The organism is Flavobacterium panici, from assembly GCF_903819335.1.
GTDB lineage: Bacteria > Bacteroidota > Bacteroidia > Flavobacteriales > Flavobacteriaceae > Flavobacterium > Flavobacterium panici.
The window spans coordinates 1-42,221 of the sequence record NZ_CAIJDE010000052.1; the positions used below are offsets into that span (position 1 = coordinate 1).

The following is a 42,221-nucleotide window of genomic DNA, read 5'->3' on the forward strand; positions in this document are numbered from 1 at the left end:
TTCCCATCCCGAACAGAGTAGTTAAGCCCGCCTGCGCAGATGGTACTGCAGTATTGTGGGAGAGTATGTCGTCGCCTTTCTTTTGAAAAACCCTATCCAATCCGGATAGGGTTTTTTGTTTTGTAGATGTTTCCTAAATGTGGCTTAGATTACAAAACTAAACTGTTAAATTATAGTCAATTGTTTGTTTTTCATCATTCATACTTTAGAAGTTTTAAATAGGATTGAGTATTTTTGTGTATAAATTATTTATTAAACATGAAGAAAAGTATTTTACTGTTGACACTGTTTGTTATTACAAATTTAAGTGCGCAACAACGTCCCAAATTAGTTGTAGGTATTGTAGTTGATCAAATGAAAATGGAATATTTATATCGATTTTCAGATGATTTTTCCCCAAATGGTTTTAAGAGATTAATGAATGATGGATTTGTTTTCCAGAATATGCATTATAATTATATGCCAACTTACACTGCGCCAGGACACGCTTCTATATATACTGGCACAACACCTGCTACACACGGAATTGTTGGTAACGAATGGTTTAGCAGAACTCTTGGTAAAGATATGTACTGTACAGACGATGCTGGTGTAAAAACTGTTGGAGACGGAACTGCGGAAGAAGGTGCAATGTCTCCTAAAAATCTTCAAAGTACTACAATTACTGACGAAGTTCGTATGGCTACCAATTTTAATGGGAAAGTTATCGGAATGAGTCTTAAAGACCGTGGTGCAATTCTTCCTGCTGGACATTTTGCAAATTGGGCATTTTGGTACAGTAAAACCGGATCGTTTATTTCTAGTACTTTTTACGGAGAAAAATTACCAGAATGGGTGTTAGAATTCAATAACGAAAAAAATTACCTAAAATACATTAATAAAGGTTGGGATTTATACAAACCAGCTTCTGTATACAATGAAAGTCTTCCTGACAATAATCCTTATGAAGGTAAATTATATGGAAGTGCAGCTCCAGTTTTTCCGTATGATTTAAAATCAATGTATGAGAAAAATGACGCAGGAGTAATTCGTGCAACTCCATATGGAAACGATTTACTTGCTGATTTTGCTAAAAGAGCGATCGAAAAAGAAAATCTTGGAAAAGATAATATTACAGACTTCTTAACAGTTAGCTTTTCTTCTACAGATTATGTTGGTCATTTGCTTGGGCCAAGATCTATGGAACTTCAGGATACTTATTTAAGATTAGATCAAACGATTGCTGATTTTTTAGCTTATTTGGATAAAACAGTTGGAAAAGGAAACTATTTACTTTTCTTAACTGCAGACCATGCAGGTGCTGAGAATGTAATTTACTTAAAAGACCTAAAGTATAATGTAGACAATTATCCTTCAAAAGATGTTAAGAAAAGTATGCAGGACTTCTCAACACAAACTTTCGGAGTTGATTTAATTTTAAACTACTCAAATTTCAATGTTTTCTTCAATAGACAAATTATAAAAGAAAAAGGATTAGAATTAGCAAAAGTTAAACAAGCTTTTAAAGAGTTTTTAATTTCTCAGCCACAAGTTAAAAAAGTATATACTGAAGAAGAAATTTTAGCCAATGCCGGAAACGAATATTCTCTGAATTTTGTAGCAAAAGGTTACGACGTAACTCAAAATGGAGATCTTGTTATTGTTGACAAGCCTGGAGATATCGAATATGCAACTACCGGAACTTCACATGGTACAATATACAGTTATGATACTCATGTACCAGCCATTTTTTATGGATGGCATATTAAAAAAGGAGAATCTTACGATAAAAAAGCAATTACGGAGATAGCGCCAACAATTGCACAAAAAATTAAAGTTACTTTCCCTAATGGAACTGAAGCAAAAGTATTGCAGGAAGTTTTAGATGAAAAGAAATAAAGTATAAAAAATAAAAACCTGTCTGGAAAGACAGGTTTTTTTATGGCATAAAAAAGGCTTTTCATTACGAAAAGCCTTTTACTTTATTGCTTAGTAAGCACTTATTTAATATTGGCACTATGCGTTTGCCAATACTAATTCTTCATTAAAAGGAAGGTTCCATGCTTCAGCAACTCCTTTGTAAAGGATTTTTCCGTTAGCAATATTTAAACCTTTTTTCAATTCTTCGTTTTCTGCACAAGCTTTTTCCCATCCTTTGTTTGCTAATTGTACTGCATAAGGCAAAGTAGCATTTGTCAAAGCTAAAGTAGATGTATAAGGAACAGCTCCTGGCATATTAGCTACACAATAGTGTACGATATCGTCAATAATAAAAGTTGGATTTTCGTGAGTTGTAGGAGTACAAGTTTCAATACATCCACCTTGGTCAACAGCAACGTCAACTACAACAGTTCCCGGACGCATTAATTTAAGCATATCACGTGTAATTAAGTGAGGTGCTTTTGCTCCTGGAATTAAAACTGCACCAACAATTAAGTCAGCATCTTTAATTGCTCTGGTAATATTATAATGGTTAGACATTTCTGTATTAACGTTTGCTGGCATAATGTCATCTAATTGACGTAAACGTGGCAAACTTAAATCCATAATAGTAACCTGTGCTCCTAAACCAGCAGCCATTTTTGCTGCTTGAGTTCCAACAATTCCTCCACCTAAAACTAATACTTTTGCTGGTGGAACACCTGGGACACCACCTAAAAGAATTCCTCTTCCTTTTAATGGTTTTTCAAGGTATTTTGCTCCTTGTTGAATAGCCATACGACCTGCAACTTCAGACATTGGAACTAATAATGGTAAGCTGCGGTCTGTTTTTTCAACGGTTTCATAAGCTAAACAAACTGCACCTTTTTCAAGCATTGCATGAGTTAATGGCTCTGATGAAGCAAAGTGGAAATAGGTAAATAATAATTGATCTTTTTTGATTAATGGGTATTCAGATGCAATTGGTTCTTTAACTTTGATGATCATTTCTGCAATTGCATAAACTTCTTCAATAGTTGGTAAAACTACAGCACCAGCCTGCGCATATTCTTCATCCGCAAAACCACTACCTAAACCAGCAGTAGCTTGTACATAAACTGTATGTCCATGCTTTTTCATTTCAGAAACACCAGCAGGAGTTAAAGCAACTCTGTTCTCGTTGTTTTTTATTTCTTTTGGAACACCTATTATCATTTGATATATTTTTTTGTTTTTTATTGAATTTGTTTTACAAAGCTACAGAGAGAGAATAAATTATGGTTTACCGATTAATAAATAAGAAAATATTATTTTATTTTTTACTTTTACAGAAAATTATTCTGTTTTGACCCGTAATTTATTCTTCAAAAAGAAAAAAAAACTAAAAAATACTACTCTAATAAAACGTTTTCGTTATGGCTTTAGATGAAATTGACAAAAAAATCTTACGTCTTTTACAGGAAGATGCGCACTATACTTTAAAAGACATCGCAAACAAAATAAATTTGTCTTTAACTCCGGTTCACGATCGGGTGAAACGTCTTGAAAAAGATGGGATTATAGAAAAATACGTTACTATTTTAGACAAGAAAAAACTCGGAAATAATTTAACCGTTTACTGCCAGGTTACGCTTACTAAACAGACTTATGATACCTCTGAAGGATTTAATCAGTCCATTTTAAATTTGCCTGAGGTTGTAGAGTGTAATTACGTTTCGGGAAACTTTGATTATATGCTTAAAATTATAATTCCGGATATGGAAAGCTATCATCACTTTCATCAAAAAAAATTATCTGTGCTGCCAGAAGTTTCACTTATAAATACCGTCTTTGTTATATCAGAAGTAAAAAGTACAACTGTCTTACCTATTTAATAAAAAACAAAAACCACCAAGTAAACTTGATGGTTTAAGTAAGTAGTTAGATTGAATTAATAATAAGTATAACGTCTTACCTTGGCAATATATTTTGCAAGACGAATAACTTGATGACTATAACCGTATTCATTATCGTACCAAATATAGAGTACAATGTTCTTCCCGTCCTTTGAAACAATAGTTGCATTACTGTCATAAATTGAAGGAGCAGAAGTTCCCACAATATCAGATGAAACCAATTCATTATTCAGTGAATATTTAATTTGCTCTACGAGTTCTCCTTCAAGAGCATATTTTTTCATGATTTTATTGATGGCCGTAATCGACGTTGCTTTTTTAACCTCTAAATTTAAAACTACCAAAGAACCGTTAGGAACAGGAACCCGAATAGCATTTGAAGTTAATTTCCCTTCTAAAGAGGGCAAAGCTTTTGAAACAGCATTTCCTGCACCAGTTTCAGTAATAACCATATTTAAAGCAGCAGCTCTTCCGCGACGGTATTTTCTATGCATATTATCAACCAAATTCTGATCGTTGGTATAAGAATGAATAGTTTCTAAATGTCCTTTTACAACACCTAAAGTATCTTCAATAACTTTTAAAACCGGCGTAATAGCATTTGTTGTGCAGGATGCCGCAGAGAAAATATTATTTTCATCTGGATTATAATCATTATGATTTACTCCGTGCACAATATTTGGAACACCTTTTCCCGGAGCAGTCAATAAAACTTTATGAACCCCATTTGATGTTAAATGTCTTTTTAAGGCTTCTTCGGTTGTAAAGGCTCCCGTATTATCAATTACCAAAGCATCATTAATTTCATATTCGGTATAATCAATTTCTTCTGGAGAATTTGCTGAAATAATATGAACAGTAGTTCCATTAATTATTAGTGCATTATTTTTAGCATCAGCAATTACAGAACCTTGAAAATCTCCGTGAATAGAATCATAACGCAATAAAGATGCACGTTTCTCTAAAGTTACAGCATCATTTTTATCTCGTGTCACAATCGCTCTCAAACGCAATTGATTTCCTTTTCCGGTTTTAGACATTAATTCTCTGGCTAATAAACGTCCAATTCTTCCAAAACCATAAAGAACAACATCTTTGGGCTGAATTTCTTGTGAAGATTTTGATTTTTTTAATTTTTCAATCACAAAATATCTTGCGTCCGGATATTTCTCATCTTCTAAATGATATTCGTAAGTTAATTTTCCAAGATCTATTTTCGCAGGCGGAAGATCTAAAGACAAAACAACTTTTGCGATTTCGACTGAATCGAAAATGGTGATAGGTTTCCCCACAAATTCACCGGCATATTGATGAAGATTGATAATATCGCTGACATTTTTATCCAATAATTGGTTTTTAAATAAAACCATTTCTATGGATTTGTCATACCACAAATCACTTATCACTTTAATTAATTCGACACCAGCTCTTCTTCGGTCGACTTGTAATGATACCTCTTTTTGGTACAAAGAATTTTTGCTCATAATTGATTAAATTGAAATAATAAAACACTCACTTATTTTATAATTTTGCGCAAAAGTATCTATTTCAATCGATTTCGTAAACTATTTTAGGATTTATTTTTCAAAATAAAAAAGCCACCTTAATTTCTTAAGATGGCTTTTTTTAAAGTTTTCAGTCGCAGTCTCAGTTTACAGTTTTAAAGAACTGAATACTGTGACTGTAAACCGACACTAAATAATAATTCTAAATATTTCTCCGTTTTTATTGATCATTTCGATACGTATACTTTGTCCTTCGTCTTTTTTATTTAAAAGTTTAGAAACAGTTTCAACATTTGTTGCTTTTACGTTATCGATGCTCAAAATAATATTTCCCTGTAATTCATTTTGATACTGCATTAAATTCTCATTGGTGATGTTTTTGATTTTTACACCATAATCAATTTTGAATTTCTTTTTATCAGCAGCATCAATATTTTCTAATTCTATTCCTTTAAATTCAGTACTGAAAAATTCGTTTTTGCTTAAAGTAACTGGAACAGTTTTAGTTTTTCCATCTTTAATATAAGTTACTTTTACAACGTCATTTGGGCGTTTTGTATTGATGTAACCTGAAAGATCAGCAAAAGTCGAAATGTTTTGCTCGTCCAGTTTTACAATAATATCACCTTTAGTAAGACCTGCTTTTTCGGCACCAGAATTTTTAGAAACTTTATTAATATAGAAACCTTGCGTTTCAGTAATTCCTAATTCTTTTGAAGCTGTACTGTTTAATTCACCGCCTTCAACACCCAGGATTCCTCTTTGAACATTTCCATATTCCATAATATCCTCAATAATTTTTCGAGCGATATTTGACGGAACGGCAAAAGAATATCCAACATACGATCCTGTCATAGATGAAATCATAGTATTAATTCCAATTAATTCACCTCTTGTATTAACTAATGCACCACCAGAATTCCCCGGATTTACAGCCGCATCAGTTTGAATGAAAGATTGAATACCGCTTTGGTCTAAATTTCTGGCTTTCGCCGAAACAATTCCGGCAGTAACAGTCGAAGTTAAATTGTATGGATTACCAACTGCCAAAACCCATTCTCCAATTTTTACAGAATCAGAGTTTGCAAAAGCAGTATAAGGTAATTTTTCATCAGCACTTATTTTTAATAATGCGATGTCCATTTTAGAATCTGTACCAACTAATTTTGCTTTGTACGATTTTTTATTGTTCAAAGTAATTTCAATTTCAGATGCATCTTTAATAACGTGATTGTTTGTCACGATATATCCATCTTCAGAAATAATAACACCAGATCCGGTTCCTACTTGTTCTTGCTGCTGTTGTCCGCCATAACCGTAGAAAAATTCCATCATAGGGTTACTGACTGTTCTTCTCGAAACATTTTTTACGTGAACAACCGTGTGAATTGTTTTATCTGCAGCTTCAGTAAAATCAACTGCTTCTCCGGGTAATCCAACGGTTCTTCCGTATGAATTAGGAGCCAGGGTAACAACAGAGTTTCCTTTTCCAAAAAAAGAATCACTGCCGTCAAATAATAACTTATAAGCACCAAGCGTAGTAGCTCCGCTTAGTAGTGAAACTAAAAATAAGGTTGAAAATCTTTTCATATTGCATTTATGTTTTTGAGTTATTTAGGGATTTGTTTTTAACATTTATAACGTAAAATTATGCCAAAAAATTATTTGAAAAAATGGTTTAACTCTCTTTAACATTGATTAACATTTCATTAATTAATCTTCATAGATTCTTCGTACTTTTGTATTTCTTAATGAATAAAAAATGCAAGTAGAATTTTATAAATATCAAGGTACAGGCAACGATTTTGTAATGATCGACAACAGATCTAATTTCTTCCCAAAAGAAGATGTAAAGTTGATTGAACGCTTGTGCGACAGACGTTTCGGAATTGGAGCTGACGGCCTAATTTTGTTAGAAAATGACTCTGAAACTGACTTTAGAATGGTTTACTATAATTCAGACGGAAACCAAAGTTCAATGTGTGGCAATGGCGGACGCTGTCTGGTAGCTTTTGCAAATCAGTTAGGAGTTATCGACAATAAAACTACTTTTATTGCTACAGATGGTTTACACCATGCATCAGTAGGAAATGATGCAATTGTTTCGCTTCAAATGATTGATGTTGATAAAGTGCAAAAAAATGACTCTTATACTTTTTTAGATACCGGATCTCCGCATCACGTGCAGATTGTTGACGATTTAGAACATTATAATGTAAAAGAAAACGGAGCAGCCATTCGTTACGGAGATTTATACGGAGAAAAAGGAAGCAATGTTAATTTCGTAAAAAAAGTTGATAATGATACTTTCTCTCTTCGAACTTATGAAAGAGGAGTGGAAGACGAAACTTTAGCCTGCGGAACCGGAGCAACAGCAGTTGCAATCGCTATGAATGCAATAGGACAAACAGATAAAACTTCAATCAACTTAAATGTTGAAGGAGGGAAATTAGTTGTTTCCTTCGATAAATTAGGAGATCATTTCACCAATGTTTTTCTAACCGGCCCAGCGAAATTTGTTTTCAAAGGAACTATAGAAATTTAAAATTCCAAATTTTAAAAAAACAAATTCCAAATCCGAAATTGACAATCAGCAATCTAAAATCAAAAATCTAAAATCTGCAATCTAAAATGATCACACTCAAAGGCGAAACCATTTATCTGCGTGCACTTGAACCTGAAGATTTAGGGTTTGTGCATTCGATGGAAAATGATCAAAGCATTTGGGAAGTCAGCAATACCAATACGCCATATAGTCGGTTTTTGATTCGTCAATATCTTGAAAATGCACAACAGGATATTTATGAAGCCAAACAATTACGCTTGGCAATTTGTCAGGACGAAGATTTTCCGGCGATTGGATTGATCGATTTATTTGAATTTGATCCAAGAAATAACAGGGCAGGAGTTGGTATTGTCATTCAAAAAAATAAAAACAGAAGACAAAATATTGGTTCTGAGGCATTAGAACTTCTAATTAAATATTCTTTTTTTAATTTAAATCTGCATCAGCTTTACGCAAATATTAGTACAAATAATGAAGCAAGTATAGCTCTTTTTACTAAATTTGGTTTTGAGAAAATAGGAATTAAAAAAGACTGGATTTTGCTAAATAACCACTATCAAGACGAAGCAATCTTTCAGTTAATCAATAAAAACATTTAAACTAATAGCTTTGAAATTAAAAAAAATAATCACTCTAGCTGCCGTAGCCGTAATTTCTGTCCTACTGATTTACGGTTTTATTTTAATCAGCCAAATTTTTAGTGCCAATACAAAATTTGAAGAAAAAGAAGTTTACGTTCACGTTCCAACCGGGGCAAATTATACTGATGTAAAAAAAATATTAGAACCATATATCAAAAACTTTGACAATTTTGAACTGGTTGCCAGTAAAAGAAGTTATCCTGAAAATGTAAAATCAGGACGTTTTCTTTTGAAAAAAGATATGAATAACATTGATTTAGTTCGTGCAATGCGTTCAAATGTTCCGGTTAAATTAGCTTTTAACAATCAGGAGCGTCTGGAGAACTTTGCAGGAAGAGTTGGTTCTGAAATTGAAGCAGACAGTTTATCTTTATTGAAAGCTTTTAGAGATCCTAAATTTTTATCAGACAACGGATTTAATGAAGAAAATGTTTTCGCTATGTTTATTCCAAATACATACGAAGTATATTGGAACACATCTGCAGAAAAATTCCGTGATAAAATGATCAAGGAATATCATAATTTTTGGACAGATAAAAGAATTGAAGAAGCAAAAAAACAAGGTCTAACTCCGGTTCAGGTTTCTATTTTGGCTTCTATTGTTCACAAAGAATCAGTTAAAAAAGACGAAAGACCTCGTATTGCAGGTGTTTACTTAAACCGCTTGCGTTTAGAAATGCCATTACAAGCAGATCCAACCGTTATTTATGCTTTAAAATTAAGAGACAATAATTTTGATCAGGTTATAAAACGAGTTTTTTATAATGATTTGGTTATGAAATCGCCATATAATACTTACGTTAATATTGGTCTTCCTCCCGGACCAATTGCTATGGCAGATATTACGGCACTTGAAGCGGTTTTAAATCCGGAGAAAAACGATTACATTTATTTTTGTGCAAGCGTTGATCGTTTTGGCTACCATGAATTTGCTTCAAATTATGCAGAGCACACAAAAAATGCAAAAAAATATTCAGACTGGATTGCTAGTCAAGGCGTAACAAGATAGTTTTGAATTTAAAAGAATACCTTTTATTATCGGTTTTATTTATATTAAGCTTTCAATCTTTTTCTCAAAGTAAGATTGAAAGCTTTTTAACTCCTTCTGATACCTTAAATAAAAAAAGACAAAACACAGTAATAGTAACTGAAACCGCTTTGGCTTCGGCTACTTTATTGGGTTTAAATCAAATTTGGTATGCCGATTATCCAAGATCAAAGTTTCATTTTATAAATGATAACAATGAATGGCTTCAAATGGATAAAGTGGGACATATGTATTCTGCTTATCATTTAGGAAGATTTGGTGCTGAAATGCTGAACTGGAGTGGTGCAGATCAAAAAAAGCAATTGATATACGGTGCAGGTTTGGGTTTTGCCTTTTTAACTGCGGTTGAAGTTTTAGACGGATATTCATCAGAATGGGGAGCTTCTCCGGGCGATATTATTGCGAATGCTACCGGAACAGGTTTGTATGTTTCCCAAGAATTATTGTGGAAAGAACAGCGTATCATTCCAAAATTTTCATTTCATACAACGCAATATGCGAGTATGCGGCCTAATCTTTTAGGGAAATCATTAAATGAGCAGATTTTAAAAGATTATAACGGACAAACTTATTGGCTTTCTGTCAATGTTCATTCTTTTGCAAAAGAGAGTAAAATTCCAAAGTGGCTGAATGTTGCTTTTGGATATGGAGCCGAAGGGATGATTTCCGGAAATGTTCACGACGATATTCCAATTTCGGTCGAAAACCCAGAAAGATACCGTCAGTTTTTTCTTTCATTTGATGTGAATTTAGCTAAAATTGACACAAAATCGCATTTTTTGAAAACTATTTTTTCTGTTTTTAATACGATAAAAATTCCGGCGCCAACTCTCGAATACTCCGCCAATAAAGGCTTTAAAGCACATGCGCTCTATTTTTAATTTCTGTTAAACTACTGAATATCAGATTTTTTTGTTTTTCATTACCTTTGCACCGTAGAAATTTCAAAAAGGTGACAGCGTTTTGAAGAAAAACAATTTATGATAAAGAAGTGGTATTTTTATGCGAGTTTAATCGTTATTATTACATTTTTGAGTTTGGGTTTTAAACCCTTTAGTGTCGAAACCAAACCGTGGTTTCTAACAGAAAAAACAGATGGATCAGAATACATTTTTCCATCTTTAGAAAAGGATGATTATCCTAAAGTAAATCTAAACGTCCCATACACTGGAAATCATCTTATCGGTTTTAAAGAAGCAGTAGCTTTCAAAGAATCTCAGGGAAAATACCGAATGGTAAATTCACTGGGTTACATGGGAAAATACCAATTTGGTTCAAAAGCATTACGCGCCATCGGAGTCAGAAATGAAAAAGACTTCTTAACAGATCCGGCATTACAAGAAAAAGCTTTTGTTGCGTTATTATCCAAAAACAAATGGATTTTACGTAATGAAATCGAAAAGTACGAAGGAAAAGTTATTAATGGTGTTGAAATTACAGAATCTGGTATTTTAGCAGCTGCACATCTAGGAGGTGCAGGATCAGTAAAAAACTTTTTTAAACATGGGGGAAACAGGCATTTTAGAGATGCTTTCGGAACTTCTTTAAAAAGTTATATGCGAGATTTTGCCGGCTATGACCTTTCTTTTATTGAAGCAGACAGTAATGCGACAATAAATGATTAAAAACTAAAAAAAATCCCGAATGATAATTCGGGATTTTTTTTTGAATATTTTTAGTCAATTAAGATTTCTAAAATTTTAATAGCCGCTTCACTTATTTTAGTTCCGGGTCCAAATACGGCTGCAGCGCCTGCATCAAATAAAAATTGATAGTCCTGTGCAGGAATTACGCCGCCAACTATTACCATAATATCTTCGCGATCATGTTTTTTAAGTTCTTCAATAACTTGCGGAACCAATGTTTTATGTCCCGCAGCAAGCGATGAAACGCCTAAAATATGAACATCATTTTCTACAGCTTGTTTTGCTGCTTCTGCCGGAGTTTGAAATAACGGGCCTATATCCACATCAAAACCTACATCGGCATAACCGGTTGCTACTACTTTTGCCCCGCGATCATGACCGTCTTGTCCCATTTTGGCAATCATAATTCTTGGGCGTCGTCCTTCTTGTTTTGCAAAAGCATCTGCTAACTGTTTTGCTTTTTCAAAATTCTCGTCATTTTTTATTGCTGCACTATACACACCGCTAAATGATTTAATTTGCGCTTTAAACCTACCGAAAATAGTTTCAAGAGCATCACTTATTTCGCCTAATGTTGCTCTGTTTCTGGCAGCTTCAACGGCAATTTCTAATAAGTTTCCTTCTCCGGTTTTAGCACAATGAATTAATTTTTCCAGTGATTGATTTACTTTTTCAGTATCTCTTTTTGCTTTAATATCTTCAAGCTGTTCAATTTGCTGTTTACGAACCATTTGGTTGTCAACATCTAAAATATGCAGCGGATCTTCTTTTTCTAATCTAAATTTATTTACACCAACAATAATATCCTGTCCGCTGTCAATTCTGGCTTGTTTTCTAGCAGCTGCTTCTTCAATTCGAAGTTTCGGAATTCCGGCTTCAATCGCTTTTGTCATGCCGCCCAGTTCTTCAACCTCTTCAATTAATTTCCAGGTACTTTCTAAAATCTCATTCGTCAAAGATTCCACATAATAACTACCGCCCCAAGGGTCAACGGTTTTGGTAATTTTCGTTTCTTCCTGTAAATAAATCTGTGTATTTCGTGCAATTCTCGCCGAAAAATCAGTTGGCAAAGCAATTGCTTCATCGAGTGCGTTGGTATGCAAAGACTGTGTTCCGCCAAATGCTGCAGCAGTAGCTTCAATACAAGTTCTGGCTACATTGTTAAACGGATCCTGTTCTGTTAAACTCCAGCCGCTGGTTTGGCAATGTGTTCTTAATGCTAATGATTTATCGCTTTTCGGATTAAACTGCTGTAATAGTTTTGCCCAAATCATTCGGCCGGCTCTCATTTTTGCAATTTCCATAAAATGATTCATTCCAATTGCCCAAAAGAAAGAAAGGCGTGGAGCAAATTCATCAATCGTCATTCCGGTCGATAATCCAGTTCGAATATATTCTAAACCATCTGCTAAAGTATAAGCTAATTCAATATCAGCTGTTGCTCCGGCTTCCTGCATATGATATCCTGAAATTGAGATAGAATTAAACTTCGGCATTTTTTTGCTCGTAAATTCAAATATATCGGCAATAATTTTCATCGAAGGCGTTGGCGGATAAATATAGGTATTACGTACCATGAATTCCTTCAAAATATCATTCTGAATTGTTCCTGAAAGTTTATTCAATTCAACACCTTGCTCTTCGGCAGCCACAATATAAAATGCCATAATGGGTAAAACAGCTCCATTCATAGTCATGGAAACGGACATTTCGTCAAGCGGAATCTGATCGAATAATACTTTCATATCTTCAACAGAATCAATGGCAACTCCGGCTTTTCCAACATCGCCAACAACTCTTTCATGATCTGAGTCGTAACCGCGGTGCGTTGGTAAATCAAAAGCGATGGAAAGTCCTTTTTGACCTGCGGCAAGATTTCGTCTGTAAAAAGCATTACTTTCTTCTGCAGTCGAAAATCCGGCGTATTGGCGAATTGTCCACGGACGACGAACATACATTGTAGCGTAAGGTCCGCGTAAATTGGGCGTAAAGCCAGCTCCGAAATCCAGAAACTCTAAATCCTCTATATCTTTTTCAGAATAGCTTTTTTTAAGTTCAATGCCTTCAGCTGTGGTGAAGTTTTGAGTTATGAGTTTTGAGTTTTGAGTTTGTTCACTTAACTCATGACTTTTAACTTCTAACTTTATATGTTTAAGGTCTTTTCTCAATTGTAAAAATTGTTATTTAAATAGGTTTAAATCACTTTCAATTTCTTTTAAAAAATCATCAATATCATTCGCATTATTTGGATTCTTTAAATAGTTTTCTGTTCTTTTTCTTACCTCATTAATTTGCCACTTTGGAATTTCAGATTCGCCATTTTCAGCTGATATTATTTTTATAAGTTTTTCCATAATATTTAGGCTTATATTCAATTAATTGAAGTTAATTTTACTCAAGCTCAAGTCTTTCCTGTTCCAGCTTTTCAGCTAATCTTTTTTCTATAATAGGTGTAATTAACGTTTTTCTGGGTTTGATTTTTACAAAAGGAAACAATTCTAAATCATGTTTCATTCTGTCTTCTTTGTTTGGATATTTATTAGTGCCTAATAAAACTTCTTTTTTAGAATCGAATAATTCCTGTTCTTTAGCGGCACTTTCCTGAATTTTCTTTTTTATCGTTCCGTCGTTTAAAAGTTTAAGGAAACCTCCGTCAGCTTCAATATCTTTAAATAAGTTTAAACTTTTTTCTGCCAATTGCATCGTTAAACTTTCAATGTAATAACTTCCATCGGCAGGATTATCGACTTTGTCAAAATAACTTTCGTGTTTTAAAACTAAAAGCTGATTTCGTGCAATTCTATCTCCAAATTCGTTGTCCTTGTGATATAAAGCATCGTAAGGTAAATTCGCAACAGCATCGGCTCCGCCTAAAATTGCAGACATACATTCGGTTGTGGTACGAAGCATATTGACATTATAATCGTAAATAGTTTTATTTCGTTTGGTTGGCGTAACTAAAAAATGACAATCTAAATCAGGATTGTATTCTGCAGCAATTAATTTGAAAAGCATTCGTAAAGCACGAAGTTTTGCAATTTCAAAAAAGTAATTAGTTCCAACAGCTATTTCAAAAACGATTGGTTTTGTTGAAGTTGAGAAACGGTTTAAATATTCATTAGCATGTGCTAAACTGTAGGCAATTTGCTGGGTGATATTAGCTCCTGAATTTTGATACAAACCTAAATCTACACTAAGAAATGGAAGTTTGGTTTGGTTTGAAATTTTTTCAAGCGTTTCAAAATTATTTTTATCCGATGTTGTAAACCAGTTTCCGTCGCGTGCTAATTGTCCAATTGGATCAAGATTGCAATAAAAAGTTGCGCTTTTTTGCGTAGAAATAGCGTCCAGTTTTTTTACGAAATCGATTGAGAGAAAACTCAAATGAAAATAAACAGTTCTATTTTCTAAAGGAAGATTTTCTAATAATTTTTGAATGTCGGTATTTTCGTTCTGGATCGTAAAACGTAAACTTTCGGCACCTCTTTCAATCGTATTTATTGCTCTGCTGATAGATTTTTCAACATCATGAACAAATATGTTTTGACAGATTTTAAATTCTGAAGCCTGAGTGTGAACAGCAGCACTTTTGGTAAATTCGTCGCTGTGATAAAAAGGTTTTACCTGAATATCTTCTGGAGAATTCCAAATTACGGTTTGGTTATAATCGGCTCCATCTAATTCAAACTGAATTTTTTGTTTCCATTGTTTGGATGAAATCGGATTAAAATCGTCGAATAGGTTAGTGGCCATTTAGTGTTTTTTGTGTTTATTCTTTATCTTGAATGGTATCTCCTTCAAACTGGATAATGTAAATATCTTCGCTGTCTTTTTTCATAAAGTACTTTTCGCGAGCATATTTTTCTATTTGTTCAGGATTTTTAAGTTGTTTGATCTGTTCCTGATCTTTCCTTATTTCTTCCTGATAATATTTTTTATTGTCTTGTAATTCATTAATCTGCCCGTCTAAAAAGCGATGATCAAAATAGGAGTAATTATCTAAAAACAACATCCAGATCACAAAAAACAGCAAAACCCAGACGTATTTATTGCCTAGATATTTGAACCATTTTTTGTCTTTATATGGATTTTTTATTTTCATTTTTTATAAACCTGTTATTTCTTTTGAATTTGATTGGTCTTTTTAGCCCCGATTACTTCACCTGGTTAATATTTTTTATTTGTGTTCAGTGAACTTCGTTTGAGCCGGTATCCTTTTTATGGTTTCGTTTCTTTAACGATACCATAAAAAGATAAAGGCGAAAGCGGGAAACAGCTCCTAACTTTTATGGTTTAAATTTACGATAAAAATTATGAAATTCTCTGATTAATTACAGCGCGAACTACATCAATTGCTACCGTATTGTATTTATCATTTGGGATAATAATATCTGCAAATGCTTTTGAAGGCTCGATAAATTGCTCATGCATAGGTTTTAACGTGTTTTGATAACGGTTTAAAACCTCGTCGATATCACGTCCGCGTTCTGAAATATCTCTTTTTAAACGACGAATTAATCTTTCATCAGAATCTGCATGAACGAAAATTTTGATATCAAAAAGTTCACGCAATTCCGGATTTGTCAAAATTAAAATACCTTCAACAATCATTACTTTTCTTGGATGTGTTGAAACCGTATCATCAGTTCTGTTATGCTGAATAAAAGAATAAACTGGCTGATCGATAGTTTCTCCCGCTTTTAAAGCTTTAAGATGTCTTACCAATAATTCAAAATCGATTGCACGCGGATGATCAAAATTAATTAATGCTCTTTCGTCAAATGATAAATTATCGGTTTGTTTATAGTACGAATCCTGAGAAATTACACCCACTTCAGTGTCTGGTAATTCATTCATGATTTGGTGTACTACCGTTGTTTTTCCACTTCCTGTTCCTCCTGCAATTCCAATAATGAGCATAAAATTTTTGTTTGATATTTGTTTGGCAAAAATAATAATTTAACTGAATTGCTAAACATATAATGTAATTTAACCATATAAGTGATATAAGTAAATTTAAGCAGCAAAATATTTAAGTAAAACAATACTTAACTGAACTTATATCACTTATATGGTTAAAAAACTTTACTTATATGGTGAAAAAATAAAAAATCCCGAAAGTAAAAACCTTCGGGATTTGGTGCAATCAGTATAGTTTAAAAAAATATTCTGAATTTAGTAAGCACTTGTAATTATTTGTTCTTCTTTGCTTTAATCATCATTTCAAGCTGATCCCAAAGTTCTTCGGGAATTGCCTCTAATAAATTGAATTGTCCGGCACCTTTTAACCATTCGCCGCCGTCTATCGTAATGACATCACCATTTACATAAGCAGAGAAATCAGACACTAAATAAGCCGCTAAATTGGCTAATTCCTGATGATCTCCAACACGTTTCAAAGGCACTTTTTTTGCCATGTCGAACTTTTCAGAAAGATCTCCTGGTAATAATCTGTCCCAAGCCCCTTTAGTAGGGAATGGTCCCGGAGCAATCGCATTAGAACGAATTCCGTATTTTGCCCATTCTACAGCAAGACTTCTTGTCATGGCTAAAACTCCTGCTTTTGCAGTCGCACTTGGCACCACATAAGCAGAACCCGTCCAGGCATAAGTTGTTACAATATTTAAAATCGTTGCCGATGTTTGTTTCGTATCAATCCAGTGTTTTCCAAAAGCAAGCGTACAGTTTTTAGAACCTTTAAGTACGATATCTATAACAGTATCAAATGCATTTGCAGATAAACGTTCAGTTGGAGAAATAAAATTTCCGGCTGCGTTGTTTAAAAGAACATCTACTTTTCCAAAAACTTTTAAAGTTTCCTGAAGCATATTTTCTACTTCTTCATAATGACGAACGTCACATTGAAGCGGTAAACATTTTCCGCCAGTTTCTCTTTCAAGTTCTGCTGCAGTAGTTTTCAGCTTTTCTAAATCTCTTGAAGTTATCGCAACTTGTGCGCCTAATTCAAGAAAATATTTAGTCATTGCTTTTCCTAAACCGCTTCCGCCGCCTGTAACTACAATGACTTTTCCTTTTAAAGCGTCGTCACGTAACATTTTATCTGTATAGCTCATACTTTTCTTTTTTTACAATATTAATTAAAAAAATAGGATGCACGCATAATATTGTTATAAAATTTTGATAAACTTTATATATCACATAGTTTTTTTGCGGCAGATTCTAAAGTAAAATCGTCTTTGGCAAAGCAAAAACGTATTAATTTTTGATCTTTATGATCGGAGTAAAAAGTTGAAATAGGAATAGCAGCAACACCGTGATTGATGATTAGATTTTTGCAGAATGTTACATCATCTTCATCTGAAATATTGGCATAAGAAGCAACCTGAAAATAAGTTCCTTCGCATGGTTTTAATTCAAATTTGCTGTTTTTAAGGAGTTTTTGAAAGTAATCTCTTTTTTCCTGATAGAATTTCCCAAGTAAATTGGCATCAACAACATCTAAATATTCGCTGATCGCAAATTGTGAAATACTGTTCACGCTGAAAACTAAAAACTGATGTACTTTTTTGATTTCCTTCATTAAATATTCGGGAGCAATCGTGTAACCAATTTTCCAGCCTGTAATATGAAATGATTTCCCGAAAGAAGAAACCATAATACAACGATCTAAAAGAAAGCTTTTGGTATGTGCCGAGATATGTTTTTCTTCAAAAGTGATGTATTCATAGACTTCATCAGATAAAACTATGATATCTGGATATTTTGAAAGTATTTTTTCAAGCTGAAGAAAATCGGCTTCATTCAATATTTTTCCTGTTGGATTATGCGGATTATTGATGATAATCATTCGGCTTTTTGCAGAACAGGCTTTTTCGATTGTTTCCCAGTTTGGTGTATAATCGTCGTTCAGCGGCACACGAACTGGTTTTGCTTTGCACAGTAAAACCGGAGATTCGTAAGAATCATAACTTGGATCGAGAATAATTACTTCGTCGTTTTCTTTTACCAAAGCTAAAATTGAAGTAAAAATTCCCTGCGTTGCACCAGCAGTAACCAAAAGCTCTAAATCTGGTTTGATTGTTCTCTTATAAGAACTTTGAGTTAATGCTGCAATTTTATTCATCAATAGCGGATAACCTGCCATTGGCGTGTATTGGTGTACGTCTTCCTTTGATAATCGGGCAACAATATCCGTTAATCTTTCATCAACAGGAAAATTTGGAAATCCCTGCGAAAGATTTATCGCATTGTATTCGGCTGCCATTTTTGACATTACCGTGAAGATGCTTGTGGTTACATTTGAGAGTTTACTCATAGTAAAGTTTGATTAGGGGAAAACTTGTGAGTAATTATTTTGGAGAGCTATTTACATACATAGGTGCAGAAAAAAGAACTCTAACAGTTTTATTGTTTTGTTTTCCAGGACTCCATTTTGGAGACATTTTTAAAACACGTATTGCTTCCCTTCCTGTTTCGAAACCAATATCTCTCAATATTCTAATATCGCTTAATGAACCATCTTTTTCTATGACAAAAGTGACATAAACCTTTCCTTTTAATTCTGGATTACTTGCAGGAATTTTAAAATTCTTCTCAACAAATTTATTGAATTCAATCATTCCTCCCGGGAAATCAGGTTTGATATCTATTCCAGCAGTATTGTAAACGCTATAATCATCATTAGGGACATCGCCTTCTGGGTAAGCTTTATCAGTAGGTTCGTCAACTGTGAGGATATCGTCAGTTTTTGTTTTTGGAGTTTGAGCAAATATATTTTGTGCAAAACAAATCAAAATTAGCAGAAGAAATTTTTTCATTATGATGGTTTTAAAGTTAGTTTACATTTTATGAATAATAAAAATCGTTGGTCGATTATGTAAATCTACTTTTAATTTCTTCCAATCCGAAATTTTCATTGTTTTTATAAATTCTGTTGGTAACGTAATATCAGTTGCAATGCATAAATGTGTCGAAGGATTTACGATTTGTAAAATGTCTTCAACTAATTTATTGTTTCTATAAGGTGTTTCAATAAAAATCTGCGATTGGTTTTTATCGTGAGATAATTTCTCAAAATGTCTCAATGCTGATTTTTTCTCGTCTTTATCAATTGGTAAATAACCGTTGAAAGTAAAGCTCTGACCGTTCATTCCAGAAGCCATCATCGCCAATAGAATAGAAGAAGGACCAACTAAAGGCACGACCTGAATTCCTTTTTCGTGTGCCAATTTTACAATCACAGCGCCGGGATCAGCAACGCCAGGACATCCGGCTTCGCTCATTAATCCCATGTTTTTTCCTTCTAACAAAGGTTTTATAAAATCTAAATGTTCGCTTGGTTCTGTTCTTTTATTTAGGGTAAAAAGTACCAATTCCGATTGTTTTTTTTCTGGATAAACTGCTTTTATAGATTTTCTGGCTGTTTTATCATTTTCAACGATATAATGGTCAATAAGTTCTATTGCTCTTCTTACGGTTTGTGGTAAAACATCCATCGGATCGCTTTCGCCCATTGTGGTTGGAATTAAGTATAGTTTTCCGAGAAGTTTCATTTTGAGATATTTTATAAATTAAAACAAAAAATGTATTTCAATTCTATAAATAGCAATTGAAATACAAATTTAATTATGAATGTTTTTCGATAAGTTTTTGGGCAATTATTTCAGAAACTTCGTCCAGCATTTGATAAACATTATCAAATCCGTTAGCGACTCCGTAATAAGGATCTGGAACATCTACATTTTCGTCTGGAAATAATTCGTTCAAAATAAGACGAACTTTGTTTTTATGTTCAGGAGTTTTAGCAAGATGAAGAACGTCACGCAAATTAGAACTGTCCATAACGTAGATATAATCGAATTCGTCAAAATCAGAAACTTTAAATTGTCTTCCTTTTTGACCGTCAATACATAAACCGTTTTTTTGGGCGACAGCAATCGAACGTTTGTCTGGAGCGTGGCCAATATGCCATGATCCTGTTCCTGCAGAATCAACAATAAATTTGTCTTTAGGTAATTTTGATGCTAAAATTCCTTCTGCTAAAGGAGATCTGCAAATATTTCCTAAACAAACCATTAAAACTTTTACTGGCATGATTCGCGTTTATAGCGTTAGTTTTTTGTTGATGTCTTCGACAAATTTTTTAAATTGTTTGTCTGTTGAAACTAAATTATCAACGGTTTTACAAGCATGTAAAACGGTAGCGTGATCGCGGTCTCCAATTTGTGAACCAATGTTTGCCAAAGAAGCTTTTGTAAATTTCTTTGCAAAAAACATGGCCAATTGTCTTGCCTGAACAACGTGTCTTTTTCTGGTTTTAGATTGAAGTGTTTCAATGTCCAGCTGAAAATAATCAGACACAATTTTTTGGATATAATCAATAGAGATTTCTCTCTTTACGTTTTTAACAAATTTCTCAACTACACTTTTCGCTAATTCAATCGTAACTTCTTTTTTATTGAAAGAAGACTGAGCAATTAACGAGATAATTGCACCTTCTAATTCTCTTACGTTAGACTTGATATTCCGTGCAACATACTCTAAAATGTCTTCCGGCATATCAACACCATCGCGATATAAAATGTTTTTTAATATCGAGATACGGGTTTCATAATCAGGCTGGTGCAATTCTGCAGACAATCCCCATTTGAAACGAGATAATAAACGCTGTTCAATATCCTGCATATCTACAGGAGCTTTGTCAGAGGTTAAAATTACCTGCTTTCCGTTTTGGTGCAAATAGTTGAAAATGTGGAAAAATACGTCCTGAGTTCCTGATTTTCCAGATAAAAACTGAACATCATCAATAATCAAAACGTCGATTAACTGGTAAAAGTGAATGAAATCGTTACGATTATTCTTTTTAACCGAATCAATATATTGTTGTGTGAAAATCTCGGCAGAAATATATAAAACCGTTTTTTCAGGATATTTGTCTTTTACTTCAACACCAATAGCATGCGCTAAGTGTGTTTTTCCTAAACCAACTCCTCCAAAAATCAATAACGGATTAAATGAAGTTCCTCCAGGTTTGTTGGCAACAGCCATACCTGCAGAACGCGCTAAACGGTTTGAATCTCCTTCAAGGAAATTATCAAAACTGTAATTAGGATTTAACTGAGATTCAATTTTTAAATTTCTGATACCAGGAATTACAAACGGATTCTTAAGTTCAGGATTCAAGTTTTTAAACGGAGCGTCAACTTCTTGCGGTTTCATAGGAACTCTGTTAGAACTTGGCAGCTGCTCGGTAAACGGCTGTTTATTTCCATAAGTGTTCTCCATTTTAATTTTATAGAGTAACTTTGCGTTTTTTCCCAGTTCTTTGGTAAGTGCAACTTTCAATAATTTTACGTAATGCTCTTCGAGCCATTCGTAGAAAAATTTACTTGGTACTTGAATATATAACGCGTTGTCGGTTAGCTCAACTGATTTGATTGGTTCAAACCAAGTTTTGTATGCCTGATCTTGAATATTGTCCTTTATAAAAGACAAACAGTTTTCCCATACCGATTGAGCAGTTTTAGTCATAGATTCAAATAAATTTTTTTATTATTGATAAAGATTCTCCTATAAAATAGGAGCAAAATTTTTCCGTTTTTCAGGATAACAAATATGTGAACAAATTTCTGTAAAAAAAAATATTTTGGTATCTAATTTTATAAAAAAATGTTGTAAGAGAACTTCAGTAATTTTAAATTTTTTAATGTATAAATAATGAAAAATCATCAAACGCAAGTGCGTGTTCGTTACTCCGAAACTGACCAAATGGGGGTCGTTTATCACGGAAATTATGTGCCTTATTTTGAAATTGGACGCGTGGAATGGCTTAGAAATAAAGGGATTTCGTATGCAAGTATGGAAGAAAGCGGAATTGGGCTTCCAATTGTTTCGATGCAGATCAACTATAAAAAATCAGCCCGTTATGATGAGCTTTTAACAATTCATACAACATTCAAAAGTCAGTCATCTGTTAAGATCGAATTCGACTGCGAAATCTATAATGAAGCAAATGAGTTATTAACAACCGCAGTGTTTATTTTAGTATTTATTTCGTTAAAAACAGGTCGTCCAACTGCCCCTCCGGATTATATTTTGGAATTGTTTAAAACGCTAACGTAATTGTTAAAACGAAGGATGTTTTTATACTAAATTACACAATTTTAATATCGATTTCAAACATTAAATCAAAAATGTCGAATATAAATTCGGCATTTTTTTTTCGAGTTTTAGTCATTATCTTACCAATTGGCAGTCCGGAATCTTCATCGATTTCCATTTCCTGAGAAATTATGTCAAGCTTTTTTTCTTTTATAACACGCATTACCTTGTTCATGTTTTTATAATCAAAAGAAATTAAAAACTGAACATCAATTGTTTTTTCAATAATTTCACAAACTTCTAATGTCATTTGTGCCGTTGTTCGATAAGCAGCGATCAGGCCGCCAACGCCTAATTTTGTACCGCCAAAAATGCGAACCACAACTATAAGTATATTGGTTACACCAAAAGATTGTATTTGTCCATATATAGGTGCACCGGCAGTATTACTTGGCTCGCCATCATCGTTTGCACGATACGAAATTTTTGGAGCCGTTCCTAATTGATAAGCGTAACAATAATGTACAGCATGTGGATGTAGTTTTCTTAAATCCTCAATAATAGGTTTTACTTCATCCTCATTTTCTATAGGAAATGCATAACCAAAGAATTTACTCCCTTTTTCCTTAAAAAGAATTTCTTCAGATGCACTGGCAATGGTTTGATACGTATCGTTATATTCCAAATTTAATATTCTAAATTATTTTGTTTTTTTCCACGAATTCCACGAATTCCAGGGATTTTTCACGCAGATTCTGCAGATTTTAGCAGATTTAGTTTGTATTATAATCTGCGTAGATTAGCTTAAATCTTTTTAAATCTGCGTGAAAAAAAATCATTCTAATCTTTTTAATCTGTGGCTAAATATATTATAGTATGTTTTTATCAAACAAATCAACAACATCTTCCTTGCCAACTTGTAAATTCCAAACATGTAAACCTAATGCAGCAGCGGCATCAGTATTGTCTTTTTTATCATCAACAAATAACGTTTGCTCAGGAATTAAATTATGTTCATCAATTAAATGTTGAAATGATTCAGCGTTCGGTTTTCGTTTTCTAATTTCAAAAGAGAAATGAACTTTCTCAAAACAATTATAAAAATCAGTATAAAAAGGAATACCAACCGTTTTTTCAAAAGTAGCAATATGAATAGCATCTGTATTACTTAATAAAAACAAACGGTATTTTTTTGAAAGCTTTTTTAAGAAATCCAATCGATAAGAAGGAAAATCAGCCAAAACCGCATTCCAGGCTTTCAGGATTTCTTCAATAGAAGCATTAGGAAGCTGTTTTTGAAATCCGCCTATAAAATCATCATAGGAAACATCTCCCGTTTCATACAATAAATTCAAGCGGTCAAGTTCAGCGTTCCATTCTGTCAAACCTAAATTTTGCAATCCTGAAATCGTTCCTTGTTTGTCTAAATTGATGAAGATATCTCCAAAGTCAAAAATTATCGTATCAATCATTATTTCTTACGTATATTAATTCGTCGTTTTGAATATAAGTTTTAATGGCATTTTTCTTTTGAAGTTTTGGTGCTTTTGTGCCTTTTTCAAAAGTATTTTTTCCAACAAAAATTCTTGCTTCATCCCAAATATTCTGATCTATAAAAGACTGCAAAGTTTGTCTTCCGCCTTCAATAATTATAGATTGAATTTGATGCTGATATAAAACAGATAAAATATTCTCAATCATGTTTTCATCAAAATCAATCTTCTCAAAAATTGTATTTTCAGTCGAAACATTCTCCTCCGATTTCGAAAACACAATCGTTTTTACACTCTCATCAAAAACAAAACTATCTTTTGAAATTCGGTTGTTTTGATCTAAAATCACCCGAACCGGATTGTTTCCTGACCAATCACGAACATTTAATTTCGGATTATCATCAACAACCGTCTGTGTACCGGCTAAAATAGCCTGCTCTTCACTTCGCCATTTATGAACTAATTGTCTCGAATATTTGTTAGTAATCCAAACTGGTTTGCGTTCCTGATCGTCTGCTTTTTCGGGAGCTAAAAATCCGTCCTGACTTTCTGCCCACTTTAATATAATATAAGGTCTCTTTTTTTTGTGAAAAGTAAAAAAGCGTTTGTTGAGTTCGTTACATTCGTCTTCTAAAATCCCTACGGTTACATTTGCTCCCGCTTCAACAAGTTTCTTGATTCCTCTTCCTGCCACTTTTTCGTTGGGATCAACTGTTCCAACAATCACATTCGGGATTTCGTTTGCAATAATTAAATCACAACAAGGCGGCGTTTTCCCAAAATGAGAGCACGGTTCTAAACTAACATAAATTGTTGCTTTTTTTAATAGCGATTTATCTTTTACAGATCGAACCGCATTTACTTCGGCGTGTGGTTCTCCGGCTTTTTTGTGCCAGCCTTCGCCAATAATTTTATCTTCATAAACAATTACACTGCCTACCATAGGGTTTGGATAAGTTGTTCCAAAACCATTTTTAGCAAGTTCTATGCATCGTTTGATATATTTCTCATGTATATTCACCCTGCAAAAGTAATTATTTTTGAGTTTTGAGTCTAATATTGTAATTATTGTTGCGAAACAAAACAAAATGTTATGAAACTATCGGAAAAGTATTTTTATTTTTGTAGTTACAAGTGAAAAAATAAAATGAGAAATTGGGTTATCAGAAAAATTAAAAAAGAAGACAATCAAGCAGTTGCAAAATTAATACGATCGGTTTTTGACGAAATGGAAATTCCAAAAGTGGGAACTGCTTATGAAGATCCATATTTAGATTTAATGTTTGAAGAATACAATAAACCGCAATCAATCTATTTTGTAGTTGAAAGTGAAGGCGAAATTTTAGGCTGTGCCGGAATTGCTCCGTTAGAAAATGGAGATCCTAAAATTTGCGAATTGCAAAAAATGTATTTCTTACCAGAAGTCCGCGGATTAGGTATTGGAAGTAAAATGATGGATGAATGTCTAAATGAAGCAAAGAATTTTGGTTTTGAAAAATGTTACATAGAAACAATGCCGTTTATGCACGCGGCACAAAAATTATATAGAAAATCAGGTTTTGAATATTTAGATGCGCCAATGGGGTGTACCGGGCATAATTCTTGCCCAGTATGGATGTTGAAAGATTTGCAGAACTAATTAATAAATTGATTTTGTAAATACTTATATGAAGAATAATTAGCTTTGGCTGAAAAATAATACGCAATAAACGCAATGAAAATCAAACAATATCGTACTCAGTTTATTAAAGAGTTATCTCCTTTGTACGATGCGTACGAAGCAGAAAGTTTTTTCTATTTAATTCTAGAAGATAAACATAAACTGCGTCAAATAGATTTAGCTTTAAATCACGAATTATTTTTTTCTGAGTCTGATTTTGCTGTTTGGGATTTATTATTAGCACAGCTGAAAAGAGAAGTTCCAATTCAGTATTTATTAGGTAAAACCAGTTTTTATGGTTTAGAATTTGAAGTAAACGAAAATGTTTTGATTCCGAGACCGGAAACAGAAGAATTGGTCGAATGGATTATTAACGAAAATAAACCGCTCGACAAAACGAAAAAACTAAAAATTCTTGATATCGGAACCGGAAGTGGATGCATTGCTATTTCGCTGGCTAAAAATCTGCCAAATGCAGATGTATATGCTATTGATGTTTCAAAAAAAGCAATAGAAACGGCAAAACGAAATGCAAACAGAAATAAGGTAGATGTTACTTTTATGTTTCAGGATATTTTGGAAACACAAGAATTGAAATGTCAGTTTGACGTAATTGTTTCAAATCCGCCTTATGTGCGAAATCTTGAAAAAGAAGAAATAAAGAAAAATGTTCTCGACTACGAACCGCATTTAGCATTGTTTGTAGACGATAATGATGCATTGGTTTTTTACAGAAAAATAGCTTCTTTAGCGCATAATAATCTCTTGGAAAACGGACAATTGTACTTTGAAATCAATCAGTATTTAGGAAAAGAAATGATCGATTTATTAGGTAAAATGGATTTTATAAACATCGATCTTAGAAAAGATATCTACGATAACGACCGTATGATTTCCTGCAAGGTTTCCAAAACCTTGTAGGTATTTTTATTCTATAGCTAAAAATGAAATTACAAATTAGGAATTTTAATGCACATCAAAGATCTGAAAGATTTGATATCGAAATTCCTTCTGACAATTCTTCAGATTTAAAGATTTCCTATGTTGATTTTGAGTTTGAAGAAATACCAGAATATAACATTATTGCAAAAATTTTTCTCAATGAAAATAATGATGAATTAATTGAATTGAATTTTTTTCATTTCAAAAATTGATTACTCCTTAGATTTTCCTTTTTTTTATTTACACGAAAATTATATTTTAATTGTAGATGATCTATTTGCTGAAACTACAACATTTGATGGTGAGACAGTAGATAGAATTCTAAATGAGCAGCCTCATGAAATAATTGAGTTTGAGGATTATTTTGAATTTGATATAATAGGAGTTGAAAAAAGAAAACTTATGAAAAATATTTCACATTCCTGCAAGGTTTTCAAAACCTTGTAGGTATTATGTTTTCATCGTTAATAAATTAAACCTACAAGGTTTTGGAAACCTTGCAGGAAACGTGAAGATTATTCATATCGCAAAGCCTCAATTGGATCTAATTTCGAAGCTTTAATTGCAGGATATAAACCGGAAACAATAGCAACAATAAAACTGGTTGCAAAAGCAGCAAATATCGCTTTCCATGGAATTACAAAAGCAAAATCCATTATTCCGGCAAATGCACCGCCAACAACAATTCCTAATATAATCCCAATTAAACCTCCGATTTGACCAATCAATAAAGTTTCAATAAAAAACTGAACTGAAATTGTAACCTTTGTTGCGCCCAATGCTTTACGAACGCCAATTTCTCGCGTGCGTTCAGTAACCGAAACAATCATAATATTCATTAAAGCAATTGACGAACCTAGAATAGTGATAACAGAAATAATCCAGGCAGCCCAGCCTAAATATTGTGTAATTCCTAAAATTCTGTTGATCAAGTCATCGCTTCGGCCAATTCCAAAGTTATTATCACGAACCGGACTTAATTTCCGAACTCTTCGCATTGTACTTGTTGCATTGTCAACGGCTTCGTCTAAAAGTTCTTTTTTAGAAACCATAACACTTACAGTATAGTTAATATTTGGAGCGGTAAATAAAGAACGTGCCACCTGAATAGGAATTAAAACGCGTAAATCCTGACTGTTTCCAAATGTTGAACCTTTTTCTTTTAAAACGCCAATGACTTTAAAACGTGCACCGCGAATTGAAATTATTTTATCAATTGGGTTCACATCTTTTAATAAACCTTTTTCAAAATCAGAACCCACAACGCAGGAATAAGTATTGTTATCAACATCAAACTGATTAAAAGAGCGTCCTAAAGTTGTTTCTAAACCGGAGTTTGAAATAAAATGTTCATCAACGCCTACAACTGTAATTTCAGGATCTGTTTTGGTGTCTAAATATTTTACTTCTGCTTTTGATGTTGCTGTAAACGAAAGAGAAGTTTCGGTAAAAGGATATTTGTATTTGTTTTTAAAAGCAACCGCTTCAGGATAAGAAATAATTGGATTTATGATTTCACGTTCGTTTCCGCCGCGGTTACGAACTGTATTTTCATATTGATTAATATTAAAAGTATTCGCTCCCATCGAAGCAAAATTGGTCGAAACCGTGTTTTCAAGTGCCGTTACAACAGTTAAAATTCCAACCAAAGCGGTAATTCCGATAGCAATAATTAAAACGGTAAGAATGGTTCGCAGTAATTGAGTTTTGATAGAACCAAAAGCAATTCGGATATTTTCTTTAAATAATTTTAGCATCATGACCAATTTGTCACGAAAATACGGTTTTTGTTACAAGTTTGTTTTCGAACCGCTATTATTTATTTTAAAAAGTAAGATATTTGCAGTCGATTTTAAATTAAATCGAAAGTTGGAAAGCCATAAAGTCGAAAGTGTAAAACCAACAATCAAAAAATTAAAAATAAAATAATTTTAAAGGTTTAGATTTTAGATCTCAAAGAAATCTAAAATCTAAAATCAACAATCTAAAATAAAAAAAATGGCTTCAAAACCAAGCATTCCACAAGGGACAAGAGATTTTTCGCCTGCCGAGGTGTCAAAACGTCAATATATTATTCAGACGATAAAAACTAATTTTGAAAAATTTGGTTTTCAACCGATAGAAACTCCTTCGTTTGAAAATTCAGATACTTTGATGGGAAAATATGGAGAAGAAGGAGATCGTTTAATTTTTAAAATCCTGAATTCAGGAAACTTTTTCTTCAATAAAAATAAAATTGAATTACCGGAATCTATAGAATCACTTCAGGTTAATTCTGCCGAAACTATTGATTTAAGCCAAAGAATTGAACTGAATAAATTTACAGGAAGAATTTCAGAAAAAGCCTTGCGTTACGACTTAACAGTTCCGTTTGCAAGATATGTTGTACAGCACCAAAATGAAATTGAATTTCCTTTTAAAAGATACCAGATTCAGCCAGTTTGGAGAGCTGACAGGCCACAAAGAGGACGCTACAGAGAATTCTATCAATGTGATGCCGATGTTGTGGGGTCAACTTCACTTTGGCAGGAAGTAGAATTGGTTCAGTTGTACGATACCGTTTTTACATCTTTAGGTTTAGAAGGCGTAACAATCAAAATTAATAACAGAAAAATTTTATCTGGAATCGCTGAAGTTATTGGTGCTTCAGATAAATTAATTGATTTTACAGTTGCTCTTGATAAATTAGATAAAATTGGAGAAGACGGTGTAAAGAAAGAAATGATCGAAAAAGGTATTTCTGAAACGGCGTTGGTAAAAGTACAGCCGCTTTTTAGCTTTAGCGGAACTTTTGCAGATAAAATTAAGCAGCTTTCAGAATTACTAACTTCATCAGAAGAAGGAATGAAAGGAGTTGAAGAACTAAAATTTATTTGTGACAATGTTGCAGTTTTAGGACTATCAACTGCAACTTTAGATCTTGATGTGACTTTGGCACGCGGATTAAATTATTATACGGGAGCAATTTTTGAAGTCGCAGCTCCAAAAACGGTTTCAATGGGTTCTATTGGCGGCGGCGGAAGATACGACGATTTGACGGGCATTTTTGGTTTGAAAAATATGAGCGGTGTCGGAATCTCTTTTGGATTGGACCGAATTTATTTGGTTTTAGAAGAATTACAATTGTTTCCGGAAACTGTTGCAGCGACTTCAAAAGCAATATTTATCAATTATGGAGATAAAGAAGCTTTGTACGCTTCAAAAGCCATTCAGAAATTAAGACAGGAAAATATAAAAGTAGAATTGTATCCGGATAATGTAAAAGTTGGGAAACAGTTTCAATATGCAGACAAACGTTTGATTCCGTTTGCAGTAATTGCTGGCGATCAGGAAATTACTTCAAATTCTTACGCTTTAAAGAATTTAGTGACAGGTGAACAGGTTTCGGTTGATTTCGAAGGATTGAAAAATGCTTTGTTAAGTTAATATTTGAAGCGAAGTTTTTTTGCCACAGATTAAAAAGATTAAAATGATTTTTTTTTTCACGCAGATTTGGCAGATTTAATTTGATTTTTATATTAAATAAATTTGCTTTAATCTGCCTAAATCTTTTTTAAATCTGCGTGAAATAAATTTTTTTAGTAACAAGCGAATAGATTTCAACGAATAGAAAAAAAACTTTTTTAGTTAACTATTTGGAACGAAGGTTTTTGCCTCAGATTGCCGAGATTTAAAGGATTTTCTTTTTAAATCTCTATGTGAAATAGTTGCTGGTAAAGAAAAAAAACTTTTAATTTGCCGACCTTAAGTTACAAGTTACGGGCGTAGTTCAAGGGTAGAATAGCGGTCTCCAAAACCGTTGATGGGGGTTCGAATCCCTCCGCCCGTGCAATATTTTTTACCGCAAAGAGCACAAAGCTTTTTACAAAGAATACTTAAAAACATAAAGTTCGCAAAGCTAAATCAATACAAAGCTTTGCGAACTTTTGCCTTTTTTAAAAAGCTTAAGAGTAAAAAAACTTAGCGTTCTTTGCGCTATTTTTTCAAGATAAAAAGCATAAAAAAAAGCTTCGTCTCTGTAAGGCGAAGCTTTTTTTAATATAAGGTAAACTTGAATTAATAATTATTTAGAGGCCTTAGCCAACCCTTAAATTCAATTTTGATAGGTAATAAATTTTTGTTCCCAATTTGGATACCAAAGATACGACAAACTAAATCGTAATAGTCTTAAAATTATAATAAATTTTTATTGCCTATTTTCGGTTTTTAAAACTCTCATAATTAATAAAGTGACAATTTGACATTTTATAAGATTTGGCAGTACTTTTGCAATCCAACAGAAAGAAATAAAAATGAAGTTTAAGAATATTTTTAAAAATAAAAGTAATATGACTACGGAAAATACAGAATTCGATCAGGAATTAGATGATGTAACGTTAGAGAACAATGCCAACGGTGAGCAGTTAATTGTTGAAGAATTAAGTGTTGAAGAGCAATTAGCTCAAGACTTGGCAAAGGAAAAAGATAAGTTTTTGAGATTATTTGCCGAATTTGAAAATTACAAAAAAAGAACTTCAAAAGAGCGCATTGATTTGTTTAAAACTGCAAATCAAGAAGTTTTGTTAGCAATGCTTCCTGTTTTAGATGATTTTGACAGAGCAATGGTAGAAATCAACAAATCTGAGGATGAAAATTTAACTAAAGGTGTTGAATTGATTCACGAGAAACTAAAAAGCACTTTAGTAACTAAAGGTTTAGAGCAAGTTGACGTAAAAGCAGGAGATGCCTTTAATGCTGATTTTGCTGAGGCAATTACCCAAATTCCGGCACCGTCTGAAAAATTAAAAGGGAAAATTGTTGATGTTATTGAAAAAGGATACAAATTAGGAGACAAAATTATTCGTTTCCCTAAAGTAGTAATCGGAAACTAAAAAATGCAAGTAAAATTCTAAAGCCCAATTTTTAATGTTGGAATTTGGAATTTGTGATTTGGAATTTAAACCTAACTATGAAAAAAGATTTTTACGAAATACTAGGCATTTCAAAAAATGCTGACGCTGCCGAAATAAAAAAAGCATATAGAAAAAGTGCGCTTAAATACCACCCTGATAAAAATCCAGGCGACAAAGAGGCAGAAGAAAACTTTAAATTAGCTGCTGAAGCTTATGAAGTTTTAAGCGATCCACAGAAAAAAGCTAAATATGATCAGTACGGACATCAGGCATTTGATGGTTCTGGCGGATTTGGCGGTGGTCACGGCGGTATGAATATGGATGACATTTTCAGCCAGTTTGGTGACATTTTTGGAGGAGGATTTGGCGGTTTCGGAGGCGGAGGCGGAGGCCCTCGCCGTGCTAAAGGAAGCAATCTTCGAATTAAAGTAAAATTGACTTTAGAAGAAATTGCAAATGGTGTTGAGAAAAAAGTAAAAGTAAAACGTAAAGTTCAGGCAAAAGGTGTAACATATAAAACTTGTACGACTTGTAACGGTCAAGGTCAGGTAATGCGTGTAACCAATACCATTTTAGGAAGAATGCAGTCAGCATCAACTTGTCCTACTTGTGGTGGTTCTGGTCAAATTTTAGATAAAAGACCTTCTGAGGCAGATGCACAAGGAATGGTTCAGGAAGATGAAACGGTATCAATCAAAATCCCGGCAGGTGTTACTGACGGAATGCAGTTGAAAGTTTCAAACAAAGGAAATGATGCACCGGGAAATAGTATTCCGGGAGATTTAATTGTTGCCATTGAAGAAGTTGAGCACGAATTCTTAAAACGTGAAGGAGAAAATATTCATTTTGATTTATATATCAGTTTCCCTGAAGCAGTTTTAGGAGTTTCAAAAGATATCGAAGCCATCAACGGAAAAGTTCGTATTAAACTGGAAGAAGGAATTCAATCTGGAAAAATCTTAAGATTAAAAGGAAAAGGAATTCCAAGTTTAAACGGTTACGGAAGCGGAGATTTATTAGTTCACGTAAATGTCTGGACACCAAAAACATTAAACAAAGAACAAAAACAATTCTTTGAAAATGCTTTAAATGACGAACATTTTGCGCCAAGTCCAGAGAAATCAGAAAAATCATTTTTTGAAAAAGTAAAAGATATGTTCTCATAATCTAAACTTTTCTAAAATGTTTAAATAAATTCAAAACCCATTCTAAACATAAATAGAATGGGTTTTTTGCGTATTATTATGCAGATTCGCTAGTAATTATTTACTTTTACAGACTGTTGGTAAAAATAACAAAAGCCAGCGCAAGAAAATCCAAAAAAACAAAATGAGCAACTTACTCGAAGTACATAAAGTCGTAAAACAATATGGCGATTATGTAGCGCTTAACGAAGTTTCTTTAAATGTGCCAAAAGGCAGTATATATGGACTTTTAGGTCCAAATGGAGCTGGAAAAACTTCCTTAATCAGAATCATCAATCAAATTACAATGCCAGACAGCGGCGAAGTAATTCTTGATGGAGAAAAACTGCATCCAAAACACGTACAGACAATTGGTTATCTTCCGGAAGAAAGAGGATTATATAGCTCGATGAAAGTGGGAGAACAATGCTTGTATCTCGCACAAATGAAAGGACTATCTAAAGCCGAAGCCAAAAAGCAATTGGATTACTGGTTTGACCGTTTAGGAATTCAGGGCTGGTGGAATAAAAAAATTCAGGAGCTTTCTAAAGGAATGGCGCAGAAAATTCAGTTTGTAGTTTGTGTTTTACATAAACCAAAATTGTTAATTTTTGATGAGCCTTTTTCAGGTTTTGATCCCGTAAATGCCAATGTTATAAAAGATGAAATTTTGGCATTAAAAGAGCAGGGAGCAACTATTATTTTCTCGACACACCGAATGGAAAGTGTAGAAGAACTTTGCGATCATATTGCACTAATTCACAAATCAAATAAACTGATTGAAGGAAAAGTAGGTGATGTAAAACGCCAGTTTAAAACCAACAGTTTTGAAGTGGGAATCCTGACCAATAATGTTGAAGGTTTGATGTACGATATTACACAAAAGTTTACTGTTTCACAGGCGAATTTTAAATCCTTAAACGACGATTTAAAATTAAATATTCAAATAGGAAATGCTGCGCCAAATGAATTATTACATATCCTGACACAACGCGGACAAGTAACACATTTCGTAGAAAAAATTCCAAGTGTACACGATATTTTTATTCAAACAGTTACTGAAAATACAAAATAAAATTCCAAAAAAAGAAATTCCAAATTCCAATTTAAGAGTTTTCAAAATTGGAATTTGGAATTTGAAAATTTAAAATATTTATGAGCATCATTTCGTTGATTATAAAAAGAGAATTTATTGCCAAAGTCCGCAATAAATCTTTTGTTGTCATGACTTTTTTGAGTCCGCTTTTATTTGTTGCGATAGCCGTTTTTATAGGTTATTTGAGCACAATGAAAGCCGAAACAAAACGTATTGCTATTCATGATGAAACCGGACTTTTTGCTGCCGATTTTTTAAAAGAAAATAAAAAAGGTGCCGAATTCAAATATCTAAATTTATCTGAAATTGATGTAAAAGCTTTAAAAGACAGCATTACAAAAGAAAATTTCAGCGGATTAATTGTCATTCCAAAAACAAATAAAACAAAAGATTTAGAAAGTAAAATTGAATTTATTTCGAATAACAGTCCAAGTATTTCTTTTATAGAAAGCACACAGAAAATCATCGGAACAAAAATTACCAAACTAAATCTAGAAGAAGCCAAACTAGATACACTGGCCATTCAAAAAGCACAGTCAGAAGTGAATATTCATTTGGTTAAAGCTTCGGGAGAAGAAAGTTTAAAAGGATTAAATGAAATAAAAATCGCAATAGGCGGCGCATTCGGTTATTTGATTATGATGTTTATTATTATTTATGGAAATATGGTAATGCGAAGCGTAATCGAAGAAAAAACCAACCGTATTATCGAAATTATTATTTCATCTGTAAAGCCCTTTCAGTTAATGATTGGTAAAATTGTTGGAACATCATTGGCGGGAATTTTACAATTTATAATTTGGGCTTTTATTGGTTTAGGATTAATGTTTGCAGCTTCGACATTTTTTGGTGTAAACGTTGGACCAACAGCCAGAATTTCGCCGGAATTAATGCAATCCGCACAGCACGAATTTTCAGGAACAGCACAAATGTATATTACTGAATTATGGAATCTGCCAATTGCAAGTATCATAATTGGTTTCGTCGTTTATTTCATCGGAGGTTATTTTCTATACAGTTCATTTTATGCTGCAATTGGAGCCGCTGTTGACAATCAAACCGATTCACAGCAATTTTTACTGCCAATATTAATGCCGTTAATTCTAAGTGTATACATCGGATTTTTCACGGTTGTAAACGATCCACACGGAACCGTTGCCGTTGTATTCTCCATGATTCCGCTTACGTCGCCAATAGTTATGCTAATGCGTATTCCGTTTGGCGTGCCGTGGTGGCAAATTGCAATTTCGGTATCATTATTGTTTGCTACCTTTTTCCTTGTCGTTTGGTTCGCCGCAAAAATTTACCGTGTAGGTATTTTAATGTACGGCAAAAAACCAACGTGGAAGGAATTGTATAAATGGCTAAAATATTAACTTAGAGATTCTAAGTTTCTAAGTTTCTGAGATGCTAAGATTTTAGCTAAAAAAACTCAGAAACTTAGAATCTTAGCATCTTAGTATCTTAAAAAAGAATGAGTAAAATACTAATTATCGAAGACGAAGCAGCGATTAGAAGAGTTTTGGTAAAAATATTATCAGAAGAAAATGATACCTATCAGGTTGATGAAGCTGAGGATGGAGCTGCAGGTCTTGAAAAAATAAAAAACAACGATTACGATTTGGTTTTGTGTGATATCAAAATGCCAAAACTGGACGGTGTTGAGGTTTTAGAAGAAGTAAAAAAGATAAAACCGGAAATTCCAATGGTTATGATTTCAGGTCATGGCGATATGGAAACCGCAATTCATACCATGCGTTTGGGTGCTTTTGATTATATCTCAAAACCACCAGATTTAAATCGTTTATTGAATACCGTTCGTAATGCTTTAGACAAAAAACAATTAGTTGTTGAGAATAAAATTCTAAAGAAAAAAGTCAGCAAAAATTACGAAATGATTGGCGACAGCGAATCTATTAATCATATTAAAGTGATGATTGATAAAGTTGCTCAAACCGAAGCAAGGGTTTTAATTACGGGACCAAACGGAACCGGAAAAGAATTAGTTGCGCATCAATTACACGAAAAAAGCGAACGTGCCAATTTTCCTTTAATTGAGGTAAACTGCGCGGCGATTCCGAGTGAATTGATTGAAAGCGAATTATTCGGACACGTAAAAGGTGCTTTTACATCGGCAGTTAAGGATCGTGCCGGAAAGTTTGAAGCGGCAGATAAAGGAACTATTTTCTTAGATGAAATTGGTGACATGAGTCTTTCGGCTCAAGCCAAAGTTTTACGCGCGCTTCAGGAAAGTATGATTACAAGAGTCGGTGCCGATAAAGACATTAAAGTTGATGTTCGTGTGGTTGCCGCAACAAATAAAGATTTAAAAACAGAAATTGCCGAAGGCCGTTTCCGTGAAGATTTATACCATCGTTTGGCTGTAATTTTAATTAAAGTTCCGCCATTAAATGAAAGACGTGACGATATTCCGGCTTTGATAAGGCATTTTGCAGAGAAAATAGCTTCTGAACAAGGAAATGTAGTTAAGGTATTTTCGGCGCAAGCCATACAATTATTACAGGAATACGATTGGACTGGAAATATTCGTGAACTTCGAAATGTTGTCGAAAGATTAATCATTTTAGGAGGAAACGAAATCTCTGAAGGCGACGTGAAAATGTTTGCCAGTAAATAATGATTTAGAATCTAAATTCTAAAATCATAAATCTAAAATTAAGCATGAAACTAAAAAAAATAAACGAGAAATTACAAGACGGACTAATTGAAAACGGTTTAACAGAAGCAAATGTTTTGCAGCTGGAAACTTTTTCGACCATTAAAAGTGGTGCGGATTGTATTATTATTTCTCCGGAGAAAAGCGGAAAAACAACTACAATTGTTTTAAATGTGATTCAGCAATTGGCTGGAAAAAATGAGGAATCGCCTCGTGCTTTGATTATTGTTGAAGACAAAGCAAAAGTGCTTGAAATGGAAGAGCTTTTTGAGAAATACGGAAAATATACCAATCTCGAAGTGTATGGTGTTCATGACAAAGGCGATATGGATTATGACAAAAATTACGTTTCTACGGGAATCGATGTTTTAATTGGAACGCCAAATAAATTGAGCGATATGTTTTCGACAGCGGGTTATAATGTAAACCGTTTGAAAATGTTTATCCTTGATGATGCAGATCCTATTTTGAAATTACGTCATGAAACTAAAATCATGCGTATTTCTAACAGTATTGCCAAAACACAGCGTTTAATTTTTGCTGAAACTTTGACAGAACGCATCGAAATTTTGGCAGATAAAATGTTACTTGAGCCTTATTTGTTTGATATGGATGAAGAAGGCGAGGAGGAATTAGACGAAGAAGAAGACGATATTGAGGAAGAGTAAAAAGTTGCAATTTTCAGTCTCAGTTACAAGCTTCACTGAAAACTGAGACTGAAAACTAAATAATAATATATGGAAATATTAAAAACGCTTAAATTCTTGTCAATCGTACTTCTGTGCTTTTTTCTGATTATTTATGTTTTGATAATTTCTTATGTTTACTTTAATCAGGTTGAATTGGTTTTTCATAGTTCGAGATTACCAAAAGATTACAAGTTTGATTATCAGCAAAAATTCGAAGAGATAAACATCAAATCATTTGACGGAACTATTCTGAATGGATTATTATTTAAAGCTGAAAATTCAAAAGGACTCATTTTTTATCTTCATGGAAATGCCGGAACACTCGAAACCTGGGGTAAAATTGCAAAAATTTATACTTCATTAGGATACGATATCTTTATTTTAGATTACAGAAGTTTCGGGAAAAGCGAAGGCGAAATCGAAAATGAAGAACAATTGTCAAAAGATATTTCAATTGTGTATCAGTCAATGACGAAAAGATATTCTGAAGATAAAATCATAATTGCAGGATATTCTATAGGTTCCGGATTTGCGGCTAAATTAGCTTTCGAAAATAAACCAAAAGCTTTACTGCTGCAGGCGCCGTATTATAATTTTTTAGAATTATCAAGTAAACGAGTGCCAATGTTTCCGGACTTTATGAAAAAGTTTAGCTTAGAAACCAATGTATATCTTCCGCAGATAAAAGCTCCAATTTATATTTTTCATGGAACGGCAGACCAATTGATTCCGTTTGAGAATTCAGTTCGGTTAAAACAGCTTTTGAAATCAAATGCTGTTTTTTATCCATTAAAAAATCAGGAACATATTGGAGTAAATGAAAATGAAGATTTTCAAAATCAATTAAAAACAATACTAGAATAGATTAATAATTAATAAAATAAAATGTCATGGGATTAATGAAGGTATTTTCGGGAAGTGAAGTATTAGCAATTGCTTTGCAGGAAAGATTAGAAGAAGCCGGTGTAGAAACTGTAAAAAAAGATAATATTCAATCCGCTCGTTTAGGAGGTTTTGGCGGTACAGATTTAGCCGTTGAGGTTTTCATTCAGGAAGCAGATTTTGCAAAAGCAAATCCGGTTATTGAAGAATTTAGAATGAGTATTTAAAAAAGTTTTCAGTCGCAGTCTCAGTTTACAGTGCAAAACTGCTTACCGAGACTGAAAACTGAGACTGAAAACTGAGACTGAATACTGCGACTGCAAACTGAAAACTAAAAAAAATGCAATACAAAATGTTAGTTCTCGACATGGATGATACCTTGTTGACAGACGACCACAAAATTTCAGATTTAAATAAAAAAGTTTTATTAGAAGCACAGGCAAAAGGTGTTTATGTTGTTTTGGCTTCAGGAAGACCAACATCGGCAATGATTGCTTATGCTAAAGAGCTGGAATTGGATTTGAATGATTCTTATATGATTTCTTTTAATGGCGCTATTATCAGTCAGGTAAAAGATGATCTTGTTTTATTTGAACAGAAACTTACTGTAGAACAAATCCACGCTTTATACGATTATAGTGTGAAAATGAAAACTCACATTATAACGTATTTAGATGATGAAATTATAAGCGAAACCGATTCTGAATATATCGAAATCGAAAAAGATATTACCGGAATGGCACACCGTAAAGTTTCGAGTTTTAAAGATTATGTTGACAGACCTGCTGTAAAATGTATTTTACTTGAAAATCCGGCTTATTTAAAAGAAGTCGAAAAAGATTTATTAGCAGCAATGCCGCATTTAAGCGTTTCAATGTCTAAACCTTTTTTCCTTGAAGCAGCGCAAAACGGAATTGATAAAGCAACAAGTTTAAAGAAATTAGCAGATAAACTCGGAATTCATCAAAGTGAAATAATCGCCGTTGGAAACGCCGGAAATGACTTAACGATGATCGAATATGCTGGTTTAGGTGTTTGGGTTGATAATGTAACGCCAGAATTGCGCGATAAAGCAAATTTAATTGTATCTTCAAATAACAATGACGGCGTTGCCGAAGTAGTACAGAAATATATTTTAAATTAATTTGAGATGAAAAATCCAATCGAAACAGAACGTTTGATATTACGGGAATTAGAAATTTCTGATGCAGAAGGAATGTTCGAATTGGATTCGAATCCGAATGTGCATTTGTTTTTAGGGAATAATCCCGTAAAGCATATTGAAGAAAGTATTGATTATATCAAATTTGTTCAAAAGCAATACAAAGATTTTGGAACAGGCCGCTGGGCTGTTGTTTTAAAAGAAACCAATGAATTTATTGGCTGGTCAGGAATAAAGTATATTACGGACGAAATCAATAAGCATAAAAACTTTTACGAGTTAGGATATCGTTTTATCGAAAAACATTGGGGAAAAGGATATGCCTCAGAAGCTGGAAAAGCTTTTGTCGATTATGCTTTTAACCAAATGAAAGTAGAAAAACTTTACGCTTTTGCGGATGCGGGAAATGAAAATTCCAGAAAGATTTTAGAAAAACTAGGTTTCCATTTTGTAAATTCTTTCGAGTATCAAGGAGAAATAGAAGTTTGGTACGAACTCAAAAATCCAAACTTATAAAGGAATTGTGTTTTAAGAAATGCGTTCCTCCAAATCTTTGAAAACTATAAAAGTCTGCAAAGATTTGGAAAACGTAATTTCTTGGAATTATTTTTTAGCTACAGAAACAAAATATTTATTTCCGTCACCCATTGTAAGTTTTACACGCTCGTCGCAAAGGTCAATTGCATAAACGGCACTTTCGTAACAGCTGCAAGTTGTGTTTTTGTCTTTAGACATTTCAGTTTTACAATTGTTATTTTTGAATGTTGCTAATTGTGGAGTATATAAACTTACTAAATCTGTAGAAGCAGTAACTAAAGAGATAATACTTGCAGAATTATTATTAGTAATTCTGTAAACAATTCTATCAGTATAGTTTACTTCATTTACAGTTACTTTACGAATATAAGTGTAAGCTGTAGATTCTGTACTTGGCTCCTTTACTTCAAATTTAAATCCAACCGCACGAATTGCAATATCAAATTGTGACTGAGAGTTTAAACTCGCCCAATTTGTTAAAGTACTAATAGATGGAAATGGGTTTGCATTTGCAGCTGGGGCATTAGTTTGCGCTTGCGAACTAAAAATGGTCAAGAACATCAAGCAGATCGTGGGTAAAAATGCTTTCATAGTGGAGTTTTTAATTTTTAATTTTTGCCTACTCTTTATGGTTTTCGGCGTTCCCATTCGTTTTTTAATAACAAAACAACAACATAACGATTGAAAATCAAAATTGTTTTACATGAATTGTTATTATATTAATATTAAAGTTTAAAATCTATAAAAACTCAATATAAGACTGAAATTTTCTAAACAAAGTTAAATGTAAGAAAATTTTAATTTAAAAGACAAAAAAATGTATTTAATCGATAAAATTTGCACTTAATCGATAATTTTGTCATTTTATTCTTATTGAATCCAAAATTATCATCTCCTAAAATACAAAATTTAAGAAATAATTGATTTATTATTAGGTTTTTTAATGCGTTTTAAAATTGATGCTTTCTGCAAAATATTGATATATAGTATATTATTGATTTTATTTTCAAGAATATTGTATGTAAATTTGCAAACTCTTTAATAGAGATGTAAATATAATATCTTACTACTATAAATGTAGTGCATTCCTATGGAAAATAGAAAAAAAGTTGCTTTTTATACGCTTGGCTGCAAATTGAATTTCTCAGAAACCTCTACGATTGCCCGAAACTTTAATGATGAAGGTTTTGATCGTGTCGATTTTGAAGAAATTGCAGATATATATGTTATCAATACCTGTTCTGTAACAGAAAATGCAGATAAGCAGTTTAAGCAGGTTGTAAAAAAGGCAATGAAACTTAATGATAAAGCATTTGTTGCAGCAGTTGGATGTTATGCACAATTAAAACCAGAAGAATTAGCAGCCGTTGACGGTGTTGATTTAGTTCTGGGAGCTACCGAGAAATTTAAAATCACAGACTATATTCATGATTTGAGCAAAAATGATATGGGTGAAGTTCATTCCTGCGAAATTGCCGAAGCTGATTTTTATGTGGGAAGTTACTCCATTGGTGATCGTACGCGTGCCTTTTTGAAAGTTCAGGACGGCTGTGATTATAAATGTACGTATTGCACCATTCCGTTAGCACGTGGAATTTCAAGAAGTGACGCTTTAGAAAATGTCTTAAAAAATGCCAAAGAAATTTCGGCTCAAAATATCAGGGAAATTGTTTTAACCGGAGTTAATATTGGAGATTATGGAAAAGGCGAATTCGGGAATAAAAAACACGAACATACTTTTCTTGATTTAGTTAAAGCTTTAGATGAAGTTGAAGGAATTGAACGTCTTCGTATTTCATCTATTGAACCGAATTTATTGAAAAATGAAACTATAGATTTCGTTTCAAAAAGCCGAACTTTTGTACCGCATTTCCATATTCCGTTACAATCAGGAAGCAACGATATTTTAAAACTAATGAAACGTCGTTATTTACGTGAAGTTTATACAGATCGTGTCAATAAAATTCGTGAAGTTATGCCGCACGCTTGTATTGGTGTCGATGTAATTGTTGGTTTCCCTGGTGAAACAGACGAACATTTCTTAGAAACGTATCATTTCTTAAACGAAATGGATATTTCTTATCTGCACGTTTTCACTTATTCTGAAAGAGACAATACTGAAGCTGCAGATATGCCGGGAGTTGTTCCTGCAAATGTAAGAGCAAAACGAAGTAAAATGTTACGCGGATTATCGGTTAAAAAACGTCGTGCTTTCTACGAAAGCCAAATCGGAACAAACAGAACTGTTTTATTCGAAAGCGAAAATAAAGAAGGTTACATTCACGGTTTTACAGAAAACTACGTAAAAGTAAAAACGCCATGGAATCCGGAACTGATTAATACTTTACACGAAATCAATTTGACAAAAATTGATGAAGACGGAAGTGTTCGTTTGGAGTTTGTAAATAAATTGGCGGAAGCTTAAAAATACATGTGATTTAACTTTGTCAAAGTTTAAAACTTTGACAAAGTTATCGCGACATCCATATATCCAAAGTATTGTCATTTCGACCGAAGGGAGAAATCGCACTAGTTTGTCGACAAAGATTGGAGATTTTCTTTGCGGAATTACTAGTGCGATTTCTCCCTTCGGTCGAAATGACAAATAAAAAAGCCTCATAAAAAGAGGCTTTTTTATTTTATAACTTGTCTTGTCCTGAAATAGCGATACAAAAAAAAGATCGTTATGGAAAAACAAACAAGTTATGTTAAGCGAAGCCAGCGAGACTATAGTATGTCGCTGAAG

42 protein-coding genes, 1 tRNA gene and 1 rRNA gene are annotated in these 42,221 nt (G+C 33.2%); 25 read left to right on the plus strand and 19 right to left on the minus strand.

Going from position 1 to position 42,221, the window contains the following annotated elements:
• Together rrf and pafA are read left to right on the plus strand one after the other, a co-directional pair.
• Positions 1-80 (plus strand): 5S ribosomal RNA (gene rrf, locus FLAPXU55_RS17145); the annotation flags it as partial.
• Positions 81-258: 178 nt separating this feature from the next.
• On the plus strand, positions 259-1,878 hold the full coding sequence (pafA, locus tag FLAPXU55_RS17150; protein ID WP_180859705.1) for an alkaline phosphatase PafA: 1,620 nt from the start codon (positions 259-261) through the stop codon (positions 1,876-1,878).
• A 117-nt stretch (positions 1,879-1,995) separates the two neighbouring features.
• On the opposite strand, the gene ald is transcribed toward pafA, so the two are convergent.
• Positions 1,996-3,114 carry an alanine dehydrogenase gene (ald, locus tag FLAPXU55_RS17155; protein ID WP_053474074.1) on the minus strand — a complete coding sequence of 373 codons (1,119 nt, stop codon included), beginning with the start codon at positions 3,112-3,114 and terminating at the stop codon, positions 1,996-1,998.
• A 200-nt stretch (positions 3,115-3,314) separates the two neighbouring features.
• On the opposite strand from ald, the gene FLAPXU55_RS17160 reads away from it, so the two are divergent.
• Positions 3,315-3,773 carry an Lrp/AsnC family transcriptional regulator gene (locus FLAPXU55_RS17160; RefSeq protein WP_053474073.1) on the plus strand — a complete coding sequence of 153 codons (459 nt, stop codon included), beginning with the start codon at positions 3,315-3,317 and terminating at the stop codon, positions 3,771-3,773.
• A gap of 56 nt (positions 3,774-3,829) precedes the next feature.
• Here FLAPXU55_RS17160 and FLAPXU55_RS17165 read toward each other — a convergent pair whose 3' ends face one another.
• Positions 3,830-5,278 (minus strand): glyceraldehyde-3-phosphate dehydrogenase, encoded by a 1,449-nt coding sequence (locus tag FLAPXU55_RS17165; RefSeq protein ID WP_180859707.1) that lies wholly within the window; start codon positions 5,276-5,278, stop codon positions 3,830-3,832.
• Between the two features lie 210 nt (positions 5,279-5,488).
• The gene (locus FLAPXU55_RS17170; RefSeq protein WP_180859709.1) at positions 5,489-6,889 is read right to left on the minus strand and encodes a trypsin-like peptidase domain-containing protein; all 1,401 of its coding nucleotides are present in this window, start codon (positions 6,887-6,889) and stop codon (positions 5,489-5,491) included.
• A 172-nt stretch (positions 6,890-7,061) separates the two neighbouring features.
• Here FLAPXU55_RS17170 and dapF point away from each other — a divergent pair, with 172 nt between their 5' ends.
• The 5 genes from dapF to FLAPXU55_RS17195 all read left to right on the plus strand — a co-directional run bounded on the left by dapF (position 7,062) and on the right by FLAPXU55_RS17195 (position 11,179).
• Positions 7,062-7,844: a diaminopimelate epimerase gene (dapF, locus tag FLAPXU55_RS17175; RefSeq protein ID WP_180859711.1), complete on the plus strand. Its 783-nt coding sequence runs from the start codon at positions 7,062-7,064 to the stop codon at positions 7,842-7,844.
• A gap of 86 nt (positions 7,845-7,930) precedes the next feature.
• Positions 7,931-8,464, plus strand: coding sequence for a GNAT family N-acetyltransferase (locus FLAPXU55_RS17180; RefSeq protein ID WP_073484255.1), 534 nt, complete (start codon positions 7,931-7,933; stop codon positions 8,462-8,464).
• A gap of 10 nt (positions 8,465-8,474) precedes the next feature.
• Positions 8,475-9,515 carry an endolytic transglycosylase MltG gene (gene mltG, locus FLAPXU55_RS17185; protein WP_180859713.1) on the plus strand — a complete coding sequence of 347 codons (1,041 nt, stop codon included), beginning with the start codon at positions 8,475-8,477 and terminating at the stop codon, positions 9,513-9,515.
• 2 nt (positions 9,516-9,517) lie between these two features.
• Positions 9,518-10,435, plus strand: coding sequence for a DUF2279 domain-containing protein (locus FLAPXU55_RS17190; RefSeq protein ID WP_180859714.1), 918 nt, complete (start codon positions 9,518-9,520; stop codon positions 10,433-10,435).
• 99 nt (positions 10,436-10,534) lie between these two features.
• Positions 10,535-11,179 (plus strand): hypothetical protein, encoded by a 645-nt coding sequence (locus FLAPXU55_RS17195; RefSeq protein ID WP_053474066.1) that lies wholly within the window; start codon positions 10,535-10,537, stop codon positions 11,177-11,179.
• A gap of 50 nt (positions 11,180-11,229) precedes the next feature.
• Here FLAPXU55_RS17195 and scpA read toward each other — a convergent pair whose 3' ends face one another.
• The 11 genes from scpA to dnaA all read right to left on the minus strand — a co-directional run bounded on the left by scpA (position 11,230) and on the right by dnaA (position 21,691).
• Positions 11,230-13,368, minus strand: coding sequence for a methylmalonyl-CoA mutase (gene scpA / locus FLAPXU55_RS17200; RefSeq protein ID WP_180859716.1), 2,139 nt, complete (start codon positions 13,366-13,368; stop codon positions 11,230-11,232).
• Positions 13,369-13,380: 12 nt separating this feature from the next.
• Complete coding sequence (locus FLAPXU55_RS17205; protein ID WP_180859719.1) at positions 13,381-13,554, minus strand: hypothetical protein; 174 nt, start codon at positions 13,552-13,554, stop codon at positions 13,381-13,383.
• 37 nt (positions 13,555-13,591) lie between these two features.
• On the minus strand, positions 13,592-14,953 hold the full coding sequence (locus FLAPXU55_RS17210) for a methylmalonyl-CoA mutase subunit beta (RefSeq protein WP_180859721.1): 1,362 nt from the start codon (positions 14,951-14,953) through the stop codon (positions 13,592-13,594).
• Between the two features lie 16 nt (positions 14,954-14,969).
• Complete coding sequence (locus FLAPXU55_RS17215; protein ID WP_180859723.1) at positions 14,970-15,302, minus strand: FtsB family cell division protein; 333 nt, start codon at positions 15,300-15,302, stop codon at positions 14,970-14,972.
• 209 nt (positions 15,303-15,511) lie between these two features.
• Positions 15,512-16,120, minus strand: a complete 609-nt coding sequence (gene udk, locus FLAPXU55_RS17220; RefSeq protein WP_053474061.1) for a uridine kinase — start codon at positions 16,118-16,120, stop codon at positions 15,512-15,514.
• Positions 16,121-16,392: 272 nt separating this feature from the next.
• Positions 16,393-17,274: an SDR family oxidoreductase gene (locus FLAPXU55_RS17225; protein WP_180859725.1), complete on the minus strand. Its 882-nt coding sequence runs from the start codon at positions 17,272-17,274 to the stop codon at positions 16,393-16,395.
• Positions 17,275-17,348: 74 nt separating this feature from the next.
• A complete protein-coding gene (locus tag FLAPXU55_RS17230) occupies positions 17,349-18,476 on the minus strand; it encodes a methionine aminotransferase (protein WP_180859727.1) in 1,128 nt (375 codons plus the stop codon).
• 34 nt (positions 18,477-18,510) lie between these two features.
• A complete protein-coding gene (locus FLAPXU55_RS17235) occupies positions 18,511-18,978 on the minus strand; it encodes an energy transducer TonB (RefSeq protein WP_180859730.1) in 468 nt (155 codons plus the stop codon).
• A gap of 21 nt (positions 18,979-18,999) precedes the next feature.
• On the minus strand, positions 19,000-19,713 hold the full coding sequence (locus tag FLAPXU55_RS17240) for an SAM-dependent methyltransferase (protein WP_180859732.1): 714 nt from the start codon (positions 19,711-19,713) through the stop codon (positions 19,000-19,002).
• Positions 19,714-19,786: 73 nt separating this feature from the next.
• Positions 19,787-20,254: a low molecular weight protein-tyrosine-phosphatase gene (locus FLAPXU55_RS17245; RefSeq protein WP_180859734.1), complete on the minus strand. Its 468-nt coding sequence runs from the start codon at positions 20,252-20,254 to the stop codon at positions 19,787-19,789.
• A 9-nt stretch (positions 20,255-20,263) separates the two neighbouring features.
• A complete protein-coding gene (gene dnaA, locus FLAPXU55_RS17250; RefSeq protein ID WP_011921525.1) occupies positions 20,264-21,691 on the minus strand; it encodes a chromosomal replication initiator protein DnaA in 1,428 nt (475 codons plus the stop codon).
• Positions 21,692-21,877: 186 nt separating this feature from the next.
• Between dnaA and FLAPXU55_RS17255 the strand changes: the two genes are divergently transcribed.
• Positions 21,878-22,282 (plus strand): acyl-CoA thioesterase, encoded by a 405-nt coding sequence (locus FLAPXU55_RS17255; RefSeq protein WP_053474055.1) that lies wholly within the window; start codon positions 21,878-21,880, stop codon positions 22,280-22,282.
• 31 nt (positions 22,283-22,313) lie between these two features.
• Here the strand turns inward: FLAPXU55_RS17255 and FLAPXU55_RS17260 are convergent, their stop codons facing one another.
• The 3 genes from FLAPXU55_RS17260 to ribD all read right to left on the minus strand — a co-directional run bounded on the left by FLAPXU55_RS17260 (position 22,314) and on the right by ribD (position 24,775).
• Complete coding sequence (locus FLAPXU55_RS17260; RefSeq protein WP_180859736.1) at positions 22,314-22,946, minus strand: IMPACT family protein; 633 nt, start codon at positions 22,944-22,946, stop codon at positions 22,314-22,316.
• A gap of 184 nt (positions 22,947-23,130) precedes the next feature.
• Positions 23,131-23,733 carry an HAD family hydrolase gene (locus FLAPXU55_RS17265; protein ID WP_180859738.1) on the minus strand — a complete coding sequence of 201 codons (603 nt, stop codon included), beginning with the start codon at positions 23,731-23,733 and terminating at the stop codon, positions 23,131-23,133.
• Complete coding sequence (gene ribD / locus FLAPXU55_RS17270; protein WP_180859740.1) at positions 23,726-24,775, minus strand: bifunctional diaminohydroxyphosphoribosylaminopyrimidine deaminase/5-amino-6-(5-phosphoribosylamino)uracil reductase RibD; 1,050 nt, start codon at positions 24,773-24,775, stop codon at positions 23,726-23,728. The genes FLAPXU55_RS17265 and ribD overlap by 8 nt, the downstream gene beginning before the upstream one ends.
• 126 nt (positions 24,776-24,901) lie before the next feature.
• Between ribD and FLAPXU55_RS17275 the strand changes: the two genes are divergently transcribed.
• From FLAPXU55_RS17275 to FLAPXU55_RS17285, 3 genes are all read left to right on the plus strand, one after another.
• Positions 24,902-25,393 (plus strand): GNAT family N-acetyltransferase, encoded by a 492-nt coding sequence (locus tag FLAPXU55_RS17275; RefSeq protein WP_180859742.1) that lies wholly within the window; start codon positions 24,902-24,904, stop codon positions 25,391-25,393.
• Positions 25,394-25,468: 75 nt separating this feature from the next.
• Entirely contained in the window at positions 25,469-26,335 is an 867-nt protein-coding gene (gene prmC / locus FLAPXU55_RS17280; protein WP_053474051.1) for a peptide chain release factor N(5)-glutamine methyltransferase, read from the plus strand.
• Positions 26,336-26,358: 23 nt separating this feature from the next.
• A complete protein-coding gene (locus FLAPXU55_RS17285) occupies positions 26,359-26,568 on the plus strand; it encodes a hypothetical protein (protein ID WP_180859744.1) in 210 nt (69 codons plus the stop codon).
• 303 nt (positions 26,569-26,871) lie between these two features.
• On the opposite strand, the gene FLAPXU55_RS17290 is transcribed toward FLAPXU55_RS17285, so the two are convergent.
• The gene (locus FLAPXU55_RS17290; protein WP_180859746.1) at positions 26,872-28,116 is read right to left on the minus strand and encodes an ABC transporter permease; all 1,245 of its coding nucleotides are present in this window, start codon (positions 28,114-28,116) and stop codon (positions 26,872-26,874) included.
• Positions 28,117-28,354: 238 nt separating this feature from the next.
• Between FLAPXU55_RS17290 and hisS the strand changes: the two genes are divergently transcribed.
• The 12 genes from hisS (at position 28,355) to FLAPXU55_RS17350 (ending at position 39,454) form a co-directional block, all read left to right on the plus strand.
• Positions 28,355-29,782, plus strand: coding sequence for a histidine--tRNA ligase (gene hisS / locus FLAPXU55_RS17295; protein ID WP_180859749.1), 1,428 nt, complete (start codon positions 28,355-28,357; stop codon positions 29,780-29,782).
• 332 nt (positions 29,783-30,114) lie between these two features.
• Positions 30,115-30,185 (plus strand) — tRNA-Trp (locus FLAPXU55_RS17300).
• Between the two features lie 463 nt (positions 30,186-30,648).
• Positions 30,649-31,227 (plus strand): nucleotide exchange factor GrpE, encoded by a 579-nt coding sequence (locus FLAPXU55_RS17305; protein WP_053474046.1) that lies wholly within the window; start codon positions 30,649-30,651, stop codon positions 31,225-31,227.
• Positions 31,228-31,304: 77 nt separating this feature from the next.
• A complete protein-coding gene (dnaJ, locus tag FLAPXU55_RS17310; protein ID WP_053474045.1) occupies positions 31,305-32,414 on the plus strand; it encodes a molecular chaperone DnaJ in 1,110 nt (369 codons plus the stop codon).
• Positions 32,415-32,577: 163 nt separating this feature from the next.
• Positions 32,578-33,507 (plus strand): ABC transporter ATP-binding protein, encoded by a 930-nt coding sequence (locus tag FLAPXU55_RS17315; RefSeq protein WP_180859751.1) that lies wholly within the window; start codon positions 32,578-32,580, stop codon positions 33,505-33,507.
• Between the two features lie 80 nt (positions 33,508-33,587).
• Positions 33,588-34,904: an ABC transporter permease gene (locus FLAPXU55_RS17320; protein ID WP_180859753.1), complete on the plus strand. Its 1,317-nt coding sequence runs from the start codon at positions 33,588-33,590 to the stop codon at positions 34,902-34,904.
• A 98-nt stretch (positions 34,905-35,002) separates the two neighbouring features.
• Entirely contained in the window at positions 35,003-36,166 is a 1,164-nt protein-coding gene (locus tag FLAPXU55_RS17325; protein ID WP_180859755.1) for a sigma-54-dependent transcriptional regulator, read from the plus strand.
• A gap of 44 nt (positions 36,167-36,210) precedes the next feature.
• On the plus strand, positions 36,211-36,873 hold the full coding sequence (locus FLAPXU55_RS17330) for a DEAD/DEAH box helicase (protein WP_180859756.1): 663 nt from the start codon (positions 36,211-36,213) through the stop codon (positions 36,871-36,873).
• A gap of 69 nt (positions 36,874-36,942) precedes the next feature.
• The gene (locus tag FLAPXU55_RS17335) at positions 36,943-37,758 is read left to right on the plus strand and encodes an alpha/beta hydrolase (RefSeq protein ID WP_180859757.1); all 816 of its coding nucleotides are present in this window, start codon (positions 36,943-36,945) and stop codon (positions 37,756-37,758) included.
• 26 nt (positions 37,759-37,784) lie between these two features.
• Complete coding sequence (locus FLAPXU55_RS17340) at positions 37,785-38,003, plus strand: putative signal transducing protein (protein ID WP_180859758.1); 219 nt, start codon at positions 37,785-37,787, stop codon at positions 38,001-38,003.
• A 113-nt stretch (positions 38,004-38,116) separates the two neighbouring features.
• Positions 38,117-38,920, plus strand: a complete 804-nt coding sequence (locus tag FLAPXU55_RS17345; RefSeq protein WP_180859759.1) for a Cof-type HAD-IIB family hydrolase — start codon at positions 38,117-38,119, stop codon at positions 38,918-38,920.
• Between the two features lie 6 nt (positions 38,921-38,926).
• Positions 38,927-39,454 carry a GNAT family N-acetyltransferase gene (locus FLAPXU55_RS17350; RefSeq protein ID WP_180859760.1) on the plus strand — a complete coding sequence of 176 codons (528 nt, stop codon included), beginning with the start codon at positions 38,927-38,929 and terminating at the stop codon, positions 39,452-39,454.
• A gap of 87 nt (positions 39,455-39,541) precedes the next feature.
• Here FLAPXU55_RS17350 and FLAPXU55_RS17355 read toward each other — a convergent pair whose 3' ends face one another.
• Positions 39,542-40,066, minus strand: a complete 525-nt coding sequence (locus tag FLAPXU55_RS17355) for a hypothetical protein (protein WP_053474077.1) — start codon at positions 40,064-40,066, stop codon at positions 39,542-39,544.
• Positions 40,067-40,565: 499 nt separating this feature from the next.
• On the opposite strand from FLAPXU55_RS17355, the gene mtaB reads away from it, so the two are divergent.
• The gene (gene mtaB / locus FLAPXU55_RS17360) at positions 40,566-41,900 is read left to right on the plus strand and encodes a tRNA (N(6)-L-threonylcarbamoyladenosine(37)-C(2))-methylthiotransferase MtaB (RefSeq protein WP_180859761.1); all 1,335 of its coding nucleotides are present in this window, start codon (positions 40,566-40,568) and stop codon (positions 41,898-41,900) included.
• Positions 41,901-42,221: the final 321 nt, after the last annotated feature.

What these genes read in the sequence shown, in the direction of transcription:
- FLAPXU55_RS17325 (WP_180859755.1), top strand. Translation starts at nt 35,003, where the DNA reads ATGAGTAAAATACTAATTATCGAAGACGAAGCAGCGATTAGAAGAGTT.
- FLAPXU55_RS17205 (WP_180859719.1), bottom strand. Translation starts at nt 13,554, where the DNA reads ATGGAAAAACTTATAAAAATAATATCAGCTGAAAATGGCGAATCTGAA.
- FLAPXU55_RS17255 (WP_053474055.1), top strand. Translation starts at nt 21,878, where the DNA reads ATGAAAAATCATCAAACGCAAGTGCGTGTTCGTTACTCCGAAACTGAC.
- mtaB (WP_180859761.1), top strand. Translation starts at nt 40,566, where the DNA reads ATGGAAAATAGAAAAAAAGTTGCTTTTTATACGCTTGGCTGCAAATTG.
- FLAPXU55_RS17235 (WP_180859730.1), bottom strand. Translation starts at nt 18,978, where the DNA reads ATGAAAAAATTTCTTCTGCTAATTTTGATTTGTTTTGCACAAAATATA.
- prmC (WP_053474051.1), top strand. Translation starts at nt 25,469, where the DNA reads ATGAAAATCAAACAATATCGTACTCAGTTTATTAAAGAGTTATCTCCT.
- FLAPXU55_RS17305 (WP_053474046.1), top strand. Translation starts at nt 30,649, where the DNA reads ATGAAGTTTAAGAATATTTTTAAAAATAAAAGTAATATGACTACGGAA.
- pafA (WP_180859705.1), top strand. Translation starts at nt 259, where the DNA reads ATGAAGAAAAGTATTTTACTGTTGACACTGTTTGTTATTACAAATTTA.
- hisS (WP_180859749.1), top strand. Translation starts at nt 28,355, where the DNA reads ATGGCTTCAAAACCAAGCATTCCACAAGGGACAAGAGATTTTTCGCCT.
- FLAPXU55_RS17320 (WP_180859753.1), top strand. Translation starts at nt 33,588, where the DNA reads ATGAGCATCATTTCGTTGATTATAAAAAGAGAATTTATTGCCAAAGTC.
- FLAPXU55_RS17335 (WP_180859757.1), top strand. Translation starts at nt 36,943, where the DNA reads ATGGAAATATTAAAAACGCTTAAATTCTTGTCAATCGTACTTCTGTGC.
- FLAPXU55_RS17225 (WP_180859725.1), bottom strand. Translation starts at nt 17,274, where the DNA reads ATGAGCTATACAGATAAAATGTTACGTGACGACGCTTTAAAAGGAAAA.
- FLAPXU55_RS17215 (WP_180859723.1), bottom strand. Translation starts at nt 15,302, where the DNA reads ATGAAAATAAAAAATCCATATAAAGACAAAAAATGGTTCAAATATCTA.
- FLAPXU55_RS17345 (WP_180859759.1), top strand. Translation starts at nt 38,117, where the DNA reads ATGCAATACAAAATGTTAGTTCTCGACATGGATGATACCTTGTTGACA.
- FLAPXU55_RS17180 (WP_073484255.1), top strand. Translation starts at nt 7,931, where the DNA reads ATGATCACACTCAAAGGCGAAACCATTTATCTGCGTGCACTTGAACCT.
- dnaA (WP_011921525.1), bottom strand. Translation starts at nt 21,691, where the DNA reads ATGACTAAAACTGCTCAATCGGTATGGGAAAACTGTTTGTCTTTTATA.
- FLAPXU55_RS17315 (WP_180859751.1), top strand. Translation starts at nt 32,578, where the DNA reads ATGAGCAACTTACTCGAAGTACATAAAGTCGTAAAACAATATGGCGAT.
- FLAPXU55_RS17245 (WP_180859734.1), bottom strand. Translation starts at nt 20,254, where the DNA reads ATGCCAGTAAAAGTTTTAATGGTTTGTTTAGGAAATATTTGCAGATCT.
- FLAPXU55_RS17340 (WP_180859758.1), top strand. Translation starts at nt 37,785, where the DNA reads ATGGGATTAATGAAGGTATTTTCGGGAAGTGAAGTATTAGCAATTGCT.
- udk (WP_053474061.1), bottom strand. Translation starts at nt 16,120, where the DNA reads ATGCTCATTATTGGAATTGCAGGAGGAACAGGAAGTGGAAAAACAACG.
- FLAPXU55_RS17275 (WP_180859742.1), top strand. Translation starts at nt 24,902, where the DNA reads ATGAGAAATTGGGTTATCAGAAAAATTAAAAAAGAAGACAATCAAGCA.
- FLAPXU55_RS17285 (WP_180859744.1), top strand. Translation starts at nt 26,359, where the DNA reads ATGAAATTACAAATTAGGAATTTTAATGCACATCAAAGATCTGAAAGA.
- FLAPXU55_RS17170 (WP_180859709.1), bottom strand. Translation starts at nt 6,889, where the DNA reads ATGAAAAGATTTTCAACCTTATTTTTAGTTTCACTACTAAGCGGAGCT.
- FLAPXU55_RS17160 (WP_053474073.1), top strand. Translation starts at nt 3,315, where the DNA reads ATGGCTTTAGATGAAATTGACAAAAAAATCTTACGTCTTTTACAGGAA.
- dapF (WP_180859711.1), top strand. Translation starts at nt 7,062, where the DNA reads ATGCAAGTAGAATTTTATAAATATCAAGGTACAGGCAACGATTTTGTA.
- FLAPXU55_RS17240 (WP_180859732.1), bottom strand. Translation starts at nt 19,713, where the DNA reads ATGAAACTTCTCGGAAAACTATACTTAATTCCAACCACAATGGGCGAA.
- FLAPXU55_RS17355 (WP_053474077.1), bottom strand. Translation starts at nt 40,066, where the DNA reads ATGAAAGCATTTTTACCCACGATCTGCTTGATGTTCTTGACCATTTTT.
- FLAPXU55_RS17165 (WP_180859707.1), bottom strand. Translation starts at nt 5,278, where the DNA reads ATGAGCAAAAATTCTTTGTACCAAAAAGAGGTATCATTACAAGTCGAC.
- dnaJ (WP_053474045.1), top strand. Translation starts at nt 31,305, where the DNA reads ATGAAAAAAGATTTTTACGAAATACTAGGCATTTCAAAAAATGCTGAC.
- FLAPXU55_RS17210 (WP_180859721.1), bottom strand. Translation starts at nt 14,953, where the DNA reads ATGGCCACTAACCTATTCGACGATTTTAATCCGATTTCATCCAAACAA.
- FLAPXU55_RS17330 (WP_180859756.1), top strand. Translation starts at nt 36,211, where the DNA reads ATGAAACTAAAAAAAATAAACGAGAAATTACAAGACGGACTAATTGAA.
- FLAPXU55_RS17265 (WP_180859738.1), bottom strand. Translation starts at nt 23,733, where the DNA reads ATGATTGATACGATAATTTTTGACTTTGGAGATATCTTCATCAATTTA.
- ald (WP_053474074.1), bottom strand. Translation starts at nt 3,114, where the DNA reads ATGATAATAGGTGTTCCAAAAGAAATAAAAAACAACGAGAACAGAGTT.
- FLAPXU55_RS17350 (WP_180859760.1), top strand. Translation starts at nt 38,927, where the DNA reads ATGAAAAATCCAATCGAAACAGAACGTTTGATATTACGGGAATTAGAA.
- FLAPXU55_RS17290 (WP_180859746.1), bottom strand. Translation starts at nt 28,116, where the DNA reads ATGATGCTAAAATTATTTAAAGAAAATATCCGAATTGCTTTTGGTTCT.
- FLAPXU55_RS17230 (WP_180859727.1), bottom strand. Translation starts at nt 18,476, where the DNA reads ATGAGTAAACTCTCAAATGTAACCACAAGCATCTTCACGGTAATGTCA.
- FLAPXU55_RS17195 (WP_053474066.1), top strand. Translation starts at nt 10,535, where the DNA reads ATGATAAAGAAGTGGTATTTTTATGCGAGTTTAATCGTTATTATTACA.